54 protein-coding genes and 4 riboswitches (1 of these 58 running past the window's edge) are annotated in these 57,671 nt (G+C 37.4%); of the genes, 13 read left to right on the forward strand and 41 right to left on the reverse strand.

Annotated elements, in window-relative coordinates:
- Positions 1 to 514 precede the first annotated feature (514 nt).
- The 15 genes from AC07YC_RS19905 to AC07YC_RS19975 all read right to left on the reverse strand — a co-directional run bounded on the left by AC07YC_RS19905 (position 515) and on the right by AC07YC_RS19975 (position 17,036).
- A complete protein-coding gene (locus AC07YC_RS19905) occupies positions 515 to 1,816 on the reverse strand; it encodes an NCS2 family permease (RefSeq protein WP_008173678.1) in 1,302 nt (433 codons plus the stop codon).
- 131 nt (positions 1,817 to 1,947) lie between these two features.
- Positions 1,948 to 2,049, reverse strand: a riboswitch (purine riboswitch).
- Positions 2,050 to 2,275: 226 nt separating this feature from the next.
- Positions 2,276 to 2,944, reverse strand: a complete 669-nt coding sequence (locus AC07YC_RS19910; protein WP_494920234.1) for an MOSC domain-containing protein — start codon at positions 2,942 to 2,944, stop codon at positions 2,276 to 2,278.
- A gap of 276 nt (positions 2,945 to 3,220) precedes the next feature.
- Positions 3,221 to 3,523, reverse strand: a complete 303-nt coding sequence (locus tag AC07YC_RS19915; protein ID WP_494920235.1) for an NUDIX hydrolase — start codon at positions 3,521 to 3,523, stop codon at positions 3,221 to 3,223.
- Between the two features lie 288 nt (positions 3,524 to 3,811).
- A complete protein-coding gene (guaA, locus tag AC07YC_RS19920; RefSeq protein ID WP_494920236.1) occupies positions 3,812 to 5,365 on the reverse strand; it encodes a glutamine-hydrolyzing GMP synthase in 1,554 nt (517 codons plus the stop codon).
- A gap of 154 nt (positions 5,366 to 5,519) precedes the next feature.
- Positions 5,520 to 5,621, reverse strand: a riboswitch (purine riboswitch).
- A 32-nt stretch (positions 5,622 to 5,653) separates the two neighbouring features.
- Positions 5,654 to 7,837: a transglutaminase TgpA family protein gene (locus tag AC07YC_RS19925; protein WP_494920237.1), complete on the reverse strand. Its 2,184-nt coding sequence runs from the start codon at positions 7,835 to 7,837 to the stop codon at positions 5,654 to 5,656.
- On the reverse strand, positions 7,834 to 9,015 hold the full coding sequence (locus tag AC07YC_RS19930; protein ID WP_336637274.1) for a DUF58 domain-containing protein: 1,182 nt from the start codon (positions 9,013 to 9,015) through the stop codon (positions 7,834 to 7,836). The genes AC07YC_RS19925 and AC07YC_RS19930 overlap by 4 nt, the downstream gene beginning before the upstream one ends.
- Positions 9,012 to 9,956 carry an AAA family ATPase gene (locus tag AC07YC_RS19935; protein WP_480206508.1) on the reverse strand — a complete coding sequence of 315 codons (945 nt, stop codon included), beginning with the start codon at positions 9,954 to 9,956 and terminating at the stop codon, positions 9,012 to 9,014. Before AC07YC_RS19935 ends, AC07YC_RS19930 begins: the two co-directional genes overlap by 4 nt.
- A 192-nt stretch (positions 9,957 to 10,148) precedes the next feature.
- Entirely contained in the window at positions 10,149 to 10,829 is a 681-nt protein-coding gene (locus AC07YC_RS19940; protein WP_336637272.1) for an ABC transporter ATP-binding protein, read from the reverse strand.
- Positions 10,826 to 11,629: an ABC transporter permease gene (locus tag AC07YC_RS19945; protein WP_494920238.1), complete on the reverse strand. Its 804-nt coding sequence runs from the start codon at positions 11,627 to 11,629 to the stop codon at positions 10,826 to 10,828. Before AC07YC_RS19945 ends, AC07YC_RS19940 begins: the two co-directional genes overlap by 4 nt.
- Entirely contained in the window at positions 11,626 to 12,078 is a 453-nt protein-coding gene (locus AC07YC_RS19950) for a nitrous oxide reductase accessory protein NosL (RefSeq protein WP_494920239.1), read from the reverse strand. The genes AC07YC_RS19945 and AC07YC_RS19950 overlap by 4 nt, the downstream gene beginning before the upstream one ends.
- A 2-nt stretch (positions 12,079 to 12,080) precedes the next feature.
- Positions 12,081 to 13,346, reverse strand: coding sequence for a right-handed parallel beta-helix repeat-containing protein (locus AC07YC_RS19955; RefSeq protein WP_494920240.1), 1,266 nt, complete (start codon positions 13,344 to 13,346; stop codon positions 12,081 to 12,083).
- A gap of 58 nt (positions 13,347 to 13,404) precedes the next feature.
- Positions 13,405 to 14,046: a nitrous oxide reductase accessory protein NosL gene (locus AC07YC_RS19960; protein WP_336637268.1), complete on the reverse strand. Its 642-nt coding sequence runs from the start codon at positions 14,044 to 14,046 to the stop codon at positions 13,405 to 13,407.
- Positions 14,047 to 14,254: 208 nt separating this feature from the next.
- Positions 14,255 to 14,575, reverse strand: a complete 321-nt coding sequence (locus tag AC07YC_RS19965) for an NAD synthetase (RefSeq protein WP_336637267.1) — start codon at positions 14,573 to 14,575, stop codon at positions 14,255 to 14,257.
- Between the two features lie 157 nt (positions 14,576 to 14,732).
- Positions 14,733 to 15,557 carry an NAD(+) synthase gene (gene nadE, locus AC07YC_RS19970; protein WP_494920241.1) on the reverse strand — a complete coding sequence of 275 codons (825 nt, stop codon included), beginning with the start codon at positions 15,555 to 15,557 and terminating at the stop codon, positions 14,733 to 14,735.
- A gap of 18 nt (positions 15,558 to 15,575) precedes the next feature.
- Positions 15,576 to 17,036, reverse strand: a complete 1,461-nt coding sequence (locus AC07YC_RS19975; protein WP_494920242.1) for a nicotinate phosphoribosyltransferase — start codon at positions 17,034 to 17,036, stop codon at positions 15,576 to 15,578.
- 312 nt (positions 17,037 to 17,348) lie between these two features.
- Between AC07YC_RS19975 and AC07YC_RS19980 the strand changes: the two genes are divergently transcribed.
- Together AC07YC_RS19980 and AC07YC_RS19985 are read left to right on the forward strand one after the other, a co-directional pair.
- Positions 17,349 to 17,690 (forward strand): P-II family nitrogen regulator, encoded by a 342-nt coding sequence (locus AC07YC_RS19980; RefSeq protein ID WP_012291989.1) that lies wholly within the window; start codon positions 17,349 to 17,351, stop codon positions 17,688 to 17,690.
- 13 nt (positions 17,691 to 17,703) lie between these two features.
- Positions 17,704 to 19,005 (forward strand): ammonium transporter, encoded by a 1,302-nt coding sequence (locus AC07YC_RS19985; RefSeq protein WP_494920243.1) that lies wholly within the window; start codon positions 17,704 to 17,706, stop codon positions 19,003 to 19,005.
- A 76-nt stretch (positions 19,006 to 19,081) separates the two neighbouring features.
- On the opposite strand, the gene AC07YC_RS19990 is transcribed toward AC07YC_RS19985, so the two are convergent.
- A complete protein-coding gene (locus tag AC07YC_RS19990; RefSeq protein ID WP_494920244.1) occupies positions 19,082 to 19,582 on the reverse strand; it encodes a methylated-DNA--[protein]-cysteine S-methyltransferase in 501 nt (166 codons plus the stop codon).
- A 103-nt stretch (positions 19,583 to 19,685) separates the two neighbouring features.
- On the opposite strand from AC07YC_RS19990, the gene AC07YC_RS19995 reads away from it, so the two are divergent.
- From AC07YC_RS19995 to AC07YC_RS20005, 3 genes are all read left to right on the forward strand, one after another.
- Positions 19,686 to 20,417 carry an ABC transporter ATP-binding protein gene (locus AC07YC_RS19995; protein ID WP_494920245.1) on the forward strand — a complete coding sequence of 244 codons (732 nt, stop codon included), beginning with the start codon at positions 19,686 to 19,688 and terminating at the stop codon, positions 20,415 to 20,417.
- Positions 20,414 to 21,166: an ABC transporter permease gene (locus AC07YC_RS20000; RefSeq protein WP_069482752.1), complete on the forward strand. Its 753-nt coding sequence runs from the start codon at positions 20,414 to 20,416 to the stop codon at positions 21,164 to 21,166. Before AC07YC_RS19995 ends, AC07YC_RS20000 begins: the two co-directional genes overlap by 4 nt.
- Before the next feature lie 73 nt (positions 21,167 to 21,239).
- Entirely contained in the window at positions 21,240 to 22,214 is a 975-nt protein-coding gene (locus AC07YC_RS20005; RefSeq protein ID WP_008173705.1) for a proline dehydrogenase family protein, read from the forward strand.
- Between the two features lie 44 nt (positions 22,215 to 22,258).
- On the opposite strand, the gene AC07YC_RS20010 is transcribed toward AC07YC_RS20005, so the two are convergent.
- The 10 genes from AC07YC_RS20010 to AC07YC_RS20055 form a co-directional block, all read right to left on the reverse strand.
- The gene (locus tag AC07YC_RS20010) at positions 22,259 to 22,870 is read right to left on the reverse strand and encodes a response regulator (RefSeq protein WP_494920246.1); all 612 of its coding nucleotides are present in this window, start codon (positions 22,868 to 22,870) and stop codon (positions 22,259 to 22,261) included.
- A 16-nt stretch (positions 22,871 to 22,886) separates the two neighbouring features.
- Positions 22,887 to 24,035 (reverse strand): sensor histidine kinase, encoded by a 1,149-nt coding sequence (locus tag AC07YC_RS20015; RefSeq protein ID WP_419719872.1) that lies wholly within the window; start codon positions 24,033 to 24,035, stop codon positions 22,887 to 22,889.
- 123 nt (positions 24,036 to 24,158) lie between these two features.
- Positions 24,159 to 25,190: a Delta(5) desaturase DesA gene (desA, locus tag AC07YC_RS20020; protein WP_336637259.1), complete on the reverse strand. Its 1,032-nt coding sequence runs from the start codon at positions 25,188 to 25,190 to the stop codon at positions 24,159 to 24,161.
- Positions 25,191 to 25,298: 108 nt separating this feature from the next.
- Complete coding sequence (locus AC07YC_RS20025) at positions 25,299 to 25,799, reverse strand: GNAT family N-acetyltransferase (RefSeq protein WP_336637258.1); 501 nt, start codon at positions 25,797 to 25,799, stop codon at positions 25,299 to 25,301.
- A gap of 100 nt (positions 25,800 to 25,899) precedes the next feature.
- Positions 25,900 to 29,331 carry a methionine synthase gene (metH, locus tag AC07YC_RS20030; protein WP_494920247.1) on the reverse strand — a complete coding sequence of 1,144 codons (3,432 nt, stop codon included), beginning with the start codon at positions 29,329 to 29,331 and terminating at the stop codon, positions 25,900 to 25,902.
- Positions 29,324 to 31,171, reverse strand: a complete 1,848-nt coding sequence (locus tag AC07YC_RS20035; RefSeq protein ID WP_494920248.1) for a bifunctional homocysteine S-methyltransferase/methylenetetrahydrofolate reductase — start codon at positions 31,169 to 31,171, stop codon at positions 29,324 to 29,326. The genes metH and AC07YC_RS20035 overlap by 8 nt, the downstream gene beginning before the upstream one ends.
- Before the next feature lie 89 nt (positions 31,172 to 31,260).
- Positions 31,261 to 31,360, reverse strand: a riboswitch (SAM riboswitch).
- Positions 31,361 to 31,462: 102 nt separating this feature from the next.
- Entirely contained in the window at positions 31,463 to 32,857 is a 1,395-nt protein-coding gene (locus AC07YC_RS20040) for a protoporphyrinogen oxidase (RefSeq protein WP_494920249.1), read from the reverse strand.
- Between the two features lie 190 nt (positions 32,858 to 33,047).
- Positions 33,048 to 34,340, reverse strand: coding sequence for a protoglobin domain-containing protein (locus AC07YC_RS20045; protein WP_494920250.1), 1,293 nt, complete (start codon positions 34,338 to 34,340; stop codon positions 33,048 to 33,050).
- Between the two features lie 626 nt (positions 34,341 to 34,966).
- The gene (locus tag AC07YC_RS20050; protein ID WP_494920251.1) at positions 34,967 to 36,253 is read right to left on the reverse strand and encodes an SEL1-like repeat protein; all 1,287 of its coding nucleotides are present in this window, start codon (positions 36,251 to 36,253) and stop codon (positions 34,967 to 34,969) included.
- 71 nt (positions 36,254 to 36,324) lie between these two features.
- Positions 36,325 to 37,341, reverse strand: coding sequence for a YdcF family protein (locus AC07YC_RS20055; protein ID WP_494920252.1), 1,017 nt, complete (start codon positions 37,339 to 37,341; stop codon positions 36,325 to 36,327).
- Between the two features lie 184 nt (positions 37,342 to 37,525).
- Between AC07YC_RS20055 and AC07YC_RS20060 the strand changes: the two genes are divergently transcribed.
- Both AC07YC_RS20060 and AC07YC_RS20065 read left to right on the forward strand, forming a co-directional pair.
- Positions 37,526 to 37,990, forward strand: coding sequence for a hypothetical protein (locus AC07YC_RS20060; RefSeq protein ID WP_008176901.1), 465 nt, complete (start codon positions 37,526 to 37,528; stop codon positions 37,988 to 37,990).
- The gene (locus AC07YC_RS20065; protein WP_008176904.1) at positions 37,978 to 38,265 is read left to right on the forward strand and encodes a DUF2653 family protein; all 288 of its coding nucleotides are present in this window, start codon (positions 37,978 to 37,980) and stop codon (positions 38,263 to 38,265) included. The genes AC07YC_RS20060 and AC07YC_RS20065 overlap by 13 nt, the downstream gene beginning before the upstream one ends.
- Before the next feature lie 48 nt (positions 38,266 to 38,313).
- Here the strand turns inward: AC07YC_RS20065 and AC07YC_RS20070 are convergent, their stop codons facing one another.
- The 4 genes from AC07YC_RS20070 to AC07YC_RS20085 form a co-directional block, all read right to left on the reverse strand.
- Positions 38,314 to 38,682 carry an ion channel gene (locus tag AC07YC_RS20070; protein WP_174804750.1) on the reverse strand — a complete coding sequence of 123 codons (369 nt, stop codon included), beginning with the start codon at positions 38,680 to 38,682 and terminating at the stop codon, positions 38,314 to 38,316.
- 107 nt (positions 38,683 to 38,789) lie between these two features.
- Positions 38,790 to 40,412: an S-layer homology domain-containing protein gene (locus tag AC07YC_RS20075; protein WP_494920253.1), complete on the reverse strand. Its 1,623-nt coding sequence runs from the start codon at positions 40,410 to 40,412 to the stop codon at positions 38,790 to 38,792.
- 100 nt (positions 40,413 to 40,512) lie between these two features.
- Positions 40,513 to 41,679 (reverse strand): endonuclease Q family protein, encoded by a 1,167-nt coding sequence (locus tag AC07YC_RS20080; RefSeq protein WP_494920254.1) that lies wholly within the window; start codon positions 41,677 to 41,679, stop codon positions 40,513 to 40,515.
- 69 nt (positions 41,680 to 41,748) lie between these two features.
- Positions 41,749 to 41,919, reverse strand: coding sequence for a hypothetical protein (locus AC07YC_RS20085; protein WP_480206515.1), 171 nt, complete (start codon positions 41,917 to 41,919; stop codon positions 41,749 to 41,751).
- Positions 41,920 to 42,062: 143 nt separating this feature from the next.
- Here AC07YC_RS20085 and AC07YC_RS20090 point away from each other — a divergent pair, with 143 nt between their 5' ends.
- From AC07YC_RS20090 to AC07YC_RS20100, 3 genes are all read left to right on the forward strand, one after another.
- A complete protein-coding gene (locus AC07YC_RS20090) occupies positions 42,063 to 42,644 on the forward strand; it encodes a TetR/AcrR family transcriptional regulator (protein WP_494920279.1) in 582 nt (193 codons plus the stop codon).
- 71 nt (positions 42,645 to 42,715) lie between these two features.
- Positions 42,716 to 43,069 (forward strand): DMT family transporter, encoded by a 354-nt coding sequence (locus AC07YC_RS20095; protein WP_249661582.1) that lies wholly within the window; start codon positions 42,716 to 42,718, stop codon positions 43,067 to 43,069.
- Complete coding sequence (locus AC07YC_RS20100) at positions 43,069 to 43,383, forward strand: DMT family transporter (protein WP_008176924.1); 315 nt, start codon at positions 43,069 to 43,071, stop codon at positions 43,381 to 43,383. The genes AC07YC_RS20095 and AC07YC_RS20100 overlap by 1 nt, the downstream gene beginning before the upstream one ends.
- A gap of 76 nt (positions 43,384 to 43,459) precedes the next feature.
- Here AC07YC_RS20100 and AC07YC_RS20105 read toward each other — a convergent pair whose 3' ends face one another.
- Together AC07YC_RS20105 and AC07YC_RS20110 are read right to left on the reverse strand one after the other, a co-directional pair.
- The gene (locus AC07YC_RS20105; RefSeq protein WP_494920255.1) at positions 43,460 to 44,251 is read right to left on the reverse strand and encodes an ABC transporter ATP-binding protein; all 792 of its coding nucleotides are present in this window, start codon (positions 44,249 to 44,251) and stop codon (positions 43,460 to 43,462) included.
- Positions 44,252 to 44,256: 5 nt separating this feature from the next.
- A complete protein-coding gene (locus tag AC07YC_RS20110) occupies positions 44,257 to 45,303 on the reverse strand; it encodes a FecCD family ABC transporter permease (protein ID WP_494920256.1) in 1,047 nt (348 codons plus the stop codon).
- A gap of 196 nt (positions 45,304 to 45,499) precedes the next feature.
- A riboswitch (cobalamin riboswitch) is annotated at positions 45,500 to 45,690 on the reverse strand.
- A 154-nt stretch (positions 45,691 to 45,844) separates the two neighbouring features.
- On the opposite strand from AC07YC_RS20110, the gene AC07YC_RS20115 reads away from it, so the two are divergent.
- Together AC07YC_RS20115 and AC07YC_RS20120 are read left to right on the forward strand one after the other, a co-directional pair.
- Positions 45,845 to 46,441, forward strand: coding sequence for a biotin transporter BioY (locus AC07YC_RS20115; protein WP_336637245.1), 597 nt, complete (start codon positions 45,845 to 45,847; stop codon positions 46,439 to 46,441).
- A 116-nt stretch (positions 46,442 to 46,557) separates the two neighbouring features.
- Positions 46,558 to 47,142, forward strand: coding sequence for a YdhK family protein (locus tag AC07YC_RS20120; RefSeq protein WP_494920257.1), 585 nt, complete (start codon positions 46,558 to 46,560; stop codon positions 47,140 to 47,142).
- 41 nt (positions 47,143 to 47,183) lie between these two features.
- Here AC07YC_RS20120 and AC07YC_RS20125 read toward each other — a convergent pair whose 3' ends face one another.
- The 6 genes from AC07YC_RS20125 to AC07YC_RS20150 all read right to left on the reverse strand — a co-directional run bounded on the left by AC07YC_RS20125 (position 47,184) and on the right by AC07YC_RS20150 (position 52,148).
- Positions 47,184 to 47,885 carry a response regulator transcription factor gene (locus AC07YC_RS20125; protein ID WP_336637243.1) on the reverse strand — a complete coding sequence of 234 codons (702 nt, stop codon included), beginning with the start codon at positions 47,883 to 47,885 and terminating at the stop codon, positions 47,184 to 47,186.
- The gene (locus AC07YC_RS20130) at positions 47,857 to 49,257 is read right to left on the reverse strand and encodes a sensor histidine kinase (protein ID WP_336637242.1); all 1,401 of its coding nucleotides are present in this window, start codon (positions 49,255 to 49,257) and stop codon (positions 47,857 to 47,859) included. The genes AC07YC_RS20125 and AC07YC_RS20130 overlap by 29 nt, the downstream gene beginning before the upstream one ends.
- A gap of 129 nt (positions 49,258 to 49,386) precedes the next feature.
- A complete protein-coding gene (locus AC07YC_RS20135) occupies positions 49,387 to 49,929 on the reverse strand; it encodes an NADPH-dependent FMN reductase (RefSeq protein WP_025117582.1) in 543 nt (180 codons plus the stop codon).
- Positions 49,930 to 49,992: 63 nt separating this feature from the next.
- A complete protein-coding gene (locus AC07YC_RS20140) occupies positions 49,993 to 50,610 on the reverse strand; it encodes a nitroreductase family protein (RefSeq protein ID WP_336637174.1) in 618 nt (205 codons plus the stop codon).
- A gap of 68 nt (positions 50,611 to 50,678) precedes the next feature.
- Entirely contained in the window at positions 50,679 to 51,662 is a 984-nt protein-coding gene (locus AC07YC_RS20145; RefSeq protein ID WP_239355489.1) for a ring-cleaving dioxygenase, read from the reverse strand.
- 51 nt (positions 51,663 to 51,713) lie between these two features.
- Positions 51,714 to 52,148 (reverse strand): MarR family winged helix-turn-helix transcriptional regulator, encoded by a 435-nt coding sequence (locus AC07YC_RS20150; protein WP_008176948.1) that lies wholly within the window; start codon positions 52,146 to 52,148, stop codon positions 51,714 to 51,716.
- Positions 52,149 to 52,320: 172 nt separating this feature from the next.
- On the opposite strand from AC07YC_RS20150, the gene AC07YC_RS20155 reads away from it, so the two are divergent.
- The gene (locus AC07YC_RS20155) at positions 52,321 to 54,306 is read left to right on the forward strand and encodes a catalase (protein WP_494920258.1); all 1,986 of its coding nucleotides are present in this window, start codon (positions 52,321 to 52,323) and stop codon (positions 54,304 to 54,306) included.
- A 49-nt stretch (positions 54,307 to 54,355) separates the two neighbouring features.
- On the opposite strand, the gene AC07YC_RS20160 is transcribed toward AC07YC_RS20155, so the two are convergent.
- From AC07YC_RS20160 to AC07YC_RS20170, 3 genes are all read right to left on the reverse strand, one after another.
- Complete coding sequence (locus AC07YC_RS20160) at positions 54,356 to 54,820, reverse strand: YusW family protein (RefSeq protein ID WP_008176953.1); 465 nt, start codon at positions 54,818 to 54,820, stop codon at positions 54,356 to 54,358.
- A 106-nt stretch (positions 54,821 to 54,926) separates the two neighbouring features.
- Positions 54,927 to 57,140 (reverse strand): YcdB/YcdC domain-containing protein, encoded by a 2,214-nt coding sequence (locus AC07YC_RS20165; protein WP_494920259.1) that lies wholly within the window; start codon positions 57,138 to 57,140, stop codon positions 54,927 to 54,929.
- Positions 57,141 to 57,266: 126 nt separating this feature from the next.
- Positions 57,267 to 57,671: the end of a glycosyl hydrolase family 18 protein gene (locus AC07YC_RS20170; RefSeq protein ID WP_419719868.1), read on the reverse strand. Its footprint extends 768 nt past the window's final position; 405 of the gene's 1,173 nt are visible here — the last part of the coding sequence; its start codon lies beyond the right edge, outside the window; the stop codon is at positions 57,267 to 57,269.

Here is a 57,671-nt window from a genome sequence, read left to right on the forward strand (position 1 = left end):
AAAAGAAATTTGATTAGCTCAAATTGTTTTGCTGGCATCAATTTTGATGTCCAAAATTTTGTTTTGTTCACTAGCTAAGCTAGCTACTAAAAACTTTATTGATTACGTTTTGCTTGTTCAGTTTTCAAGGTTCATTTGCTAGTTACTTTCAAGTAACTTTTTATAATTTAACATATTGTTAACTTGTTGTCAACTGTTTACGTTAATATTTTTAAAGTTGTTCGTTTGTTTCGTAACAACGTGTTTAAATATATCATCATGCAATAAAGTTTGCAAGTGTTTCATTAAAGTAAAACTATTCTTATTATTACAAAGTGAGTTTCTTCTATATAATGGTGAAAACAACTTTATATAATTCGTTATAATCATGCTTTATTTTATATAGTAAAAGAGACGAGTAGAATAACAATAAAAGTATTTAATTATTTACTGTTCCTAACCTAACAATAAAAAATCACCTCCATCGTTGGATCTTATCCTTAACAATGGAGGTGATTTTCAACATGTATTTAATTTATCGTACCCAAATGAAATACGCCAGGAAGACAAAGAATAAACCATACATCATAGGGTGAATTTCTTTTTTACGTCCCGCTAATAACATTGTGATCGGATAGAACACGAAGCCAATTGCAATACCCGTAGCAATGGAATAACCAAGAGGCATCATTAATACGGTAAAGAATGCTGGTACTGCAATCTCAAATTTATCCCAATCAATTAAACGTAATGATGATACCATCAGTACTCCTACAATAACTAGAGCAGGTGCTGTTACTGCTGGTGTTACTACTGCTAATAACGGAGAGAAGAATAATGCTACTAAGAAAAGTACTGCTGTTACTACTGCTGAGAACCCAGAGCGAGCTCCAGCTGCTACACCTGAAGTTGATTCTACATAGGCAGTAGTCGTAGATGTACCAAATAAAGAACCAATTGTTGTTGCAAGCGCATCTGCCATTAATGCGCGACCCGCACGTGGTAATTTATTATCTTTTACTAAGCCAGCCTGTGTTGCCACAGCCATTAAAGTACCTGCTGTATCGAAGAAGTCTACAAACAAGAATGTTAATACAACTACTAAAAACTTCACGTTAAATAGTGACTCAATATCTCCAAGTGGTTGTAGTGCCACCATGAATGTAGAGTCTACACTTGGAATAGCAGAAACAATTGCCGTTGGAGGTTCAATAATGCCTGTCACCATACCAATAATCGCAGTAATAACCATCCCTAAGAAAATACCAACACTGCGTAATTTAATAATTAGAATAACAGATAAAACAATTCCGAATACCGCTAGTAATGTAGCACCAGTGAAAGTTCCTAAAGTTACTAATGTAGCTGGACTATCTACAATAATCCCTGCTCCTTGTAAACCTACGAAAGTAATAAACAATCCAATACCTGCCGAAACAGCATATTTAAGTTGAACTGGAATAGCATTAATAACGGTTTCACGAATACCTGTTAGAGATAAAATGATAAAGATAATCCCAGAGAAGAATACGCCAGTTAAACCTGTTTGCCATGGAATACCGTATGCCCCGACTACAGTAAAGGCGAAGAATGCGTTTAATCCCATACCAGGAGCTAGTGAAATTGGAAATTTAGCAAAAATACCCATTATTAAAGAACCAACTGCTGCAGCTAATGCTGTTGCTACGAAAACAGCACCTTTATCCATCCCTGCATTTTCTAGTATACCTGGGTTAACAGCTAGAATATATGCCATCGCAAGGAAGGTTGTAATACCACCTATTATTTCGCGGCGGTAATTAGTTCCTAATTCATCAAACATGAAATATTTTTTCATTATAAAAAAATCCTCCGTATGGTCGTCCTCAATATCGAAAACAAAAAAGACACGCTGACTAATCTACTAGTCGCATGTCTACGATATATTTCATCCACATTAATGTGTGAAATAAATTAGGGTTTATACATACGTATATAAACCTCAATCGTAGTCAAGTTATTTACGGTAACTTGGTAGAAACTCACGGGCCCTATTCCCGACATTATACGACGACTTATTTAATTTACATTCGTAATATATCATTTCACTTTTTAGATTTCAACCCTATTTCCGAACAATTTTATAAAATAAAATACGAAAGTTCGTGTAAATTTCTTATTTAATGTTCATATTTTAATAAACTGCTACTAAAAAGTCTAAGTAATGAACAATTCACTGAACACTATAATATAAAAAAACCTTAGAACCCACCCGAATTCTAAAGGTTTTTAAGACAGTTTCCCTTGCAGACAATTTTTAATTCATTACTTTACTTTGCAAGACCTGAATTCTTTTTTCTAACTTTTGTTTCCAATCTTCCGCCAATGCATCGACTGCTCGGATATGTTTCATCGCATCTGCATCTTTGTTTGTAAAATATACTTCGTTGCAATACAAAACAGAAACTTGGGCAGGATGCTTTTCTACTAATTCAATATTCGAGTTCGCATAAATTGTCCCCTCTTCTAGTACGCGCGCAAGGAAGCCCGTATAACCAGTTTCAATCATACGTTTGAGCAATGTGTTTGATTCAGTATATTTGTCGATCGTACTACAAGGAACACGCCCTTGTGTAATTTGAATGACAGCATCTCCTATTTTATAAATATCACCGATACAAATATCCTCTTCTAGCATATTTGTAACCGTAAGATTTTCACCGAAAGCAGCAGTTGGCAATGGTTTACCAAGTTCTTGTTCCCATTGTATGTAATGTTCCGCAGGATATAAACAAACTGCACGATCAGGTCCACCATGATGTTTTTTATCAGCAACATCATCTCCGTCGAAGCCATGAGCTGACAAATAAACTTCTTGCATTTTTTGCTTTTCAATACCTGTCATCATCGAACGCCCTTTACTATCAATCAATTCTTTTGGCATCCCAACTGCTAATGTATGAATTAATGGTTTATTTTTCTCCATTTTAACCCCCCAAATCTGATAATTCTAATACTTTTTTGTATCCATTTAGTTTACTACATTCTCCAATAGTTTGCTGATTATTTCAATGTAAAGCTTGTAAGATGATCACCCCAACTCAAACTACCAACTATATAATATTAGCCGATGATGATGTTGAATCAGTATATTCTTTATAAACAATTAAAGTCGATTAAACTACATGAACTAAAGCATCAAAGCACCTAAATAAATGCTACAATGATATAAAAAATGGATGATGCTCTTTATCTAAACATTTTAAAAGTTCCTCTTTAAAATACTCATTTTCAGCGCATCTTCTACGCTAAAGAAACCGACCTCTAAACTTTCCTTACTTGTTTTCAAACTCCCATTTATAGGTATTCCTAGCCACCATATATTACATATATTTCTCCTTAGTTCTTGTGAAATTATATCAATATTAATGCCTGTTTCTTCCTTGACCTCTCTAACTACAACCCCACCTGGTAGCTCCCACCCGCGATAGGGCTCTCTTTTTAATAAAATCCTCTTTTGCTCATCAAAAACTACCGCACCTGATGTAATAATAAATTTATTCATTGAAGGATCACCTACCATATTATTATTTATAAGGATTAAACTGCCCCCATTATTGCACAAAACTTCTTTCTTCTATCCTTATATTTTAATCAGTCTTATCTAAATTAAAGAAAATACTGGATTTTTTCAATTAAAAAAGACCTCCCTTTACCCATGAATTACATGAATAAAGGAAAGTCTTTTGTGTTAAAAAATTGCACGTGGATAAGCAATTGCTCACTCAAACAACGGTGAAACCCTTTATAGAACTGGCTTCAACGGTTATTAGAAATATGGATCTATTCTGATCTATTCCCACTCAATCGTTGCTGGTGGCTTAGATGTAATATCATACACTACGCGGTTCACGTGTTTTACTTCGTTTACTAGGCGGACAGAGATTTTTTCTAGTACATCCCAAGGGATACGTGCCCAGTCAGAAGTCATACCGTCGATAGACGTTACCGCACGAATACCGATTGCGTAATCATACGTACGTGCATCGCCCATTACACCAACTGAACGGATATCAGGTAATACCGTGAAGTATTGCCAAATGTCACGATCAAGGCCAGCATTGGCGATCTCCTCACGTAAGATGAAGTCAGATTCGCGAACGATTTCTAATTTTTCTTCTGTTACTTCACCAAGTACACGGATACCTAATCCAGGACCTGGGAACGGTTGACGCCAAACGATTTTTTCATCCAGACCAAGTTCTAAGCCTAATGCTCGTACTTCATCTTTGAATAAAGTTTTTAATGGTTCGATCAATTTGAATTGCATATCTTCTGGAAGACCACCAACATTATGGTGAGATTTGATTGTTTGCGCTGTTGAAGTACCTGATTCAATAATATCTGTATAAAGAGTACCTTGTGCTAAGAAATCCATACCTTCAAGCTTTGATGCTTCTTCATCAAATACATAAATAAATTCATTACCGATAATTTTACGTTTTTTCTCTGGATCTGATACACCTGCAAGTTTGTCCATGAAACGTTTACGAGCATCAATTTTGATAAGATTCATATCGAAATCTTCAGTAAATGTTTTCATTACTTGCTCAACTTCACCTTTACGGTTTAAGTTATGGTCTACGAACATACAAGTTAATTGGTCACCGATTGCTTTGTGAATAAGAACCGCTACAACTGATGAGTCAACACCACCTGAAAGCGCACATAATACTTTTTTATCGCCTACAATTTCACGAATTTTTGCGATTTCAAGTTCGATAAAGTTGGCCATTGACCAATCACCTTTTGCTTCACAAACATCGAAAACGAATTGACGTAATAAATCATTACCATAAACAGAGTGACGTACCTCTGGGTGGAATTGAACAGCGTATAGTTTACGTTCTACATTTGCCATTGCTGCAATCGGACATGATGTGCTCGTTGCGATAACTTCAAATCCAGCAGGAACTTCTGTTACATGGTCACCATGGCTCATCCACACGATTTGCTCAGTTGGTAACTCACCAAATAATTTATTGGAAGCAGTTACTTTGATTTCAGCTTTACCATATTCACGAGTTTCAGCGCCTTCTACTTTACCACCATTTGTATGTGCCATTAATTGCATACCATAGCAAATACCTAGTATTGGTAGGCCTAATTCAAAAATGGCTGGATCCACATGGAAAGCATTTTCATCATAAACAGAGTTTGGACCACCCGAAAAAATAATGCCGGCTGCGTTCATTTCTTTAATTTCTTCTGCAGTTATTGTATGTGGATGTAATTCACTGAATACACCAAACTCACGGATACGACGAGTAATTAATTGGTTAAATTGGCTACCGAAGTCAAGTACAACGATTTTTTCTTGCTCTTTTAATAAAGGGCTAGCTGTCAAAATTTCCACCTCTTCTACTATTTTTAAAGGATATTTCAGTTGTTCAAAGAAAAACGCGAAGAAAGTAAAATCTTTCTACGCGTTCAAAAAGCTCATGTTAATTTATAAAGGCGAATGCGTAGCAAAGTAAAGTGATTTACTATACTTCTCACCTAGCGAATACATCCGCCTTCATAGAGAAATCATTTATGGTGATTTCGTAGAAACATCCGAACCTTATTATCGAACTTATATGAAAGCAATCCTTGCATTTAATTTTTTTCATTTTACTCTTTGTCTCAGTTAAAATCAACCGATAGTGCGATTGATTAAATATTCCCAACTTTCTTTCAGCTTTATGAAATCCACTTCTTGTTTATCCTTCCCATAAACATGTTGCTCATAAACAGCCGTTAGCTTTTGCATTTGATCTGTCTCTAATGATGCATCCACACGTTCTGCAAACATATGCAACGTTTCCCCATCTCTCATACGCAATCCAATACGTGATAATTGCTTCAGAAGAATATGATAGGAGGAATCAAAGGTAGACCAATTGGCAGTCTTTTTACGATAGACTCGAACATGCATTTTTGGAAGCCAAGTTTTGCGCTGCAAGTATAAAGCGATCCCACTGATCATCAATAAAACGAAGGCGATTATCCAAACATAAGCAAACTTTTTCAACCAAGTCCATAGCATATCTGAGCTAAACATTGATTTACTTTGTTCTTTATTAGACACTTGTTCCTGCTTTTGCGGTTGTTCAGGTTTTTGCTCTGGCTGTACTATTTCCTCCTGTTCGGATGTATCTAATGGTATATCATAATCAATGTTAACGTTGCCGCTAAAGCCTATTGTAGGTTCAAACTCCATCCAACCTGTACCAGGTATATATGCCTCTACCCATGAATGCGCGTTGTCATTAGTAATTCGATACTCTCTCAGACCATCTGACATGGGTCCTGCAGTTCCAGGCGCAAATCCTTTGACCCAGCGAGCTGGAATGCCTATTGAACGCAAAAGTACTACCATTGAAGTTGAGAAATTATCACAATAACCTACTTTTGTATCAAATAAAAACTGATCAACATAATCTTGATTTTCTGCCGGTATAGCCGCTTGTTTTTTATCATACCTAAAACCATTCGTCCTAAAATAACCTTCTACTGCCTTAATTTGCTCGTAAACCGTAGTTTTATCCTGTGTTATCGATAGCGCCAAATCTCTTACTCGCTGTGGTAATTGCGCTGGCAGCTGCATAAAACGATCAAATGATGAATCTAATGTTTCAAGTGTGGCTGGGAATGATAATTGCAGCTGTTCCATACTATAGACAGGCTCACTATACGATAAAGTATAGCCTGATAAAGATGTAGATGTATCATTCTGCTGCTCTATAGTCATCTTTTCCGTCTGCTCGTCCTGAATAAATAATGTGGAATCTTGAGCTGAAACAGATAACAAGCCGTATGTTTGGATTAAAAACGGCATTGAGGTCGCAATGTCCAGTTGAATTTGACGCTCGTTTTCAGGTGAGCCTACTTGTAAAGAGGTCATAATCGGCGCATTTGCCTCATATACATTTTTTCCAAAGTTCCCCTCTGACAAAATCCATCCCCTTGACGTATAAGTATCTTTCGTTTCAATTCGCCAATAATGACGATCACGTGAAGATGCAGTAAAAATTAATGTATTATCTCCTTGGAAAGGTCCACCTAATTGACTATCATCTTGACTATAGCCGACTGATTTCATGCCTGTTCCATTGCCATCTTGTCCAGTAACACCTTGAATAAACGGCACAGGATCTGCCCATGTCGGCCCGGTCTTTGGTAAAAAGAAGGCGATAGTCCCAACAAGTAATACGGATACAAGCATCGGAATAACAATTTTCCATCTCCCAAACGTATTGCTCGTTGTACCTACTTGAAGCCATAAACGTTTGACAAATAGGACACCTGTCATCATTAATCCTAAAATGACCACTTTAACAATAGCTGTTTTTCCATTGTATTCACTAAACGTATCTAAAGTAGCAATAAAGAATACTGTTATGGCAAAAAAGTAAAATATATTTTTCCTTACGGAGACCCAATGGTGGATTAAGTAAACAAGCATCCATATTAACACTAGAAATAGCACTGTTCTAAAGGCATCGGATACTAGACCAAAATCACCTGAGATAATGGCGGCCATATTCCCTTTCCATTCTGCTATTAAGAAGGATATGGACTGTCCAGAAAGCACAGGGCTTTCGCTATAAATAAAGACAATGCACCAAGTCATATAACCAAACTTTACAATCCCTGATAATAAAGGATGTACTCGGAATAAACTTAAGGCTAGGGACAAGCCAATAAAAACTAGGAAGAGATGAAACCCTCCTGTATTAGTTAATTGCATAATGGGTATTAGCCATTCACGCAAAATAAAGAAGACAATAATATAGGCGACCGCTAACTCTAAAAATTCCCCGACTGTTTGTTTCACGGCTTCCTCACCTCCGTGAATACATGATAAAAATCTGTTGGATCTACATAGACAATTTGAATATGTTTATAACGCAAAGTAACCTCAGACTGCACAGGTGGCTGTTTTGCCACGACAAAACAAATACAACTTTTCACTATATTCGCAAGAGTATGTAGGAATTCTTCTGATACTTCATTAGTCACATAAAGCAATGTCGCTACTTGCTTAAAGGCTTGCTGGTCATAAAATCGAAATTTTACATTTTCAGTAGATTTTATAGCTGCCAAATGATACATAACCTGATCTAACTGCTTTTCACCTTGTATAACAGGGAATACCTTTGTCTCTTCTCCAGCAGAAATAAAGGAAATATCACCAAGCTCCTGCACGATCATCTTGAGCATAGATGCTACTAGCTCAATCTTATCCTCAAATAACGTTGATTTCTTGGCATCAAGCACTAGCATCAGCTCAGAAGATTGTCTATCCTCAAATTCCTTAGATTGTAAGGTTTGGGTTTTCGCGAATGACTTCCAATGAATCCATGAAAAACGATCACCAGGAACATATTCTCGTAACCCAACAGCCATAGTAGTATCCTTTACTATGGAATAAGGAGACATCATTGGCCCAACATCATATTTTGTCTGAAGTGCCGAATATTTCATTTCTCTAAGCCTTGGGTACACTAAAATAGTTTGTTCTTTCTCGGCCACGACCATTTTTTTTGCCCAACCGAAGAAATCATAGAAAGCGACCGTAACACCCAAATAACGGTGTTCGCCACGAGGCATATTTACTAATTCATAATGCCAGTTGAATTTTTTTCTAAAGCCAACAAATTTTATAGCAGTTGAACTTTGAAGCTTCGCCTGAACTAACCCCTCACTATCTACAAGTTCCTCCATCATCATATAAGCAAAAGGAAAACGTGTTTTTCTTTCGATTGAAATCATGACCCTCGTTGATTGACCACGTTCTACATGTGCTGGCTCAATTTTGCGCTCTACTACTAAGATACTTTCTCTAACAACAAAGAAAAATAAGGCATACACTAAAAATGGACTTACCGTAAAAAATACAAACCAACTAACAAATCCACCTTGGAACATCGCATAACAAAACGTTACAATCATTAAGAAAACTACTAATAGAAAATGTTTACTTTTCTCTAAAAAAGCTTTCCATCGCTTCATTGTTCTGCAAACCTTTTTGTTGGTACTGGTGTTTTGGCAATGATACGTTCAATGATTTCACTTGCCGTTACATTATCATAGCGAGCATCTGGTTTTAAAACTAAACGATGGCTAAAGACAAAAGGGACAAGGTATTGGACATCATCAGGTGTTACATAGCTACGCCCTTTCATAAATGCGTAGGCCTGAGAAGCCTTCATTAAGGCTAGTGTCGCCCTGGGACTTACACCTAAATAAACATAGCTGTTTTCTCTAGTTTGAGTAGCAAGCTCCACCATGTAATTTTTTACTGAATCTTCAACGTACACCCCTTGAACGAGCTCTTGTAACTCAATCAATTGAGCTACCGACAATACTGCATCGATCTTTTCAATCGCTTTGCCATTTTCCGCCCGACGTAAAATTTCCACTTCCTGCCCTCTAGTAGGGTAGCCCATCTTTATCTTCAGTAAAAAACGATCAAGCTGTGCTTCAGGCAATGGATATGTTCCTTCATGTTCGATCGGATTTTGTGTGGCCATTACAAAGAACGGCTGATTTATAGCAAGCGTTTTACCATCAATAGTAACAGACGCTTCTTCCATTCCCTCCAGTAAAGCTGACTGCGTTTTGGGCGAAGTACGATTTATTTCATCGGCTAAAATAACATCCCCCATGATGGGCCCTGGACGAAATTCAAACTCCAATGTCTTCGGATTGTAAATAGAGATTCCTACTACATCGGAGGGTAATAAATCTGGCGTAAATTGAATTCGCTTAAACTGCGCATCAAAGGATTTTGCTAATGAACGAACCATCATTGTCTTCCCAACACCAGGTACATCCTCTAACAATACGTGCCCCCTCGCTAATAAAGCAACAAGGCTTAACTCAGCCACCTCTCTCTTTCCAATCATCACTTTCTCTATATTTTCTAGCACATTTTGTATTTGAGAATTCATAAATTAAAAAACCTCCATTTCATCAAACAATTATGTGAATTGCACGATAACTTATCATAAGCATATCGAAATATGTCTAGTAAAACAATTATCAGAAACTTCTTCCCTTCGATAACACATACTAAACAAGGCTTGCTTGAACGTAGTCAAACAAGCCTTGTTTAGTATATAACGTTACTATTCATTAGAATGTTACAATTTTAATCTTTTTAACCATATTTCTTCCAAAGATGTAGAATTTTCTTGAGTGAAAATTTCAGTGATTTCACCAGAAATAATAATTTCCCCATCATGTAAAACTAATACATCATCTGCTATTTCTTCAGCAAAAGACAGCAAGTGAGTAGAGAATATGACCGTATTTCCTTTGTTCTTTTCCTCTAACATTACATTTTTTAATTGCGCTATCCAAAATGGATCAAGACCATTTGTCGGTTCATCCAAGATCAGCAAAGATCCACTTCCAAGTAAACATTGCGCAAGATTTAATCGCTGAAGCATCCCTTTAGAAAATTGTTTAGCTGGTTGATTACGAACATCCCATAAGGAAACACGCTTTAATATGCACTCTTGTTCATCTTGATTTACTTGCTTTAAAGAGGCTAGTAGTTCAAAAATTTCAGCTGCCGTTAGCATGGTTGGAAAATGTATGTCGTCAGGCATATAACGAATGACATCTGGTTTATGCCATATCATTTCTCCGAACTTCCCCTTCTCTTGCCCCGTTAGTAAACGGATCAACGTACTCTTTCCGGCACCATTGCCCCCAACCAGCGCTAATATTTTACCAGAATGTAATGTAAAGGTAGCTTCTTTTAAACCTCTACCATTTTCATAGACATTTGCTATATTTTTGGCTTCTAAAAGAATCATCGCTGTGTGACCTCCTTTGAAAACTTAGTAGCTAGCATAAGTGGTAGAAGGATCCAAAGAAGCGTCACCACCACATACAACACATGACCTAAAGTTGACGAATAAAACCTCGTAACACCATAAAATGCTGGACCAAGCACACTAGCCTGATTGGTGAATATAAAATAACCAAAGCGTAGCCATTCTACGGGATTAATATGTATCGATACAATGGTAAGCTTTTGTAAAACATGGCCCGCTACAACTGCACCTAGAGCCATTAACGCATAAGAAATAAGCAGTAAAAAAAAGGACCATACAACAAGTGATAAGGCTAGTGCAAATAACCTTGTTTTAGCCATTGCCCCCAGTACAATACCTAATGAGACAAATATAAAGATACATAATAACGTAAGAATCACTAAAATAATCGGTAACTGGACGCCACCTAATAGACCACCTATTGCTAAGACAACGCCAAATGCCACAAGCACTACTAATAAAAAGGCAAGTGATATAGCCACATATTTCCCTAAAATATATTGCCCAATTTTCATTGGATATGTCTTTAATAACGAAAACCAGCCAGATTCAATATCGCCGGCTATACTCATACTTCCAATGGTGATAATAAATAATGGTAATAGAAACAATAACACATTTAAAAATGAGGCCGTTTGACGTGTAAAGCCCTCCACATCAGGTAATGCCAATCGCTGAATGACAATAATGGCTACAAATACAAAAGTAAATAGAAAAGCTACTAGTTGCATCCAATGGCTTCTTAAAATTTGCTTCAACTCTATTTTCACAAACATCATTCATGAATCCCCCAATTAAACGTCAGCAAATCTTGATAGACTAATAGTTGCCCCTCTCCTTCATTGGTCATCCATTCCTGCGCCTCATCCTTCGTCGCAAATGCAAGTACTCCATAGTTCATCGGAGTCCAATAACCTGCATTGTACACATAGGTAGCTTTATAAACGTCAATCCATTCATTATTTACATTATTTTTAATATAGGCTGCGCCCATTTCATCCTCACCATTTAGCGCCAGATAATCCATCAAACAGCCAATATCATCAAAAATCCTATAATCTCCATTTTTGAGCACAATTTGTCCAGCATATTCATGATGAATGATACTCATATTACAAATTTCACAAACATCTGTTTCACGGATAATATCACGTGGGTTATACGTCTTTTCGCCGCAACCGCCTAATATTGTACTGCATATAACTAGAATGGCTATCCACCTCGTCATACTTACACCCCTCTTTTCCACAGCCAAAATCCACTCAGAGATACAACTAAGCCAATAATAAATTGTAAGATGTTGATGGAAAACGACTTCTCTTTCGTATGACTAATTAATCTTGGTTCGTTATCTACAAGTAAATTTTGTTCTGTTTTATTCACTTCCTGATCAAGTGATGTCAGAATCATAACACTCGGTGATGCCACAAAAAATTGATAAACTGGTTGTCTCACCATCCATTGACCAAAGCTCGACACAGCCACGTAGGGAGCATCTCCGAAACCATCTCCCGCAACATCTATCCCTCGGTAATCATCATAAAAATTGCGAACTAATCGCAAGCCCTGTTGGTCTGATCTTGCCGTTAATATATTTCCAGTAAACTGATTATCATTGATGATAGAGTGATGATCTACCTTTGTTCCTTCTAAGGCAGTCTGATTCATCTGAAACCCATTTTCTTGTATTTGTACAACTGAACATTTTTGCATTGCTACACCTACCCGATTATTTCGAATGCTATTTTTTCTTACCTTCGCCTGTTGTGTGTCATACATTAAAAGGCCATAGCTATTGAAATCATTATGGTTACTAATTGAATTGCTCGCTATTTCTAAGTCCGTAGTCATCATTATCATAAGACCTGTCACATTATGTAAATATGAATTAAAAAGCACCTTCACATCACTTGAATACATAAAATGAGTTCCATAACGACTGTTTGTCACTTCGTTTTGTTGCACATTGATATGTCTCACTTCTTCTACGTAGATCCCATCCTGCACAAAATCAATTGCATTATGTTCAATAGCAATGTCCTCACTTTTAAACACAGCAATCCCATTGCCTTTCTCAGCATAATGTAACTGATTACCAACAACCTTATTTTCTAATAGTTGAATATGCTTAGAACGTTGAATATGGATACCCACTTGTACATCCTTTATTTCAATAGCTTTCAGTTTTAAATTCTCCACTTCATTAACAACAATTCCTTTATTTTTGGCAGAAATCAGTATATCTTCAACTGTGACATTAGCCGTATCGTCTATTTTTAATGCAGGTTCAGTATTTTGGGAATAAAGTTTAACCCCCTTTTCTCCTTGGAGCTGAATCGATTTCTTTACGGTAAAATTTCCTTGGTAACGACCGGCAGGAATATGAACAATCTCTCCAGGTTTTGCTTGATCAATAGCAAATTGAAGATCAAACTCCGCATTTGCTGTTTGACATGTCGATAGAAAAAACAATACGAACCATCCTATTCGTTTCATTACTCTCCCCCTTATTCAGCATGAAAAGACTAGAGGAAAGTTCCCCTAGTCTAAGCTTTTAATGACCATGTCCCTCTTGCCCATGATTCATATCACTTGAATGCATAGAACTAGAATCTCCATTCTCTCCCTCAGCTTTTTTTTCCATCATTTTCTTACGTCGTTCCAATGCGTCATCTTTAATTTTTTGTAATTCCTCCATATAAGCATTCGAATTTTCTTGGATGTATGTATCTGCATCCGCTTTGTTCACGAAGTAAATATAACCCCAGTTCATCGGAGATTTCAGCTCTGTTTTCACAATTGTTACATCTTCGACCTTCGCCCACTCCTTCGTCACAAAATCACGGACAAATTTTGCATTGTTCTCTTCATTAGCAACCTCTGCATTTAACAAACAGCCAATGTCGTCATAAAAAGCAATAGTCCCATCTTCTTTTATCGCTTGCGCTGAAAATACGCCCAATTCATGCTCCTTCATGTAAACCTTCATATTACACATTTCACAAACTGTATCCTCCTTCGGCTCTTGTAATCGCGGATCTACAAGTGAAGCAACTTGTATAGAATCATCCATTACCTTCGTTTCTATTTCAGTAGCGCCTTGCTCTGATTCCTTCTCCTTTACCTGAGGTTTTTCACTAGTACATGCTGCTAGTACAAATAATAATATTAATGCTGGTAACCATAATTTTTTCACAACTATTTCCTCCAAATTTAGTTTTCTGTTGCCATATTCAACAATACAGATTAGTTGTGAAATTAGTAAAAAATCGCGGTGAAGAATTGGAAAAATTATCTTGAACATTCAATGAACATCTTCATTTCAAATAATTTGAAATTAGCACTTCTTTTTTACTCAAACACAAAAAAACTCCCCACATGTTTGGCTGTGGAGAGTCTGGGCTTTATATGGAAGAACGGTAACTATTAAGTCGCTTCTTTTGTCTGCTTAAACGACTAAGCTTTAACGCAGTTTCATTTAATTCACGACGTATTTGCAAATCATTCGTACTATCCATATGGATAGGCACTGTATGTTGATGCTGTTGCTGCTGATTTGGCGCATTTATTGAACTGCGCTTCTTCTCTTTATTTTTTTGCAAACTATTTTTAAATAGATTTTGTGGATTTTGCCCAAAATTATGGCTAATATCACCTGCATGTAAATATTGATTTTCCTGACGAAAAACACTACTTGTCGTTGCATTTACTCTAGAAGTCCTCATATTTAGTTACCCTCCCTTACATTTTATAATCCTTATAGGTAATTATATCGACATTATATGATGATATTTAACAACTTAGAACCAAATTGCATAAAAAAAGAGAGAAAAGAGCTATTTTCAAAAGTGAGATTCACTTTTATAACTCTTTTCCCTTATTTTACTTCCAAAAAACATCAAATATTGTAATAGGCATATGGCGTTTATGTTGCGAACGCAAATAATATCCTTCCAGTAGTTGGCGAGGTTCCTCCGGGATTTCCTTCCCCTCTAAATAATCATCAATTTGATCATAGGACACCCCAAGAGCCACTTCATCTGGCAAAGATGGGCGATTTTCCTCCAAATCTGCTGTTGGCACCTTCATATAAAGATGTTCAGGACATTTGAGCTCTGCCAATAACTGCTTCCCTTGTCGTTTATTCAAACGAAAGATTGGCATTAAGTCAGCTCCTCCATCCCCAAATTTAGTATAAAAACCTGTGATGGCCTCGGCCGCATGATCCGTTCCTAATACGACTGCTCCATTCATTGCAGCAATCGAATATTGCACTTTCATACGCTCCCGAGCTTTTTCGTTCCCTTTGACAAAATCATTAAGCTGAATACCCGCATTTGCTAGGGCCCTCACACTCGCATCGACAGCCTCTTTTATATTAACTGTATAAGATGCCGTCGGCTTAATAAAGTCGATAGCGTCCTGACAATCCTGCTCATCTGCTTGCACTCCATATGGTAAGCGAATCGCCCAAAAGGAATACTTCATTTCACCAGCTTCTTTATTCAGCTCGTCAACGGCTAGTTGCGCTAGCTTTCCTGTTAATGTTGAATCCTGACCACCAGATATACCAAGAACAAATCCTTTTACAAAACTATAATGTTTCGCATACTCCTTTAAGAAATCAATGGATTTACGGATTTCCTCGTGCGCATCGATAGTTGGTTGTACACGTAATTCTTCAATGATTTGTTGTTGTAAAGTCATTGCTTCCATCACTCCCTTTTACATTTGCTTCACCATGTTATGAACTTCCTCAATATTGCGCATTTTATTATCCCAGCATTTTTGACTTAAATCGACTGGATACTCTTCAGGATTCATCGCACGTTTGTATTCATCCCAAAGCAGCTCTAAATTTCCGGCTGCATAATCACGCATTTCTTCAAGCGTTGGGTTATGATAGTTAATTTCTCCATTATGAATGACATGCTGATGTAAATTTTTCGCTTCGAAATTCGTGACAAACTTAGAGACAAACGTGTGAATTGGGTGGAACATTTTAATACGTTCCTCCTCCTGAGGGTTTTCATCTTGCATCGCAATATAATCTCCCTCTGCCTTGCCATTCTTTTTATCGATAATACGATATACATTTTTGAGACCTGGCGTTGATACTTTTTCAGCATTCGCTGATATTTTAATGGTATCCTCCAGTTGACCATCGCTGTTTTCAATGGCAACCATTTTGTAAACAGCACCTAATGCAGGCTGGTCATAAGCTGTAATCAACTTCGTACCGATCCCCCACACATCTACTTTTGCCCCTTGAGCTTTTAAATTTAAGATCGTGTATTCATCCAAATCATTTGAAACAATGATTTTTGTATCATGGAAACCAGCAGCATCTAGCATGCGACGAGCCTCTTTTGATAAAAATGCAATGTCTCCACTATCTAAACGAATACCAATAAAATTAATTTTGTCTCCTAATTCTTTAGCTACTTTGATAGCCGTTGGAACTCCTGATTTCAAAGTATTATACGTATCTACAAGAAAAACACAATCGCTATGGCGTTTTGCATAAGAATGGAAAGCATCATAATCATTTTTATAGGCCTGTACCAACGCATGTGCATGTGTACCAGAAACTGGGATGTTAAACAGTTTACCTGCTCTTACATTACTAGTGGAAGCAAAACCACCTATAAATGCTGCGCGTGTACCCCAAATAGCTGCATCCATTTCTTGTGCGCGTCGTGTACCAAATTCCATAGCCACTTCATTTTTAATGATTTGTTTAATACGACTGGCCTTCGTCGCTATTAATGTTTGATAATTAACGATGTTCAATAATGCTGTTTCTATAAGCTGAGCCTCCACTAATGGAGCTTCTATTCGAACAATCGGTTCATTGGCAAAAACAAGCTCTCCCTCTACCATCGAATACATATCCCCTGTGAATCGAATATCTTTTAAATACTCAATAAAATCCTCTTTATAACCAACTTCATCACGTAAATACGCAATATCAGATTCACTAAAACGGAAAATCCGTAAATAATCCAGCATTCGCTCTAGGCCAGCAAATATTGCGTAACCATTGCCAAATGGTAATTTTCTAAAATACAACTCAAAAACTGCTTTTTTATTATGTATCCCATCAGCCCAATAGGATTCGGCCATATTGATTTGATATAAGTCTGTGTGTAGCGCTAAGCTATCATCTGCATAGTTTGATCTCAAAAGAAACCCCTTCTTCCGCTTTGATAATTAGTCCTAGTATACACTATATACCCAAATTCTTGCGTATGACATTCACACTCTCTAATGTTAGGTTTTCTAACATGAATAGTCAGAAAATTTAGAACCGTTCATATTTTAGACACATTTTTTAGTACCGCTTTCATTCCCATTCTAAAACCTTTTTACGGCAACTATTTCGAGAACAAAAATAGTTCATGTTATAAAACCTTACACCAATTCCAAAAAAGTAATTGCACTACGGTCCCAGGCAATTTAACATGTAAATTAAAATTACGCAAGGAGCTGGTACAGATGAAAAAAATCGAAGTCATCATTCGTCCTGAGGTTTTTGGAGCCGTTCGGGACGGTCTGGCACAACAAGGGATTGCAGGACTAAGTGTTTCTGAAATCGCAGGTTGTGGCCGTCAATTAGGGAGGACTGGTTTATTTCGTGGTAATACGTATGAAATTGAGTTTTTACCTAAATTGAAATTAGAAATGATTGTAGATGATAGTAAAGTCGATGGCATTGTAGAAATCCTATTGCGCGAAGCAGCGACTGGCAAGGTTGGGGACGGGAAAATTTTCATTTATCCAGTAGAACAAGCAATTCGTATCCGAACAAAAGAAGTCGGATCGATTGCAGTAGAATAAGGGGGCGATATAGATGGATGAACTATTGTTATCTGTTAATTTAATTTGGGTGATGTTAGGCACAATTTTAGTATTTTTTATGCATGCTGGATTCGCTATGGTAGAGGCCGGATTTACACGTTCTAAAAATGCTGTTAACATCATCATGAAAAATTTTCTAACTATTTCCCTAGGGGGAATTGTCTATTTTTTATGTGGCTACGCAATTATGTTTGGTGACAGTGTAGGTGGCATTTTCGGCATAAGTGGCTTTGCTTTAAACGGAGTCGAGGATCTTTCATTCTTTATTTTCCAAACAATGTTTGCTGCAACAGGAGCAACTATTTTATCTGGTGCTGTGGCAGAGCGTACTAATATTTTTGCTTATATCGGAGTCATTATACTTATGTCATTAGTCGTTTATCCTGTTGTAGGCCATTGGGTTTGGAGTGGTCAAGGTTGGTTGACTGATTTAGGCTTTGTGGATTTTGCTGGCTCAACAGTCGTTCATTTAACGGGAGCTGTTGCTGCCTTTATCGCCGCAGTTATGGTTGGACCACGACTAGGTAAATATGAAAATGGTCGAGTAAATGTTATTACAGGTCATAGTATACCATTAGGAGCATTGGGCGTATTTTTACTTTGGTTTGGTTGGTTTGGCTTTAATGGCGCATCCACTTTAGCTGCCGATCCTGAACTTGTTCCGAATGTCATCGCAAATACATTTTTTGCAGCGGCCGCTGGTGTCGTAGCAACCGCCTTCTATACGAAGTTCCGTTATGGGCATATTGATGGCTCCCTCACATTAAATGGCGCACTAGCAGGACTAGTAGGAATTACAGCGGGTGCAGCGAATGTCAGCATTATCGGCTCTATTATAATTGGCCTTATCGCCGCTCCATTACTTGTTGAAGGTGTGCGATTCATTGAGTGGAAGCTAAAAGTAGACGATCCAGTTGGTGCAATTGCTGTACATGGAATTTGCGGTGTATGGGGGACATTAGCCGTTGGATTATTTGCTAGTAACGGGCAAGGCTTATTTTATGGTGGAGGCTTGAGTTTGCTAGGCATTCAAGCTATCGGTGTGATTGCTACAATAGCCTGGGTTAGTGTATCTGTAGCAGCTGGTATATTTATCATTAAAGCCTTTGTACCTTTACGTGTAACGGTGGAAGAGGAAATTGCTGGTTTAGATATCATGGAACACGGAGCGCCTGCCTACGAATTCCATGATATTTTTAAAAGCTCTGCGGTTCGAGGAGAAACCTTTGCCCATCGTTTAACACATTTCGGTAAATCACAAAACAATGTGCAACAAGAAGAACAGCATATATAGACAGAAGAAAAATCTGCTTTGCTATTCATAAAGTAGCAGGCAGATTTCCTTTTTTGAACTAATGGCTAATGAAGTATTAAGCTTTCTCTAGTTCTAATAAAAATTGTTTGACATCTAGTCCACTACGAAAACCTGTTAATTGACCATTTTTGCCAATGACACGATGGCATGGAATAATAGCTAATATTGGATTCGCACCAATAGCACTACCTACAGCCCTAACTGCTTTGGGGTTCCCAATACGTTCTGCGATGCTTCCATACGATGTTGTGGAACCATAGGGTAATTCTTTTAGAGCGTCCCACACAGCTAGTTGAAAGGGTGTCCCCTTCACATGGATAGGTACATCAAAGTCTGTCAGTTCCTTGTTAAAATAGGCTGTTAATTGTTCCTTATATGGTTGCAATTTTTCTTTACTTTCTTCAAAGCTATAACCTTTAAAAGGCTTTTTTGCCCACTCCTTAACCTCACCAAATGATGCATTAGGCGTTCCAATATAGGCAAGTCCATCAGTCGTGGCTACAATGTACATAGCACCTTGTGCGAACGTTAACGTATCATAATACAATATCTCCATTCCCTATTCTCCCTTCATTTCTAAAATCTTATATTTAAACTGCATCTTTCCTTCATTTCATGCTACAGTTATTTTACTGACTATAGCAAAGGAGTTTCACTACATGAATACGCTATACGAGCCTGCCATTCACTTTCAACAAGTTCAATTCTCAGTAAATGACAAAATGATATTAAAGTCAATTACTGGGTCTTTTCCAAAAGGTCAAATCACCACTCTCGTCGGCCCTTCAGGTGCAGGCAAAACAACACTGCTTAAATTATGTAATGGCCTTCTTTCACCGACAAACGGACATATACTCATTGATAATGAGCCCATCTCAAATTATGAGCCCTCAGCATTACGAAGACATGTCGGTATCGCCCTACAAGCTGCTCCTATGATTGCTGGCACTGTAAAGGAAAACCTTGCACTCCCACGGACATTGCAGGGAAAAAAACTTTCTCAACAGGAGGCCATTCAATATTTAGAGGATGTCGGCTTAGATGAAAGCTTCTTACACCAATCCACAAATGAATTATCAGGAGGACAGCGTCAAAAGGTTTCTATAGCTAGAACACTTATTAATCAATCCTCTATCCTATTATTAGATGAAATAACTTCTGCACTGGATCGCCAATCTGTAAAGGAAATTGAAAAGCTCATCGCCACTATTAATAAAAAATATAATGTGACGATGATTTGGATTACTCATAATTTGCAACAAGCATTAACCATTGGACACTATACATGGGTCATGATGAATGGGGAGCTAATAGAAACTGGCAAGAGCGCTTTACTTAAAGCACCGACTAACCCACGCGTAGCAGCATTTGTACAGGGGGCTAACATATGACTTATACGTCTTTATCACTCACTTTAATTTTCGTGTGCATCCCTCTACTGCTATCCAAAACATTAAAATTAGGACTTGAAAAAGATACGCTTATTGCAACTCTTCGGTCTATCGTACAATTGCTCGCTGTTGGCTATATATTAAAATTTGTCTTTGATGCAAATAGTTATGTATATATTTTTCTTATGGTTGCGTTAATGATACTAGTCGCTACGTTTAATGCTCGAAAAAAAGGAGAAGGTATTAAAGGGATCACCTGGAAAATAGCACTGACACTTGTGATGATAGAAATTATTACACAAGGAGTCTTGCTTGGCTTTAACATTGTGCCAGCAACCGCTCAGTATATTATTCCAATTAGTGGTATGTTAATTGGCAATTCAATGGTGTTATCCATTTTATTTTTAAACCGATTTACGGCTGAAATTACTAGCCATAAAGATCAAATGGAATTAATTTTGTCTCTTGGAGGCACACCCAAGCAAGCCGTTCATCGACAACTTATTAATGCCGTAAAGGCGAGTATGATCCCCACGATTGAAAGCCAAAAAACAATTGGCTTGGTACAGCTACCAGGTATGATGAGCGGCCAAATTATTGGTGGTGCCGACCCCATTCAGGCTGTACAATTTCAACTTTTAATCATCTTCGCTCTCCTAACAACAGCGACATTATCAAGTATCATGATTGGCTTTTTAAGCTATCCTGCACTTTTTAATGAGCGTATGCAAATACTTGAGATGAAATAATTGTTAAGCAGATTTAATATAGATTTAATAATTTATGATATACTAAAAAGAAAATGCAGTTAGGAGAATGACCATGTTATTACGCGATTTTTTCATCCAGCTTTCCGAAAACCAACTATTGAATAGTGCTGCAAAGAAATATGGCCTAAAATTAGGAGCACAAAGTGTAGTAGCTGGTACAAATATTGAAGAAACAATTGCAAGCATCAAAGAGCTAAATGCACATAATATCTCATGTACAGTAGATAACCTTGGTGAATTTGTTTCAAGTAAAGAAGAAGCAACTGCTGCAAAAGATAAAATTCTCTCTGTGGTAGAAGCTATTCATGAAAATGATGTAAAAGCACATATTTCATTAAAGCCTTCTCAATTAGGCTTAGATATTGATGTAGATTTCTGCTATGACAATCTGTATGAAATTGTTGAAAAAGCGGCTGCTTATGATATATTTGTTAACTTCGACATGGAGGACTTTGGGCGTCTTCAAACATCTTTTGATATGGTAGAAGAGTTGTCTAAAACATTTAATAATGTTGGAACTGTCATTCAATCTTACTTTTACCGTGCAAAAGACGATATCGAAAAATTCAAGGACTACCGTTTACGTATCGTAAAAGGAGCTTATAAAGAGCCTGTTGAGGTTGCTTATCAAGATAAATTGGATATCGATTTAAACTTTATTGAGTTAATTGAATATCATTTACTACATGGTAAATTTACGTCCATTGCTACACATGACCATAATATTATTGCTCACGTTAAACGCTTTGTAGCTGATCATAATATTCCACTTGATAAATTCGAATTCCAAATGCTATATGGATTCCGTACAGATATGCAAAAAGAGCTAGCTAAAGAAGGCTATAACTTCTGTGTGTACGTTCCATTCGGCGAAGATTGGTACGGTTACTTTATGCGTCGCCTAGCTGAACGTCCTCAAAACCTTAACCTTGTCACAAAACAAGTGTTTACGAAAAAGACGAATACAGTTCTTGCTGTAGCTGCAGGTGCATTCGTTCTTGGACGCTTAACAAAACGCAATAAGTAAAACAGAAAAGAACCTTGCCGCTACTATGCGATAAGGTTCTTTTCCTATTTATTCCACCCTTTTTCTTTAAAGCGTGCAATGGCTTCGATACGATTGCCTACATTTAATTTTTCTAAAATCGTTGAAATATAATTACGAACAGTTCCAGCAGATAAAAATAGCTCTGCGGCAATTTCCTTTGTTGTTTTGCCCTCTGCTACAAGAGTCAGCACCTGACTTTCTCGCTCAGTTAATGGATTTTCACTATCATCCTCATACACAAAATCAACGAGCTCAGGGGCATAAATGCGTTTACCATCCATAATAGTCCGAATGGCAGAAACTAATTCCTCAATAGGGCTATCCTTTAATAAATATCCCCTTACACTAGCTTTTCTAGCACGCTCGAAATAACCTGGTCTAGCAAATGTAGTTAAAATAATGACTTTACAATCCGAGCCAGAGCTATGCATTTCTTCTGCTGCATCAAGGCCGGTTTTAACTGGCATTTCAATATCCATAACACAAATATCAGGCTGGTGCTCTTTAACAAGCATCAATGCTTCCTCACCATTTTTTGCTAAGCCAACGACCTCCATATCCTCCTCCATACTAAGTAAAGAGCGAAGAGCGCCTAACAGCATCCCCTGATCTTCAGCAATCACAATTCGTATCATGTCACAAGCCTCTTTTCTATATGTTCTTCAGATTTTCTTTCACACTTTGATGCGTAATAGCCACCGGAATGGTTACTGATAACGTCGTGCCGTCCACACTTTCAATTTTGAAGGAACCGTTGATAAACTCTAATCGCTCACGCATTCCTTTTAATCCGTTCCCAGTTTTCCATGCTTGTTTTTTCGTAATTCCTTGTCCATTATCACGAACTACTAAGTAAACTTCTTTAAAATTTTGATGGAAAGCTATTTCGCATTTTGTAGCACCACTATGTTTCACAACATTATTTACAGCCTCTTTTAAGCACATAGACAAAACATTTTCTACAAGCGGTGGCACTTGCAAGGCATTTTTATCGCCTTCAAAGACAAACTCCATTTCTGCTGCCTTTAAGATTTGAGAAATACGCATAAGCTCATCTTCAAATTTTGCTGTACGCATGTCTGAAACTAATTCACGAACCTCTTTTAAGGCGATACTGGCAGTTTGGCGTATATCCTTTATTTCAACTAAAGCTTGCTGTGGATCACGCTCAATCAACCTTGTTGCTAAATCACTTTTCAAACCAATCATAGACAATTTTTGCCCCAGTGTATCATGTAAATCACGTGCTATACGTTGTCGTTCTTCAAAAACAATTAACTCTGCAATACGCTCATTGGCCGTTTCTAACTGCCCCTCTAAGTTCTCGCGTTTGTTTTTGGAATAGATCGTTAGCGGTAGTAGAACAACTGCTAAAATAGTTAATACGACAAAAGGTAATTGTGATAAAAATAAGTGAAGCTCAACAAAAAAGCCAGCACCTGTAGATATGACTGTAAAGCCAATATGTAGACCGTACATAATATAGAAACCAACTGGTCTTCGTATATTTCCAATAAAAAATGCAGTAAAAATGGAAAGATAAACATAACCATATAAAATCGTCATGACTATATTAATAACCATTTCAAAGCTGATCCACATATATACTAGTCCGCTTTTCGAATTCATGGAAAATCGATAGAAAATAAAATATAGCATTAAAAACGTAATACCTATAGAGATTTCTATATAAGATGATTTTCTAAAAATGAAGAAAAACGGTAGAAAGCAAAAAATAATCCATAAATATATACTGAGCATAGGACTATTCGGAATAATACTATGCCATTTTCTCAACATAATCTCACGCTCTTTCCTACTTTTCCCTTATTATAACAAGAAAATTATTTTTTTGCCCATACATGCTTATTTTCTCGGCTATAGTTAAAACAGCCATCTCTCTAATTGAGATGGCTGTTTTAACTAAGCGGCAATACTGCCTTTTGCTTTCCGTTTTATAATTAATTCGACTTCTTTAAACGATACAAATTTATTTTGCTCTTCATCATATAGCTTATAACGCAATGATTCTAAACTAGTTCGTAAAGTAATCGTTGTCGCCGTGTGTAATGGCGGTGTTTCATTATGAGCCTTTTCAAGATTATAGTTAGGTACACGAGGAGCCAAGTGATGGACATGATGGAAACCGATATTCCCAGTAACCCATTGTAAAATTTTCGGCAATTTATAATATGAGCTACCTTCTACTGCTGCTTTCACATAATCCCACTCTGAATCATGTTCAAAGTAAGAATCTTCATATGTGTGCTGAATATAAAATAACCAAATTCCTAAAGCACCTGCAATAAATAGTGTCACACCTTGGACTAATAAAAATGCTTGCCAGCCCATAAAGAAGATTAAAGCGGCACAAACTCCGACAATGACAATATTCGTTAACATTGTGTTGGTACGTTCCTTTTTCTTTGCATCCTTACGATTAAAACGATTTAAAACAAGTACCATATATAAAGGTCCTAAACCAAACATTACAAATGGGTTACGATAGAAGCGATACCATAATCGTTGACCCTTTGAGGCTTGCATATATTCTTCCACAGTCATCATATCAATGTCACCAATACCACGCTTGTCTAAGTTTGAGCTTGTTGCATGGTGAATTGTATGCTCACGCTTCCATTTTTCATATGGGAATGACGTTAACACTCCAGTAAAAAATCCAACCCAGTCGTTTGCCTTTTTACTTTTGAAAAATGACCCGTGTGTACAATCATGAAAGATAATAAAAGTTCTTACGACAAAACCAGCTGAAATAACGCTTAAACCAGCTGTTAGCCAAGGTGAAACATCCACTAACAAGTAACCTGCCACCCACAAAGCAATTAACGGTACAATGGTATTGATCATTTGAAAAACACTTTTACGCATATCTGATTTAGCAAAAGGCGCTACATCTTGGCGTAATTTTTTTGTTTTTTCTTTAATTGTTGCCATCTTTTACTCCCTCGTTTCCTTTTCCTTATGACCTCATCATAAAACAAGAGTATAAGTCAGCAACAGACGCAAACATCACAAAAAGGATATGACATTTGTCATATCCTTTTATGAATTGGGTCCAGTCAGCTGCAGTTGGTAGAACACAAGATCTAACCATTGTTCAAATTTATAGCCTGCATTTTTAATGGTTCCTGCATATTCAAAGCCTAGTTTCTTATGTGCTTTAATACTACCAATATTCTCTCCATCTATACCAGCAACCAATGTCTTTACCCCTTGTTCCTTCGCTTTTTCTATTAGCTTAAGCATAAGACTCGTTGCAATACCTTTTTGATAGTGATCCTTATGTACATAAACGGAGTGCTCCATTGTATATTTATAACCCGGATAAGGACGGAATTGACTATAAGTTGCAAAGCCAGCGACCATCCCATTATCGTCATATACAAACAACGGATTTCCTAATGCTTGCTGGTCGCTAAACCATTTCTTTTTTTCATCTAAAGATTGAATTTCATATCGATAGACTGCTTTGCTCGTTAAAATAATATCATTATAAATTTCTAACACCTCAGGTATATCTTTTTCTTCCATCGATCGAATCATTTTCCTCACGTCCTTCCGAAATTATCCTTCCCTTCAATAGCAAGAAAAGAAGATATAAATAAGCAATCCATCCACTATCTATATCCTCATATTTTACGCCTTATACATTGAAGTATCGAGCATCAGGATGAGCAAAAACAATCGCCGATACAGAGGCTTCTGGCTCCATCATAAAGCCTTCCGTTAAATGAACACCAATATCCTCAGGCTTTAGTAAGCCAAACAATTTTTCTTGATCCTCTAAGTTTGGGCATGCTGGATAACCAAAAGAAAAACGTTGTCCCTGGTACTTAGCCGCAAAACGATCGCGCATCGTAAAGTCTGTCACGTCTGGGAAACCCCATTGATCACGAATTTCTTGATGCATGCGCTCAGCAAAGCCCTCTGCTAATTCTAATGCCGTCGACTGCAAGGCATGACTTTCAAGGAATTTACCATCTTCTTTTAGTTGCCGAGCTTTTGCCATAACTCCTTGCCCTGCTGTCACTACCATAAGTGCAACATAATCCATTTCTCCACTTTCTACTGTTCTTAAGAAATCAGCCAGGCATAAAAAAGGTACGACCTGCTGACGCGGGAAAGTAAAACGTTCAATTTCTGTTTTGTTATCTGCAGGATCATAAATAATTACATCATCTCCATCTGCTTGGGCAGGGAAGAATTGATATAAACCTGAAGGCTTTAATAAATCACTTTTTAAATAATCATCCACTAAATCTTTAAGCTCAGTTGCTCTTGGATCGCCAGCATCTAGTAAAGGTTGAACTTGCCCTTTTAACCCCAGATGGTGCCCAAGCAATGTCCGCATATTCACATATGGATATAAATGTGAAACAGCATATTCCTTCTTTACATGACGACGCAAATCTGCCGGTAAAAATACGGGTGCTTCCTTTACTGTACGGGCAGGTTTTATTGTAATCTCTTTGACAGGACGAGCTGCTCGTTTTTCATCTGCCTCTAAACGTTTTTGGCGAGATTCCGCTATTTCTGCTAAGAAATTTTCACGTGTGCCTTCACCCATTAATAAATTGGCCTGCTCTAATCCTTGCATCGCATCCTTTGCGTAAATAACAGGACCACCATATTCATCAGCAATTTTTGTTTCTGTAAAACGGCGGGAAAGTGCAGCTCCACCTACTAAAATTGGCACATCAATTCCTGCCTCTTTGAAATCTTGGGCAGTAGTGACCATTTGCTGTGCTGATTTAACTAATAGACCCGATAATCCAATGAAATCTGGCTTTTCCTTGCGAATAGCTTCTATTAATTGAGCAGGTGTCACCTTAATACCTAAGTCTACAACCTTATAGCCATTGTTACTTAAAATAATATCAACAAGGTTTTTTCCAATATCGTGCACATCACCTTTTACAGTAGCAAGCACCATTTTCCCCTTGCCTGCACTCTCCTCGTTCTTTTCCATGTACTGCTCTAAATGGGCAACAGCAGCCTTCATCACTCCAGCAGATTGTAAAACCTCTGCTACGATCAATTGGTTATCATTAAACAAACGACCAACCTCAGCCATCCCATTCATTAAAGGTCCATTTATAATATCAAGAGGTGACTCAAATAGTTCTCGCGCAGCCTCTAAATCAGCAATAAGACCTTCTTTGGTCCCCTCCAATATATAGTAGGCTAAGCGACCTTCTACAGTTTTCGGAATATCCGCTTCAGTCTTTTCCTTCTTTTTATCACGATAAAAATCAGTAAATACGGCTAATGTTTCATCATTAGTATTAAATAACAAATCATTGGCTAGTTTAATTTCCGCTTCTGGGATCGATGCATACCGTTCTAGCTTTTCAGTATTGACGATGGCATAATCTAAACCAGCCTGTGTACAATGATAAAGGTATACAGCATTGAGAACCTCACGTCCAACCGGTGGTAAGCCAAACGAAATATTACTAACTCCAAGCACCGTCAATGTACGGGGCATTTTTTCTTTAATGAGACGAATTCCTTCAATTGTTTCAAGTGCTGAGCCAATATATTGCTCATCCCCCGTTCCTACTGGGAACATTAATGGGTCAAAAATGATATCTTCAGGTTGCATTCCCCATTTTTCTGTTAGTAATTGATAGGAACGTTCGGCTATTTCAAGCTTCCGATGACGATCGACTGCCATCCCTGTTTCATCGATTGTTCCCACAACTAACGAGGCACCGTACTTTTTCACTAATGGCAATACGGCATCAAACCGTTCTTCGCCATCTTCTAAGTTAATAGAGTTAATGATGGCCTTCCCTTGCGAAAACTTGAGGGCCTCTTCAATAACCTTTTCGTCTGTGGAATCAATAACAAGTGGAACCTTAACTTTTTTCACAACCTCCTGCATAAAGCCACGGATATCTGCTAATTCATCACGATCTGGGTTCGCCAAGCAAATATCTATGACATGTGCGCCATTTTTCACTTGCGCCCTTGCAATCTCAGCTGCTTCCTCAAATTTCCCATCAATAATTAGGTTTTTGAATTTACGAGAACCAATAACATTTGTTCTTTCCCCAATAAATAGCGGGCGCATAGAATCATCGTATAAAAGTGGCTCGATACCTGATACAGCGTGACCATGCGTTTTTTCTGGTAGCTGACGAGGCTTTTCATCTTTTAAAATTTCACGTAGAGCCGCAATATGTGCTGGAGTTGTACCACAGCAACCACCCACAATATTGAGCCAACCCTTTTCTGCAAATCCTTTTAATTTTTGCGATAAAGATTCTGGAGACTCATGATAACATCCTTCTTCATCTGGCAAGCCTGCATTCGGATAACAGCTAATATACCCCGTTGACAGCTCTGCTAATGAGCGAATATGATCCGTCATAAATTCAGGTCCCGTCGCACAGTTTAAGCCCACCGATAATGGTTGAATATGCTCGATGGAAATATAAAAGGCATCAATGGTTTGCCCTGCAAGAGTAGTCCCCATAGGCTCAATAGTTCCAGAAATCATCACAGGTAACTCTTTACCGGTTACCTCGAAAGCACGTGTTACTCCAAGGGTACCTGCTTTCACATTTAACATATCCTGACTTGTCTCTAGCAATAGCACATCTGCCCCAGCTTCAATCAATGCTTTTGCCTGCACAAAGAAATTTTCTTCTAATTCATCAAATGTAATACCACCTGTTACTGACAACGTCTTCGTTGTTGGGCCCATTGCGCCTGCAACGAAGCGGGGCCAATCGGAAGTCGTGTAATTGTCAACTGCTTGACGAGCAATTTCGACTGCACGTTTATTAATTTCTTCTGCTTTTGCACCTAGATCATATTCATTTAATACAAGAGGTGTTCCACCAAATGTATTTGTACAAATAATATCTGCCCCTGCCTCTAAGTACTTATGATGAATTTTCTCAATGATATCTGGTCTAGTAAGTACTAGATTTTCATTACAGCCATCTAGATCCTCCCCACCAAAATCATCTGCTGATAAGTTTTCATTTTGCAGCATGGTTCCCATTGCGCCATCGAGAATTAATATTCGTTTATCAAGTTGTTCTTCTATCAAGTGCTTAGCCATTTATACTTACCCCTTTTTTCTGTTCATCCAATTGCTCTATATATTTCATTAATTCTAATGTCACATCGTAGCGTAAAAATGGTGTAATAAGGTAAATGCCATTGAAATATTGCGCGGCCACCTCTACTAATTCCTTGGCAATTGCAATGCCCTCAAGTGTGGCGCGTCCCTTATCTTCACCACATGCTTTCATCCTTGATAAAGCATCTTCAGATAATTTTATGCCTGGCACCTCATGATGTAAAAACTCTGCACTTTTATAACTCGTAACAGGCATAATGCCAATATAAATCGGTGCTTGTAAATGCTTCGTTGCTTCATATATTTCTATAATTTTTTCCTTTGTATAAACAGGCTGTGAAATGAAATAGTCTGCCCCATGCTCAATCTTTTTTTCTAAGCGTGCCACAGCACGATCTAAAACACGAACATTTGGGTTAAATGCAGCAGCCACAGAGAAGTTAGCCTTTTTCCGAAGTGGTTTCCCTGAGAAAGAGACTCCTTCATTTAATTGTTTAATTAATTGGATAAGCTCCATCGAGGAGACATCATAGACACTAGTGGCACCAGGAAAATCTCCAACCTTCGTTGGGTCTCCTGTAACAGCTAGCACATCATGAATACCTAAGGCATTTAACCCCATTAAATGTGATTGCAGACCAATTAAATTACGATCTCGACAGGTAATATGTGTAAGGGGGCGTACGCCATTAGTACTTTTCAATAAAGCCCCCATTGCAATGTTGCTAATACGTGGGGATGCCAATGAATTGTCTGCCATCATAACTACATCGGCACCTGCCTCATATAGTTGCTTGGCCCCTTCCAGAAATCCATCTATTTCTAAGTGTCTAGGTGTATCCAACTCTACGATGACCGAGCGTTCACGCTTTACTTTTTCATGAAGTGGTTCATATTTAGCTGGCTCGGCATCACGAACAATCTCAATCTTTGCAGGCTTCGCATGCTTTTCACTAACTGGTGATAGCTCTTCTAAATACTTCTTTGCGGCTGCAATATGCTTTGGTGTCGTACCACAACAGCCCCCAATTAAACGAACACCCTGATCACGGAGCTCAACAGCAGCGCGACCAAAATAATCAGCCTCCGACTCATAAACAACACGCCCGTCCTCTAAATCTAATAGCGAAGCATTTGGATAGGCTGACATAAATGCCTTTTTCGGAAGTTCTACCCCCTCAAACGCTTGAATCGTATGATATGGACCAAGACGACAATTGACACCAACAATATCTGCACCAAGAGTCTCTAATTCATGTAGCGCATTGTTTAAAGACATACCATTTTGTAAAACACCAGGCTCATGCATAGATACTTGAGCAATTATCGGTATATTAGTTTTGGCGCGTAGCATGTTTAATGTCGCTGTTAATTCTTCAAAATCATAATAAGTTTCGAGTAAAAGACCATCAGGATTTCCTGCAAGTAACACACTTGCCTGCTCATCAACGGTCGCTAATATGTCATCTAATGTTGCATCGCTTTTACGAATGCCACGAATACCACCAATCGTTCCTAAAACAAATTGACCGCCATCCGCTGCTGCTCGCTTGGCAATAGTAATAGCTGCTTCATTAAATTGTTGGACACTTGATTCTAGTCCATAGCGAGCTAATTTAATGGCATTGGCACCGTACGTATTCGTTTGAATAATATCAGCACCCGCTGCGATATATTCTCTATGAATCTTTTCAATTAATTCAGGTCTCTGAACATTCATTTCCTCATGACAATACTCCAATCCATAGCCATACAACACTGTGCCTATTGCACCGTCTGCCGTCAATACATGCGTTTTTAACCTTTCAAGCAATCCCATAAAACTAGCCTCTCTTCCTCTATTTCTGTATAATAAAAAGCCTTCTTTTATATAAAAAGAAGGCTTTAACGACTCATCATTATTGTTCCTTCTCATCTTCGACTCAACGGTCTTCTGGATTTAGCACCTGACAAAAAGTTGGTTGCTGAAGCTTCAATGGGCCAGTCCCTCTGCTTCTCTTGATAAGAATTATTAAGTATGAATTTTTTAAATAATTAAAAGAATCATATCGTTTACAGACGAATGAGTCAAGACTATTTCACATAACAAAGAAATTTTTCGTTTAAAAACTTAGAAATTGGATAGTTCCTCGGCAAGCTCTTCACCAATTTTTTTCCCATTTTGAATGCAAGCACCAATACCTACTCCAAAATACGAGCAACCCGCTATCGATAAATTCGGATAGTTTTCATTCAGCTCTAGTAGTAAGCCTTGCAGCGCTTCCCGGTGAGCTAAGTCATATTTAGGCATTTGATCAATCCACTTTGTGACATTCACAACAGTTGGCTTTTCATCAATTCCTAGGCTTTTGCGAACATCTTCTAATGCGACGGCTGCCAATTCGTCGTCAGTCATTTTACGTAACTGCTCATACGCCGGATTAATACTCTTATAGAATAGGCGAACAAGTAGCTGATTGTTTTTCGATGTATGCTTCCACTTGCGGCTCGTCCAAGTTGCTGCATTACAAGTGACATCAGAATTATGCGATACAATATAGCCTGTTCCATCCGCAGGTAAGTTTGCATCAGGCACATCAAAGCCTAGATAAATAGTAATGGCTGAAGCTGTAGTAAACTGATCAAAATAATGTGTTAAGGAGTCGTCCTGTAATATACTTTGAACCGCTTCATTCGGTAGCGCTAGAACAACATAATCCGCCTCAATGTTTTGACCATTTGCTAATGAAATCAAATACTGGTTCCCCATTTTTTGGACATGATTTGTGGCTACCCCTTTAATGATATCTACCTCTGTTAATGTCTGTTCTAATCGCTCAATTAAAGAGGATAATCCATTTTGAAATGAAATAAATTTTTTATTAGCAGCTTTAACAAATTGCTCACGATTCGCATCAAAACCTTTTATGATACTTCCATAGTCATTTTTATAGTCAATTAAATAAGGTAAAGTAGAGGCAATAGAAAGTTGATGTAAATCACCAGAATAGACACCTGCTAAAACAGGTGCAATTTGATTTTCCACAAGCTCTTCGCCAAGATAATAAGTTAAAAATTCCCCTATCGAGCTTTCTTTTGTAAAATCTGCATTGGGTAAAGTTAAATCTTTTAAAGCTTCTTGTTTGGCCTGATCAGAGATAAGAGTACTTTCCTCAAGTGAAGCCACACTCATAGGTATACCGAAAGTAGAATCCGCTGGAATGGCGTGCAGCTCGTTATTTGTATAAATATAGGATACACCTGTTTCGTTGTAAACGAGATGATCTTCAAAGTCTAGCTCCTGCACTAGCTCCATTACACCTTTATGGCGAGCTACGATAGAGTCAGCACCAGTTTCCATAATAAAACCTTGTTCATAGGCTGAATATAGTTTGCCACCTAAATATGTATTTTTTTCTACGAGCACTAGCTGAACATCTAAATTTTTTTCCTTCACTTGGCGTTGTAGATAATGCATTGTGCATAAACCAGTAATACCGCCACCTAATACAACAACTGTTTTCATAGTCAACCGCCCCTATTTTTAGTTCTGTCTACAGTATAAACTTATTTTCATTGAAAATTACGTTAAACCCTTTACAAATTTAGCAAAAATAGAGCTATCTCAACTGTGAGATAACTCTAGCTCCAAGAATTATGCTTACTAAACACACATTATAATGAGTACTATAGTGTTTAATATAGCTACTAGTGATCTAGCTTTTTAAATTTTGAGCAAAGCTAGCTAATTTTTCTGCTGAGTTCGTTACTTCAGTAAAAGAACTACCCAGCCCACTTAATATACCTGCGATTGCTTGTATTTTCGTCGCCATGCAATCATTTTGATCTTTTGCTTCTGTCATTGCCCCTACTATATTTGTAAATTGTCCTTCTGTGTGTAACATATTATCCTCACCAGATGCCACTTCATCTTGGATATGAATGAGAGATTGCTCTAATTTCCCAGTGCGTTCACTCGTTTTTTGCAACAATAATGCAACAGCGGTGACAGATTCCTTTGTTTGAATGGATAATTTACGTACTTCATCAGCTACTACACTAAACCCCTTCCCTGCTTCTCCGGCACGGGCTGCTTCAATAGCGGCATTTAAGGCCAATAAATTGGTCTGATTGGCAATATTGGTAACGACACTCATAATCGTTTCCATTTCCTTCGACATATCAGACAATTGTTCAATATTTTCTTCTATATCATGAAGAGATTGAATAATATTATGCATATTTAATGATTGTTTCTTTAAACATTCACGTCCATCCAGTGCTTGGTTTTCAGCCAGAGTAGACACCTCTAGCGATCTCTTTGCCAATTGTTCAATATCCCCAGACTGCTCGCTTAGTCTGCAAAACGAATTATTGGTTTCCTGTGAAATGGTCGCAAGCAATTCAGAGGATTGTACAATTTGTCGTTCAATTGCTTCTTTTTCTTGTTCCATGTTTTCTTTATGCTGTTCAACTGTATTTTCATATGCCTCTAAAACAAGCTGCTGCTCGAAGTTACAAATTTTAGAAATGGCCCTTATTGTATTAAACTGATCTTGTGGATGATCAATATGCTGTTCAACCAAGTCTATAAATGAGAGAGATAAATCTTGGAACGCGCAAATATACCATTGTGTTCTAAGCCCAATATGTACGTGCACCTTTGCAATTTTCACACGCCTTTGGTAAAAATCCTCATCAATCGTTCCGTTAAACATTTCAATAATATGCTGTCGTAATGTTATTTTAAGCTTTTCTACAGAACTATGATGACTAATAATATTTACCAAATGTTGTTCGGTACCGATCATATTGTAAAAACGGTTTACGATGTGATCAACATTGTCCATAACATACGGCTGGAATGCTTTTAAATATTGTAAGTCTCGCTTCGTTACATTTAGCATTTCAATTTGCTTCACCATTAATTGGCGATTAGACAGCTCCATTTTCACCGTATATTGCTGTAAATCCAACGCCTTCGTCTTACTCTGTTTTTGAAAAATCACTTATCTTCCCTCTTTCGTTCCGTTTACTTTATCAGGCTGAGAAACAACAAATACCTTTTAGCATATTGATTGATACAACAAAAAATACCGATTCATAAGCTGACCCTATTACTATGATCCCATTTGCCTCAGCTATTTCATTTGTCACACTGCTTCCTCCAAAAGCAGCCACACATTGTTCTATCATGAAAAAAGGTGAATTGCACTCAACTAACAGATTTTCTCTATACATTGACTACAGTCGATTTATTTATGTATGTTTCATTTCAAAATTACTCATTTACCTTAAACATTTTAAAAATTACTGTCAATTTTATTTATACCATAATTTTACATAATATGTATATAAAGTCCTTACTGCTCCATTGTCTGAATTTCATCAAAAAAAAGCTACCACAATATTATTGGTAGCCTTTTGTTTCATTTGTTTGTTTGATTATGCTTATTTTTTTTATCTTTTTTCTATTTTTCAATCGTTCATCATTAAATTTCACTATATTAATATTTTATACCCTTATTCTAAATAATTATAAATACTCATAAATAAACCCTCATGCAATACAAAAGGATTATTAAGTTAGACCATATAAATAATCTTAATGAACCATGAAATTTTAATATAAAATTTACAATTCCTTAAGTTCTTCTACTAATTTTGCGGCTTCTTCTATGCCAGCATCTGCAGCAAGTCCATACCACTTAATAGCCTCCTTCAGATTTCTGGCGACTCCCTCACCTTTATTATATATATGACCTAGCTGTAGCTTTGCATCTGCATCCCCTTGCAGAGCAGCCTGTTTAAACCAATGAATGCCCTTTTCAATATTTCGAATGCCTGTTAAGCCTTTACTCCAAATAAAACCTAAATCATAAAAGGCATCGATATGAAATTGCTCTGCTGCTCTTTCATACCAAAATAAACCTCGATTTATATCTTTTGCTTGATCAAGACGCCCCTCTAAATAGATACCGCCTAGATGATACTGTGCTTCCACATATCCAGTTTCGGCAGACTTTTTATACGAATTAAAAGCTGCATTCGTATCTTTTTTAACTCCTAACCCTTGCTCATACATAATTCCTAGCGTAAACATAGCCTCCGCCACATTTTTACTAGCTGCAAAATCAAACCATTTTTTTGCTAGAGTAAAATCCTGCGGCACACCCTCTCCATTAAAGTACATATCCGCTAAATTATTGGCAGCATCGGCATGCCCCTGTAAAGCAGCCTCTTCATATAAAGAAAAAGCCTGAGTGTAATTCTCCTCAACACCGACTCCCTCAAAATAAAAATTCCCAAGCACATATTGCGCATCTGCATTTCCTTGGGCTGAGGCTAATTCGAACCATTTTAATGATTTTTCAGGTTGAAAACAATTTCCCTCCTTAGCATTGTAATATTCCCCTAGCTGATATTGTGCATCCGTGTCCTGATCCTCAACCGCCTCTTTATATAAATCAATCATTACCTCATGATCTAAGTCTTCTTCATCTAAAACCTTGACTTGATTATCCTGATGGCAGAAATACCATTCAACTACATCAAGTACATCATCTACCACTTCTATTCTGCTTGTTAACCTTTCGAGGGATGAAATTTGCCAAATGAGTATATAGATTGGCTGTGGAATAGCATCACGCAACACATCATCATACTCAGCTAACAGCGTTAATACATTGTCCTGCACAGATTGTGTTTGATCTGAATGGACAATTTGCAAATGTCGCTGTTGCTGATCTTTTAATAACCCTCGCACTATTTGATACAGTATTTTTTGCAAGGCTGTTAAGTTAACTTCAGTGAATGTTAGTAATTTTATATGTTGAGCAAACCATGTATTTTTCGTTTGTATGACTTCTTGTAGGGAATGAATGCGTTCCTTATTGCGCTTAGCTAAAATTTGCTCGTACATTGTTTTCCTCCCTTGCACATTATGTAAAAAACTGCCTTGCCACTATTATATGGAAGACAGTTGAATTTTGGTTACACATATGCTCGCAACAGTAAGCCTATAAATAGCGTAATGATTAAAAAAACTGTAATATGAGCCCATTTATTCATTTCTAATAAGCCTATAAATTCTCTTGTAAATGCATTAGGAACATAGTAGAAGGCTGTTTTTGAGCCAACCCCTTCTGCATCTAGTTTTGCTTTTTTTGCATAGAGACTTGCGCGAAATACGTGAAAATTATTTGTGACAAATATGGAACGGTATTTTTCGCCTTGAGCATGTTGATCCATTATGTTTTTCGTAAAAATCATATTTTCTTCTGTATTGGTCGACTGATCTTCCATTAGAACTTTATTCGCAGGAATATCATGGACATCTAATAAATAGGTTTTCATAGCCCTGGCCTCTGATACTTTTTCATCAGTCCCTTGACCACCTGAGACAATGATAAACGGTCTTTCCCCGTACTTTTTGTATTGCTTTACCGCTTCATTTAAACGACTTGCTAAAAGTGGTGGAACTCTATCGCCAATTAATCCTGATCCTAGGGCTATTATATAATTTGGTTCATAGCGTATAGGTGTGAAATGATACAATACAGCGTATGCTAGAACACTCGTGTATAAAAACATTGTATAGCCAAAAATTATAAACGCATAGAAGAAAAGAATATGCCAAAGCACATTTTCGATCTGAATAAAAATGACAAATACATACCATATCATCATAATAACAAAACTAAGCCCCAAAATAGCTAACATTAAATTCCGTACTTTACGTCCTTCCTTTTCTAACAAAACCTTACTATTGAAAAACATGGCTATAGATAAAATAAACATGATACTAGGAAAGCTTCCTAGCATAATAAAAATCCCCATTTCTGAAATGATTCCCTGATCATTTGGCAGTAATAAAGGATAGTGTATAATGAACGCTCTGATTATATATACCCCTATCAAGCCGAGAGCTACCGCGTTGAGGAAACGCCTTTTTTCTGTCAGATACAGCAATAAAAATATGGAGATGAAGGTTATTAATGTGACTAGCATCGTTTCACCCCTTTCTATTGTATAATTTTCACAAATACTTCTTCTGTCACTATTTGTTCAAATTTTTTGATATTACTCATTTCTAGAAGGTATTGGTTTTATTTTTTAATAAAGTTCATGTAATATTACTATATAAGAACTAGTTTATGACCAAACCAAAAATTATATTGGAGGAATGTAAGTAATGAAAAAAATTCTTGCCGCTCTATTTGCAGCGACACTAATATTTTCCACAGTTGGTGCAACATTATTCATCTCTGACACACCAACAGCAGAGGCTAAATCCTATAAATCAGGTAAAAAAGGCTTCTCAAACAATAACAATAGCTCAAATATCCAGAAATCTCAGGACACTTCTAAAGATCAAAAAAATGCCACAACAAATAAAAACAACACAAACTCAACAAATAAAGCTGATACAACTAAAAAAGGTGGTTTCTTCTCAGGTGGCCTTATGAAAGGATTAATGCTTGGGGGGCTTGCAGGTTTATTATTCGGTAGCTTATTTAGCGGTATGGGGTTACTTGGAAATATTCTAGGATTGCTTATTAATGTAGCTGCAATTGCTGTTATTGTGATGCTAGTCGTAAAAATTATGAATATGTTTAAAGATAAAAAACGCAAAGAGGAAGCCCAATGGCACAAATAATAAACGAGCAAGATATTATTAACGCTATTTGTTTATCTCAAGCGTATTATAAGAGCATTCGCCCAGAGGATGTTATCGTCGAATTGACATACGATGATGACACAGGCTTCGGTGCGGAGGTTGAAGTAAATGGTCAAATCGAAATACTCAATACAGGAGCCATGATTGGTGCCTTGCGTGTTTGGATAAAAGATGTTCTACATGGTGATCCTTTTTCAACAGGCATTGAACTTGTTTTAGACGATGAAGAAGGCATTATAGCAAAGCTTTCATAAAATATAGCCGTACAATGAATCTTTCATCAGATTCATTGTACGGCTATTCTACTTTTTCAAATGTTTCTTAACTGCAACCTCTTCCTCCTCATTTAAGGAAAAGTCTACAATAGAGCGGCCAAGCGTGAGCAACATAATAAACATTACACCCGTACCTACAATCAGATAGATCATTGTAAAAATCTTGGAGAACGAGGTTGTTGGGTATAGCCCCGTTTCTACGCCTGTTGGAATCAAGCTGACTACAGCAAAATACATAGCATCCAGCCAATACCAACCCTCTGTCCCCTTGTAAAACAAAGTACCCGATAGAATGATGAGGAATAGTGTCGTAAATAATGATAGAAACTGTGGTCGTTTAAATGACCGCCACAATCCTTTAACTAATCTTTTGGCAGATAAAATAAATGAAAACATCCTCATTTCCCTCTCTTTTTTACTATATTCAGTTTAGTAAGACTATACTTTGTTTATAGACATAACGTCAAAAGGTAGAGATGTTGTTTCACCCCTACCTTTATTTTTTATTGACTAAATAATTGTTTCAGATTCACCATCATTTTAGCTGCCTGCCCTCTTGTAGTTGAAGCTGCCGGTGAGTACTTCTGTCCATCTCCCGACACAATTCCTAGCTCAAATAACATCGTAATGGCATATTTTGTCTCTGCATTATAAGATGCAATATCTGTAAATGGTACACTTCCTTGGACAATATAAGGCTGTTTAAATTGTTGCTCATAGGCACGCTCCATCATCACTGCTAATTCAGCGCGTGTTACAGGTTTTGCAGGGTTAAACTTCCCATCGGCTCCCTTAATAATGCCATGTGCATACGCTGCCGCAATTTCTGACTGTGTTTTCGCATCATAATTAGCGATATCTGTAAATGGTGCTTTTTCCTGCGTTGTTATTCCCAAACTTCTCACTAATATAGAGGCTACTTGTGCGCGTGTCACATTTTGATTAGGTTTAAATGTGCCTTCTGGATAGCCATTCATCATCCCTGCTTCTGCTGCTTGCTGAATATACTCTTTTGCCCAATGATTGGCTGTATCTGTAAAACGAATTGTTTCTCCTGTAGTGAAAGTCGCTGTTGGATTTTGAACGCTTTCATTACCAGCAGCATCAATTGCTTTTACTGTAATTGTGTAGGCTGTGTGCTCAGTCAAATCTGTAAGTGTCGTCTTGGTTGTATCAGCAGGTACTGTTGAAGTTAATTTGTCATTTACATATACTTTGTATTTTTCAACACCAACATTATCCGTCGCTTCTTGCCAATTTACATCCACCGTTTTACGATCTTTTACATGGACTTGAATAGCTTTCGTTACATCCCATAAGGTACTAGTTTTTATGATTGGTAAAAACGCCTCATTTGCTACTGCAAAATAACCAGCTTCACTTAAATGAATATTTTCTGGGTTAGGAAGATAGGTTGGAACATCCTTTGCCACAACATCAGATGTAGGTACAAAAAACGCCCCAGCCTTTTCAACTGTCGTTTTAATGGTTGTATTCATTGTAGCCAATAATATTTTAAATTGGTTTTGTAAGCTCTCACTATAATATGGAAACGAATTGTAATAGCCCATCACATAAATTTCTGCTTGTGGATTTAATTTTTTTATTTCAGTTAAAATTGCTGCAATATTAGTTACAGCCTCTTTTGTAGCCTTTATGATGGCTAGCGTATCAATTCCGGCTGTCTGTGATTCTTTTAATATTGGCAGTAAGTCATTAGCGCCAACAGTTAACGTGATAATCTCTGCCTCTTTAATAGATGCTTTTAATTTAACCTGTTCCATCGGATAGCCAAAACCAGTCACTGTTTTGACAACATCATTTTGAATATCTGCTAACACATTTTTGGTTGTATAGCCTGACATCGCAAAGCCCTTATTATAAGAAGTAATAAAGCCCTCTTGTTGTAAAGCTTGTGCAACAAAATCTGTGTAGCCTAATCCGATTGCACCGACCTCATTCATCCCATGTGCAATTGAATCGCCTAGAGCTACATAATCTGCCTGAGTAGTCCAACTTGGTGCTATGTAATCTTCTGTTTCTTCAGCATTCGCAGCGACAGGTATTGTTAACTGTAATGCAAGCATGCTTGTGGCTAAAAAACGGAATTTCTTTGAAAGTTTCATACATTCTCTCCCTACCTAAAAATAGTAATTGTTTTAACTATTTTACTAGAAGGGAGTTAAAAATAGGTTAAAAAACCAATAATCTTTTTAAATCATTTTGCTATTCAATGTGAATCTTCCCATAAATTCCACCACCACCTACTTCAATATTTAAATGACCTGTTCTCGCAGCATCTATTAATTTGGCCAGTTTTTGTGGCACAATTTGTTCAAGCTGTTCAATGGTTACTCGATGTAAAATATTCATCTCTGTTCCAAAAGCATGCAGTAATCGTTCCATCATTTTTGGTCCAATACCAGGGATAAAATCGAGCGGTACTTGATGGATATACGGTGGTCTATTTTTTTCGTGGGAAAAATCCTCTGATAATTCCTGAATACGTGAAGCAACACCCTTTATGATTTGCGTACTTCCACAGTTCGAACAAATTATAGCTTCGTTACTAAGTTGTTCTCCGCACTTACCACAAACTGTTTGATGATATTTTCCAAGTAATGGATTTAAGCCATAATTGGCGATGATAGCTCGTCCCTGTTGTTCACGAAGAGCCATTTGTAGCTCTACAAAATTTGCGTCTGCCAATCGTAATTTTTGATACTCTCGTGCGAGTTTTCCAAGAGAATGTGCGTCAGAATTACTTACGAATGGATATGCTTGAAGCTCTTTAATATGACGTACCATATTTGTGTCAGAGCTTAACCCTAATTCAATTGCATCTATTAGCTGGGGATCAAAGACTTCGCTTAGACTGTGATGAACACCTTTGCCATATAAACTTTTAAAGGGAGTAAATACATGAGCAGGAATAAATAGCCCTCCCAACTCATGGACTTTTTGTTGCAATGTTCTTCCATCACAGTAAATTCGTTGTGAGCTTAAATGAATATTTTTCATATGCTGAGACATCCAATTTGAAAATTGCTCCATGAGCAATAATGTAGGAAAGTAAGCAAGCACATGAATGGGACCATGGCAATATTGATCATAGATTTCTATTTCTGAACCTGGAATCAGTGTCGTTTCTTGAAAACGCAGTCCACCCTCTGCCAGTTCCACGAGTTCACCTTGGTTAATCATCTCTTTCATTTCCTCTATAACCTCAGGCGAATGACAATCAATAATACCAATGATGTCTAGTCCTTTTCTTGCACTAGCAGTCTCTAATATGCGCGCTAATGTCAACGTTTTACTACCAGTAATTTTCACAGCACGTCCTTTAGCTGTACGGCCAATATGAATATGTAAATCGGCATAGAACTCCTTCATGTTCATTCACTCCTTATACGCAACTTAAAATAAAAATACCTTACATGACTGCAAGGCATTTCACATTTATTATGATGGATGATTATTGGTTGTGCTATTATTTTCCTCATAGGCCCCAGAGTTATTTGGTGGCATAGACGATGAATCATAGGCAACTAATGTGACACCCATTTTTTTCTCTAGTTCATTAATTTTCGCAAGTTGCTGTGAATCTAATTGTGCAAATTTAATGTTTTCCATTGTCATCAATCCTTTCAAACATAAAGTTCCCTGAAATTAAAACAACTATACTTACCGAAAAATGACTGACTATCAGTCATTTTTCGTTGACATTCATTTTTCTCTCCTGTAACATACTAATAAGTAAGGCAAAAGTGAGGGATATCATGTCAAAGGAAGAAAAAATTATTCAAGCAGCCATTGAAGTATTTCGAGAAAAAGGTATTGAAAAAACAAAGGTTTCAGATATCGTAAAGGCAGCTGGAATTGCACAAGGAACATTTTATCTTTATTTCCCATCGCGTCTTTCGGTTATGCCCGCTATTGCCAAAAATATGGTAGAGCGCATTATGGCTACTGTCGAAGATGGTGTTTCAGATCATAAACCCTTTGAACAGCAGCTTGAAGAAGTGGTGGAGATGATTTTCTTAATTACGAAAGAATATGGAGATATCGTCGCACTTATTTATGCGGGTATTGCACAAACTGAGCATTTGAAAGAGTGGGAAAACATCTATTCACCCTACTATGCTTGGATGAGTCATTTTTTATTAACGGCTCAGCAACAAGGAATCATTCGAGATTCCATTAATACATCGCGATCAGCCAAGCTTATCATTGGTCTAATCGAATCTGCTGCCGAACAAATTTATTTGTTTGACGATAGCAAGGATGAAACCATGCAGCAGCTTAAGCTTGAGCTTCTAGACTTTTTATATCATGCACTTGGCCTACGTCACGCATAAGTGGCGTTCTCTTTTATTCTAGAAATGACTGAATGTCAGTCATAATATTCTACTACGGAAGGAATTTATTTATGCAAAAAGAATGGATGTATGTTGGACTAACAAGTTTATTTGAATTGTTTTGGATATTCGGTTTTAATGTAGCAAATGCATGGTGGCATTGGATCATTATTGTATCTATTATCGCTGTTGATTTTCACTTCTTATCGAAGGCTTGTGAAAAACTCCCTACGGGTACTGTCTATGCAATTTTCGCTGGAGCAGGTGCAATCGGTACGACATTAATGGATATTTTTATTTTCAATGGTGATTTTAATGCAATTAAAGGGATATTCATGGTTATTTTAGTATTGGGCGTTATTGGCCTAAAATTGGCGGATAATCCATCGAAGGATTCTAGTACGACAAAAGGAGTGGATGCATAATGGGCTGGGTATTCGTTATATTAGCAGCAGTGGCGGAAATAGTCGGTGTCATTGGTTTACGCTTTTATAGTCAACATAAAACCGTACGAAATTTATTATTATACGTCGGAGGCTTTGGTTTATCCTTTGCACTTTTATATGCCTCCTTCAACTATCTACAACTAAGCATCGCCTATGTTGTTTGGGTTGGTATTGGAACTGTAGGTGCCGTGCTGGTCAATATTATGTTCTTTGGGGAATCTAAAAACCTTGCACGAATCATCAGCATTATTGCGATTATCATTGGTGTTGCAGGTTTAAAAGCGGTATCTTAATAGTAGATGACAAAGGGCGCCCTCTTACATGAAGGGACGCCCTTTTTATTAGATGGTGTTGAATGATCGTAGCAAACTAAATAGGGTTGCCCCCTCTTGCGAATTGTTCAGGGACATATGTAAGATACGGCTTACCCGTCAGTGCATGTGTTTGAATATCAGCAAATACGCCAAATACTTCTCGCAACAATGATGGTGTAAGTACTTCTTCTGGTGTACCATGGCAAACAATGCGTCCGCGCTGTAAAACATAAATTTGGTCACAGTACATAGCGGCGATATTCAAGTCATGGAGAGCGGCTACTACTGTTAGATGCAAAGTTTGAATTAAGTCCATCAGTTGAAGTTGATGTTGAATATCTAAATGATTTGTTGGTTCATCTAATATAAGTACCTGTGCTTGCTGAGCGAGTGCTCTTGCCACCATAACACGCTTCTTCTCCCCACCGGAAAGTGAGCTAAAGCTTCTTTTCGCTAGGTGCAATATGCCCGTTTGCTTCAAAGCATCTTTTACAATTTGAAAATCTTGCTCTTGATCAAGCTCTAATAGCTTTTTATGTGGAGTCCTTCCCATACTGACTAAATCATGAACAGTAAAGTCAAATAATACGGGTGTTTCTTGACTAACAACGGCTAAATTTTTTGCAATGGCTTTACTAGATTGCTTTAAAATATCTTGTTCATTTAACAAGACTGTCCCACTTTCAGGCTTTAGGAGACGATACATATTTTTAAGCAATGTCGACTTCCCACTACCATTGGGGCCAATTAATCCGACAAATTGCTTTTCCTTTATTTTTACACTTACCTCATGAAGTATTCGCTGATCGTAAATGGAGAATGATACTTGTTTTGCTTCTAATGTCATGGAAGTTAATCTCCTTCACCGAAAGAATAATTATTACGACGGAGTAACCAAATGAAAAACGGCCCCCCACAAAAGGCTGTAATAATACCGATTGGCATTTCCTGTGGAGCAATAATAATTCGAGCTAATGCATCAGCCCAAACTAAGAAAATCCCTCCCAATAAAGCACTGACCGGTATTACATATTTATAGTTAGAACCGACAATTAATCGTACTATATGCGGAATGATTAATCCCACAAATCCGATAGAACCGCTCACTGCTACAAGTACCCCCGTTAAAAGTGAGACAAGTAAAATGAGCTGTATGCGAAATTGTTGAAGATTCACCCCTAACGTTACCGCCGCCTCTTCCCCAAGTAAAAGCAAATTTAAATTTCGATAGAATAGCCATAAAAGCCCGAACACAATGAAAAAGATGGAGGAGGGAATAATAATATTATTCCATTTTGCTCCAGCTAAGCTGCCTAACATCCAAAACATAACGGACTTTAAAGCTCCCTCTTGCTTCGACATCATTAATATAAAATTAGAAATGGCCGTTAATATAAAGGAAACCGCCATCCCTGCCAATAGCAAGCGAAAAATCGAGACACGGCCACCTACGCGCGATAAGAAAAACACTAACCCAATTGCGAGCAAAGACCCTATAAAGGCTGATACAGAAAGTGCGTAGATACCTAAAAATGAAAAAGCTCCTAAAATAATTACTGAAGTTGCTCCAACTGCTGCTCCTGAAGAAATTCCTAAAATATATGGGTCTGCAATGGAATTTCGTACAAGTGCTTGAATCGCTGCCCCTGCAATGGCTAAACCCGCTCCTACAATAGCGGCAAGGATGACACGGGGGACTCTTATTTGCCAAATAATGATTTCCTGTGAGCGACTCCAATCTTGCTCTATTGAGTGTTGTATAAAGGGTAATTTCGAAAGAATTACTTTCCATACATATAATGGCGTCACCGAAACAGATCCAACCATTACAGCAAGTGTCATGGATACGATTAATATTAAAAGAAGCACTAAAGAAAATAACATAAATTTTTTATTCATTCATTAAACTCCTACTAAGATGATGAATGAAGCAATTAAATATACGTTCGCATAATGTAGGTCAGATGATCTTACTTCAGTTGGCACTCAATAAAAAAAAGGCATTTCATGCAAAAATACGCACAAAAATACCCTCGAATAAACAAAGTCAGAAAATCCAGCTATTGTCCGTAATTGCTTGCATCCTCGTGGGCATTACAGGTATTACTTATTGGCAGGTCTCCTGACTTCGATTCATCATCCTATAAATAGCCTTCCCATTTTTAACAGTGGCAAATAAACATGATAGGACTCCTCGTTACAGTTGCGGGACAGCGTCGGACTTCCACCGACTTCCCTTTTAAGCGACATTGTTTAAAATGTCACACCAATAGTATGTAAAGTTAAAAAATTATGACGATTCTATCATACAGTTTTATAGATAGTTAGTCTACAAGGAATTTCCAATACATTTGAGTTAACTAATACTTATAATATAGTTGACACATTTGTTTTTGTTTTTTACACTAACGGTAACTACTTTGAAATTAGAGGTGAAATCATGTCAACAGTATCAGAACAAAGTCATCTAAAATTAAAGACAGTAGATATCGCCTATATAGGAATATTTTCTACCCTCATGATGATCGGTGCCAATATAACTTCCTTTGTGCCCTTTATGACAGTGGGAGGAGTGCCGATAACTCTACAAACCTTTTTTGCCATTTTAGCCGGACTTATTTTGGGTAGTAGGAAGGGAGCGCTTGCCTGCACAGTCTATATGTGCATTGGGTTAGCAGGAGCACCTGTCTTTGCTCGCTTTGGTGGAGGGTTCAGTCAACTATTAAGCCCTACATTTGGATTTATTATCACTTTTATTTTAGCAGCATATGTTGCCGGTTTAATGGTAGAACGAAGTGGTACAAAGAAAAGCTATATACTAGCCGCATTCATCGCAACTGCTATCAATTATTTAGTTGGTACAAACTGGATGTTTATTGCGTATAAACTATGGGCCAGTGCGCCAGAGGATTTTTCCTATAGATTAGCATGGCTCTGGATGATTCCCCCACTCCCAAAAGATATTATCTTAGCTATTTTCGCTGGTATTTTAGCGTACCGACTACAAAAAACATTGAAAATCATGCCCATTCAATAGCGCTTCCATCCACTTCTTTAGTCAATAGACTAAAGAAGTTTTTTGTAATAATGAATGTCCATCATTTCTGCATATTTGTTTGTTACAGTAAGGGCAAATAGAAAGGAGGATCTCATATGACATTCAAGCGAAGATGGTCAGGTGGACTATTATCAGCAGTTGCTATACTTACTTTATCCGCTTGCTCTGAAGATAAAACAGAGCCTTCATCAACTTCAGATACTGCTCCTGAGACTGAGCAACAAACAGAAATGGATCACTCCACAATGAATCATTCTAGCTCAGCAGAAGTGCCAGCTACATTAATAAAAGCTGAAGATCCAGCATTTCCGGTTGGAAGTACCGCTATGATGACAGATGGGCATATGGAGGGGATGAAGGGTGCCGAAGCGACGATTGTTGGTGCCTATAAAACTACAGCCTATATCATTTCTTATGATCCAACATCAGGTGGCAAACGTGTAGAGAATCATAAATGGATTATCCATGAGGAATTATTGGATGTTGGGGAAGCACCACTGTCCCCTGGTACAGAGGTAAAAACGACCGCTACTCATATGGAAGGCATGAAAAACGCAACCGTCCGCATTGAAGAAGCTGTACCAACCACAGTTTATATGGTTGATTACACTTCAACCACGAATGGTGAAGCAGTGAAAAATCATAAATGGGTAACAGAAGATGAGTTAACAGCGCAATAATTCGAACAACCTCTCCCAGTATATTTGGCAGAGGTTGTTTTCTAGTTTTTATGTTCTAAAGGCTTTCGGTCCGCAAACTTATGCCATTTATAGCCGATTCCCCAAACGGTTTGCAAGTAATCATCAGCAGGAAAGCCACTTTTCCTTAATTTTTCTCGTAAATTACGGACATGGGAATCGATAGTGCGATCCTCAATGGATACATGATAACCCCAAACTGTGTTAATAAGATGTTCTCTTGAAAACACTTTATTTTGATAATCTAGAAATAAGGACATCATGGAGAATTCTTTTGGTGTTAATGGGATTGCCTCTTGTTGAAAATACAACTCAAAGGATTCTTTATCTAAGCGTAACCCCTCAAAGACAACCACCTTGTTTTCTATCTTGGTTCTCCTTAATACAGCATGTATACGTGCTAATAGCTCTTCCTCATCAAAAGGCTTTACTATATAATCATCTGCCCCATGGTTTAAACCTTTTACAATATCTGAATGCTCTCCTTTAGCCGTAAGCATGATGATAGGCACATGCCAAAACTTCCTGATTTCTTCACACACTTGAAATCCATCCATCTCTGGCATCATAATATCCAAAAGAACTAAATCCACATGCTCTTCCTCTAGATAAATGAGCGCATCTTGAATGGAAGACATTGCTCTACATTGAAAACCCGGCTCTAAGTAAAGAGTCAATAAATCTAACATTCTTGGTTCATCGTCTATGCATAAAATGGTTTTCATCCGCTCCTACTCCTTTAAACGATAATTCAAAAACAGTCCCTTTATTTAATTCACTTTTAACCGTCACTTCTCCCCCATGAGCCTGTACAAGTTCCTTGACAATGGCAAGCCCTAGTCCAGACCCACCTAACGCACGGCTTCTAGATTTTTCTACGCGGTAAAAGCGCTCAAAAATAAACGGTACATCCTTGTTGGGAATCCCTCTTCCTGTATCTCGAATTATGATCGTTAATACACCATTGACCTTCCTTACATCTACCGTGGTCGTATCTCCCTGTCCGCAATAGGTCAATGCGTTATTTAATAGATTAATTATTATTTGCTCTAATCTCGCCTCATCTGCCCATAACGTTAATCCCTTTTCACAGCACACATCAAAGTGAATATCTTTTTCTTGAAAAGCAGGACTTAATTTCCCTTTAATACCAGTAAAAAAAGCCTGTAAATCTAGATTTTGTTTTTCAATAACAAATGAGTTTTCATCCATCTTAGCTAAATCAAATAAATCCTTTATTAATCGTGAAAGTCTATTCGTCTCTTCCAAAATAATAGCTAAGTATTTTTGTCGATCTTGCACGGATAAATCGCGTTTATAAAGAATATCGGTATAACCTTTAATAAAGGTTATCGGTGTACGAAGCTCATGGGCAATGCTGGATAAAAACTCTTTGCGCTCCTGTCTTAAATGATTTAACTCATTTGATAGTAGCTGAATGGCATTCGATAAATCCCCAAGCTCATCTTTGCCATTTGTAGAAAGAGCGACTGTAAAGTCCCCTTTACTCATTTTCAACGTGGCCTCTTTCATCTGAATTAATGGTTCAGCAAGCTTTCTAGATAATACAATGATGACAGCAATGGTGACTAAGCCAGAAACAATGCCCACGATAAGGAAATGTTTATTCAAGCGTTTCATTAATGCATGAATCGAGTCTGTATTTTGAAACATAAAGACATAGCCAATTGTTGTCTGCTCTTTTTGCATTGGACTAATAGTAGCTATAGCTTTTGCCCGTTGCCAGTTATCTTGTAGAATCTTTCCCTCGTATGGTATAGTTCCATCTAATTTCTTTATCAGATTCTTCAATTCAGGATGCAGTTGAGAGGAGGCTAAAATGGTCCCCTCAGTATCAGTCACTACTACATCTGTAGATTCTTCCGATTCCATCAAGACGACATGTGCTAATGTTTCCTTATTAAAGTTCTGTTCTAATATTGTGCGATGTGAGTTTCCTCTCGCTTGCAAACTTGCTAATTCTTCCTCCACTCTAGAATTAGTCAATGAGGCGTGTAAAAAAAACATCATAAATGTTTCAATACAAAATAATGTAATGAAAAAGATGATGCCTAGCTTTAGTGATAATTTTCTCATCTGTAACCACCATTTTAGAGTTTCTTACTAGTATATCGGCAAAATATGAAGATTTCATGCAGGAAAAATCTCTATCCAAGCAGAAAAAGACCCATAAGTATAGTATATACTCATGGGTTAGCTTTTAATTTAAATGTATTTTTTTGCCCAGTTTAAGAAGTTATCGATGACTACATCCAAGAATTTCACTGTACCTTCATCCGTCAAATTACCTTCTGCATCAAATTTAGTATGCACAGCGCCAATATAAACATCATTGCCGCTTAGTAATGGTGAGTTAATGCCAGGTGAGAATAAAATATCACGTAGATGTAATTGTGCTTTTACAGTACCTAGATTACCCATTGATGCACCCATAATAATAGATGGTTTGCCAATCATTACTTTATCTACACGAGATAACCAATCAATCGCATTAACCATGACACCTGGAACAGTTCCATTATATTCTGGTGTTACCCATAACACTGCATCTGCAGCCTTTACTTTTGCTTTAAAATCAAGAACTGCTTGTGGTGCTTCATTTTCGATATCTTGATTGTACATTGGTAAATCCTTCAGACTTAACACTTCTAGATCCAATTTCTCTGTATATCGTTTTTCAATAAATTGAGCTAATTGCATATTATAAGATTCTTTACGGATACTCCCTACGATGGCTACTACTTTCACGATGTTTCCTCCTAAATGTACATAATTCTTAGTATTTAAATAACTATTGTATTTTATACCACTTTAATAATAAATGGCAAATTCTTCAACTGGCTTACGATAACCACGTAAACGACGACTACTTTCTTTTTCTTTTCCAATCGTAATCATGAGCGCTATTTCTTGCTCTTCTGGTACATTGAAAAGCTCACGCATTTTTTGATTATCGAAGCCAATCATTGGACAAGTATCCCAGCCACGATTTTTCGCAGCTAGCATAAATAACATGGCTGACAAAGATGCATTTCGAATCGCTTCATCTTTCATAAATTCCTCGCCGCGGTCTTCATAAAAGTGAGTATTCTCAGCAACTATTTCTTCTAACTCAAACGTTGTGATAATCCCTAAGTCCACCATACCTTGACTTAGTTCGGCCGTATTTTTATACGCTTTTTTATCACCTAATACAAGAATGACCCCAGAAGCTGAATGCACTTTATATTGACCATATGCAGCTTCTCTTACTCTTTCCTTCATAGCCTCATCCAACACAACGATGTAATTGGCATGCTGTAGGTTAAAGGCCGATGGAGCAAGTTTGACATCCTCTAAAATTGGGCGTATATCTTCCTCCGTCATTTTAACGTCCGTTAAAAAATTGTTCGCCGAGCGGCGCTTATCAATCAATTTGGAAAATTCCATTCAATAAACCTCCAATTCAATATGTAACCATTCAGTAGAGACAAAATTTCTCTACTGAATTAAAAATATTACTCATATTCTTTATCGAACGTAATGGAACTTCTTACAGTATCTATAGGGCGAACTAGTCCTTCAATTTGTGTACGTTTTGGTTCTAGGAATGGTGGTAATGAAAGTTTTTCTCCTAACGTTTCGTACGGTTCATCTCCCATAAAACCTGGCCCATCTGTTGCTAACTCAAATAAAATTTGTGGCGCTACACGTGCATATAAGGATTCAAAGAAATGACGATTTACATAGCCAGATGTGTGGAAACCAAAGCTTTCAAAACGTGCAGTCCATTCATCTAATACTGCACGATCCTCTACACGAAAGGCCGCATGGTGAACTGTACCAAATCCTTGGCGAGCTACTGGTAACACAGTGTTGTGTTCTACAACCACTTGCGCTCCATTGCCACCCTCACCTACTTCAAATAGGTGGAAATGTCCGTCCTCCCCAATCTCTGTAAATAGCATTACTTTTTCTAACACATCTTTAAAGTAATTAAAATCAGCTACACGAACAAATACTGGCCCTAAACCTGTAATAGCAAATTCAAGTGGGATAGGTCCATCCTGCCATGGCGTACCTGATGCGATACCTGTATCATGCTCATCAGAAATAAGCTGATACTGCTGATCATCAAAATCCACAAATGATAGTGTTTTTTTACCAAACTGTTCTTTTATACCTGTATGTTTTACATGCAATCGGTCAAAGCGCTTTTCCCAATAATCTAAAGAAGCATCCGTTGGCACACGGAAGGAAGTCTTTGAAATTTCATTTGTACCATGTACACCTTTTGGAATGTTAGGGAAATCAAAAAACGTCATATCTGTACCAGCACTCCCTTTATCATCCGCAAAGAATAAATGGTATGTTTGAATGTCATCCTGATTGACTGTTTTCTTCACTAAGCGCATTCCTAATACATAGGTAAAGAATTTATAATTTTCTTCAGCACTGCTTGTAATAGCCGTTACATGGTGAACACCTTTTAAATGATTCATAAAAATTCTCCTCCCATTATCTCGAAATCGAGATATTTATTTAAAATTTTTTTATTGTTCATTGGCATTTTTGCCAACCTTTTTTAGGGACAAAATCATTGTATCCAGCTCCTGAGGTCCCAATACTTGAAATATCTCATTTATTTTTTGTTCATGCTTAGGGAAAATCTCTTCCATTAGGGTCTGTCCCTCATTCGTAAGCAATACATAAGTGACACGTCGATCTCTAGGGCATGATTTGCGATATACATAGCCTTTTTGTTCAAGCTTATCAATTACATACGTAATACTACTGCTTGCAATTAATATTCTTTTGCCGATCACTTGAATGGGCTGCTCTCCACGATGATACAGAAATTCAAGGACCGAAAATTCGGTTTGATTTAAGTCAAATTGAAGTAAATCCCTTTTTGTTGCTTCCTGAATCGTTTGATATGCTCGGAACAAGACCGTAAATGCTTTTAAGTTACGATTGTCTTCCTTCATACGACTCCCTCACTTATTTCGAATTTAATTATCTTTAATTCGAGATAATAATAACATATCCATTTTTAATCAGCAATCATTTTGTTTCGTATGTTACTCATTAGCTGAAAATGTTTGTGAACATCCTCTGCGGGTAGAAGGTAGTTGTAACTTATAAAGGAGGATTCTATATATGAAAAAAGAAATCAATCAAAAACAACAACAATTAGAAGCATTCCGAGTAAGTGATAAAAATCAACCACTCACAACCAATCAAGGACTAAAAATATCAGAGGATGAACATTCTTTAAAAGCTGGTGATCGAGGTCCTACTTTACTAGAGGATTTTCATTTTCGTGAAAAAATGACGCACTTTGATCATGAACGTATCCCCGAAAGAGTAGTGCATGCACGTGGATCGGCAGCACATGGGATTTTTGAAACCTATGAATGTGCAAGTGACATTACAAAAGCACAATTTTTAAATGGTAAAGGAACGAAAACACCAGTCTTTGTTCGTTTCTCTACCGTTGCAGGATCAAGAGGCTCAGCCGATACTGTCCGTGACGCACGTGGCTTCGCTACAAAATTTTATACACAGGAAGGCAACTATGATTTGGTCGGAAATAATATTCCGGTATTTTTTATACAAGATGCTATTAAATTCCCCGATTTCGTACACGCAGTAAAGCCCGAACCGAATAACGAAATTCCTCAAGCTCAAAGTGCCCATGATACATTTTGGGATTTTATTGCGAACAATCAGGAATCTGCCCATATGGTTATGTGGCATATGTCGGATAGATCGATTCCACGAAGCTATCGAATGATGGAGGGTTTCGGTGTGAATACCTATCGTTTCATCAATGCCAAAGGAAAATCTCACTTTGTTAAGTTTCATTGGAAGCCAGTTCTTGGTGTTAAATCGTTAGTATGGGATGAGGCACAGATCATAGCTGGTAAGGATCCTGATTTCCACCGCAGAGATTTATGGGATTCCATCGAACGTGGTGATTATCCAGAATGGGAACTTGGTGTACAGCTTATTCCGCTTGAAGATGAATTTAAGTTTAGTTTCGACATACTCGATGCTACAAAAATATGGCCCGAGGAAGAAGTTCCTGTCCGTATCCTTGGCAAAATGACGCTTCATAAAAATGTGGACAACTTCTTTGCTGAAACAGAACAAGCTGCATTTCATGTAGGACATGTTGTACCTGGCATTGACTTCTCAAATGACCCTTTATTACAAGGCCGCTTATTTTCTTATACAGATACACAGTTAATAAGACTCGGAGGCCCAAACTTTCATGAGCTCCCTATTAATAAGCCTATCTGTCCTTTCCATAATAATCAGCGAGATGGCTATGGTCGACAAACGATTAATGTTGGGCAAGTTAGCTACCATAAAAATTCCTTAGCTGATAACACACCATACCCCGTCCCTGAGGCAGAAGGTGGCTATACACATTATGAGGAAAAAGTAGAGGGCCATAAAGTACGCGCACGCAGTGAAAGTTTCAAAGACCATTTTACACAAGCTAGGTTATTTTGGTTGAGTATGACCGATATCGAAAAGGAGCATATCATCAATGCCTTTAGCTTTGAACTTGGTAAAGTAAAAAATAAAGCCATACGAAAACAAGTTGTCGAGATGTTTGCCCATGTCAGCCATACACTTGCAACAGCAATTGCAGATAATATTGGTATTGTACCACCCGTACAAGTAGAGGTCCCCCATACTATGCAAACCTCCCCTGCTGTTAGCCAAATCTTGAATGCTGTAGAAAGTGTCAAAACTTTTAAAGTAGCCGTGATCGTAGCAGAAAATACGGAGGAAAACCTTAATGACCTGATTGCTACATTTTTGAGCAAAAATATAGTAGTAGAATTAATTAGTACAAAGCAGGGCTTACTAAATGGCTTTGAAATCCATGAAACCTTTGCCACTGCTTCTTCCGTACTTTATGATGGAATTTATGTAACTGGTTCCTACCAAGATTCCCATCAACAAATTAAAGCAGAGCAATTTATTGAAGAAGCCTACCAGCACTTTAAAACAATTGGCCTTGCTAAAGATGTAACGTTTTTACAGCATATCGCCAATAAAAATGGGGTTGCGAATAACTTACCTACTTTTATTCAACTCCTTTCAAAGTATCGACATTGGGAACGTTAACGTTTATACATGGAAAAGCCAGCTAACACTTGGCTGGCTTTTCTCATGTTTAAGGTAGTCGTTTAAATTCCTTTTCATTTCCGTCCATAAACTCTACTTCGACTTCAATGGACTGGTAGTTATCTTCAATATTAAAAACTTTAATTACTTGATCAATCACTTCATCATTTGGAGTGGTAGAATCAAAATTTAACTGCTTAAATAACGGCTCTAGTTTTGTATAGGCTTCATCACCTTGTAACTTTACATTTTGTCGATCATCCTGTAACTTCGCTGAGATTCCTGATTTTTTATTTTCATACTCTACCTCGTATGACTCCGTTGCAGAATAATCAACATCCAATGAAAACTCTAAAAAGTTGAATGTCACTTGGTCTGTAGGCGTATCACCAGTCTGTTGTGAAGCATTCTGATCTGCTGGCGCATTAGTAGGTACATCCTTTACCTCATCTTTATTACAGCCATAAAGAATAACCATTACGAAAGAAATCGCTAATAATAATTTTAATTTCATCCAATTATACACTCCCTTCTTTTCATATTATTTCCCCATTCTGCTATAAACTAACCCAAAAAGGACATCTCCTCAAACGAGGAAATGCCCTTTTCATAACATACAACTAATAATAGAAATTGCGATCAACTTTATTTTCTTGAATAGCCTTTGCTAATCGGACTGTCGAGACAGCCAAATCAGCATATGACACACTCTTCGTAGCATTAAAGTTATTTTGCTGTGCCTCAATTAGCCCCATACCATTTGCTAATGCAATATAGCCAGTATACGCTGGATCAATTGAAGATGCATCAGCAAAGTTTAATTTATAAATATCTTTATATTTAGCAACATTGTCTAATTGTAATAGTTTGATTGACCACTCTGCGAACTCTTGGCGAGTTAGAGTAGCATCTAATGCAAATTGATTAGCAGGCTGAATGATGCCCATTTTAACCGCCTGCTCTACTACCCCATAGAGCGGATGTTTTTTATCAATATTGTTGAAGGATTGCTTTTCTCCATCCCCATTGCCATAGTACCCGTAAGTTAAGGAGTTCAATAAAATTTTCAATGCTTCTCCTTTTGTTACAGCAGCATCCGCATTAAAGTTTGCTATATCTTTTACATCTAACACATTTTGGTTGAATAAATAGTTTAACTCTTTGGCAGCTGTTGGATGAGAAATCACGGGTTTCTCTTTTGAGTCATCTACATTAGTTAACCATTCACCAGAAATAGCATCAATTTGGTTATATAAACTTCCATTGTAAGTAGGTGCATATACTAAATCATAATGGAGTTTATTCTCTGAATCTTGTTTTACATATTGCAATTGCAATGTAAGTGCTTTGCTATAAGCTTCTTTTGCTTTGTCAGCGGATATAACATTATTAATAGGCTGCCAGTTATCTATCTTTTCCTTATATACACTTAGTGAGCGTAAAGATCCATCAGAGCCAACCCCTACATGTAAGCCATCTCCTACAACTGCAATACCATTCATAATGCGAGGGAAGGTGAAGTAATATTCCTTACCATTTTCATTAAAGAAAGCATCCTCGATTGGCATTGAATATTCATGTAAATAAGAAGGTGCCCATTCCTTCAAGTAATCCGTTGCCTTCTTCAATGCAGCGTCCTTAGAAATTGCGTTTCCTTTGTTATTTGTTAAAAAATCTCTCGATAGGTCATGATACTGAACTAGTTCACCTGTCGCCTTATTAATTTCTAAAGAGCTACCAGATCCACCATTGCCATACATATACGTATAGTTGACAGAGTAGATCGTCTCACCATTGTCATTTTCTCTTTCATCTACTAAATCGATCGTAAGCTTTGCTTTACTCTCATCAACTTTTAAGAAATTTTTCGCGAATTCTTCAGCCTCAGTTACCGTCATACCGTTCTTTCTTGGTGGTAAAGGTTGTGCTGAAATTTTTTCAACGCTCTTTGTCTTCGGCAATTGTTCCGTGAAACCATTTGCTGTCTGCCATTGCCCATTTAGAGCATGTACACCATTGAACCCTGTGGCAGGTGCATAAACAAGCTTCACATTACGTTGATCAGATCTGTAGTCATAATCAATATAATAACGAAGTTCGACAGCTAAATTATCACGAACTTGTGCCAGCATATCTTCCTCTTTCTTTTTTTGATCTAAACTATCAAAGGAAGCTTTACTAATAGACTCTGCATTACTAGACATCCCCGTAACTTCACCATTTGCCAGAACATTAATCGTAATACTTTGATCTCCAATAAGGACCCCATTATAAATTGGTGAATAGACATAGGAGTAAGTAATCGGTTCTGATAACGGTCTCGTCATATTAAAACCATATTCGTTATAATCATCACGAAGTTTGTAATTATCCGCATTTGCAAATTTACCTAGGAATTTTTGTGCAATTTTTTGTGCCTCATTCTCTGAATACTTTGCTGGATAGATTGCCTCTGCTATATTTGCAGGCTGATAATAAAAGCTTTCTAATTCTAAATTATCGCCTTTAAATACAAAGCTACCATGTACATCTTTACCTTTAATTGTTTTATAGAAATTCAGTTCATATCGAACCGTTGTATCATCTCTATAGAAGTGTCCAGGTCCAGAATTAAAGTCTTGATCCGCTACAAATTTGAACTCTTCCGGGAATAGTGATCGTAGCTTTTTTATTAGCATATTTTTTGTAATTTTTGTTTCAGTTGAAGCTACCTGAATTTCAATACGCTCCGATGATTCCTTTACATTTGCTGATGCTTGCGATATTGGTGCTAAAATACCAACAGAAAATGCTGTTGATGTTAGAATTATTCCTAACTTTTTAAATTTACCCAAAATATCCCTCCTAAAATACTATTTACCATAATTATAATATAGTTTCCGATATTTAGAAACATTTTTACAGATAATTACCAGCCTAGAAGAAAATACATTGGGTAAACCCTATTCTTCTGCCTCGCGTCATTTCTTCACCACATCAAAATTAGCACCAATTAATACCCAATTTTGAGGGAACGGTAATCCTAATTTCCAATAGCCAATGCCACGAAGATTATATTGTTTGACTAGATTAAATTTAGCTTGAATAGATCTTGCATCTTCAAACCATACAATATGCGCTCTACCCTGTTCATCATAGTATTCAAAAAACGGAGCTTGTGCTCTCCAATCATATTGAATTGCCGCATTATAACGTTTGGCAATTTCAATAGCTCGTTGAGGACTCAATGCTTCAGCAAATGGCCCCCCTTGAACAAATGGTAATGTCCAATCATAACCATATAAATTTTGTCCTAGCATAATTTTACTTGCAGGTATTTCACTCACCGCATACTTGACAACCGCCTCTACTTCAGGAAGTGGCGA

The organism is Lysinibacillus sp. GW247-5R2A, from assembly GCF_059424475.1.

Excerpts from the sequence above, each read along its gene's own strand:
- AC07YC_RS19990 (WP_494920244.1), bottom strand. The coding sequence starts at position 19,582 with ATGGAGATATTGTATTATGATACGTTAACGTTCGCACAAGGTGCTATG.
- AC07YC_RS19905 (WP_008173678.1), bottom strand. The coding sequence starts at position 1,816 with ATGAAAAAATATTTCATGTTTGATGAATTAGGAACTAATTACCGCCGC.
- AC07YC_RS19950 (WP_494920239.1), bottom strand. The coding sequence starts at position 12,078 with ATGACGAGGTGGATAGCCATTCTAGTTATATGCAGTACAATATTAGGC.
- AC07YC_RS20035 (WP_494920248.1), bottom strand. The coding sequence starts at position 31,171 with ATGGGATTGCTTGAAAGGTTAAAAACGCATGTATTGACGGCAGACGGT.
- desA (WP_336637259.1), bottom strand. The coding sequence starts at position 25,190 with ATGGCAACAATTAAAGAAAAAACAAAAAAATTACGCCAAGATGTAGCG.
- AC07YC_RS19940 (WP_336637272.1), bottom strand. The coding sequence starts at position 10,829 with ATGATTCTTTTAGAAGCCAAAAATATAGCAAATGTCTATGAAAATGGT.
- AC07YC_RS19910 (WP_494920234.1), bottom strand. The coding sequence starts at position 2,944 with ATGGAGAAAAATAAACCATTAATTCATACATTAGCAGTTGGGATGCCA.
- AC07YC_RS20000 (WP_069482752.1), top strand. The coding sequence starts at position 20,414 with ATGACTTATACGTCTTTATCACTCACTTTAATTTTCGTGTGCATCCCT.
- AC07YC_RS20125 (WP_336637243.1), bottom strand. The coding sequence starts at position 47,885 with ATGAAAACCATTTTATGCATAGACGATGAACCAAGAATGTTAGATTTA.
- AC07YC_RS20075 (WP_494920253.1), bottom strand. The coding sequence starts at position 40,412 with ATGAAACTTTCAAAGAAATTCCGTTTTTTAGCCACAAGCATGCTTGCA.
- AC07YC_RS20055 (WP_494920252.1), bottom strand. The coding sequence starts at position 37,341 with ATGCTAGTCACATTAATAACCTTCATCTCCATATTTTTATTGCTGTAT.
- AC07YC_RS20130 (WP_336637242.1), bottom strand. The coding sequence starts at position 49,257 with ATGAGAAAATTATCACTAAAGCTAGGCATCATCTTTTTCATTACATTA.
- AC07YC_RS19930 (WP_336637274.1), bottom strand. The coding sequence starts at position 9,015 with ATGAAGCGATGGAAAGCTTTTTTAGAGAAAAGTAAACATTTTCTATTA.
- AC07YC_RS19915 (WP_494920235.1), bottom strand. The coding sequence starts at position 3,523 with ATGAATAAATTTATTATTACATCAGGTGCGGTAGTTTTTGATGAGCAA.
- AC07YC_RS20155 (WP_494920258.1), top strand. The coding sequence starts at position 52,321 with ATGAAAAAAGAAATCAATCAAAAACAACAACAATTAGAAGCATTCCGA.
- AC07YC_RS20080 (WP_494920254.1), bottom strand. The coding sequence starts at position 41,679 with ATGAAGGAGTTCTATGCCGATTTACATATTCATATTGGCCGTACAGCT.
- AC07YC_RS20085 (WP_480206515.1), bottom strand. The coding sequence starts at position 41,919 with ATGGAAAACATTAAATTTGCACAATTAGATTCACAGCAACTTGCGAAA.
- AC07YC_RS20050 (WP_494920251.1), bottom strand. The coding sequence starts at position 36,253 with ATGTACGAGCAAATTTTAGCTAAGCGCAATAAGGAACGCATTCATTCC.
- AC07YC_RS20160 (WP_008176953.1), bottom strand. The coding sequence starts at position 54,820 with ATGAAATTAAAATTATTATTAGCGATTTCTTTCGTAATGGTTATTCTT.
- AC07YC_RS19995 (WP_494920245.1), top strand. The coding sequence starts at position 19,686 with ATGAATACGCTATACGAGCCTGCCATTCACTTTCAACAAGTTCAATTC.
- AC07YC_RS20120 (WP_494920257.1), top strand. The coding sequence starts at position 46,558 with ATGACATTCAAGCGAAGATGGTCAGGTGGACTATTATCAGCAGTTGCT.
- AC07YC_RS20010 (WP_494920246.1), bottom strand. The coding sequence starts at position 22,870 with ATGATACGAATTGTGATTGCTGAAGATCAGGGGATGCTGTTAGGCGCT.
- AC07YC_RS20060 (WP_008176901.1), top strand. The coding sequence starts at position 37,526 with ATGAAAAAAATTCTTGCCGCTCTATTTGCAGCGACACTAATATTTTCC.
- AC07YC_RS19980 (WP_012291989.1), top strand. The coding sequence starts at position 17,349 with ATGAAAAAAATCGAAGTCATCATTCGTCCTGAGGTTTTTGGAGCCGTT.
- AC07YC_RS20005 (WP_008173705.1), top strand. The coding sequence starts at position 21,240 with ATGTTATTACGCGATTTTTTCATCCAGCTTTCCGAAAACCAACTATTG.
- AC07YC_RS19985 (WP_494920243.1), top strand. The coding sequence starts at position 17,704 with ATGGATGAACTATTGTTATCTGTTAATTTAATTTGGGTGATGTTAGGC.
- AC07YC_RS20095 (WP_249661582.1), top strand. The coding sequence starts at position 42,716 with ATGCAAAAAGAATGGATGTATGTTGGACTAACAAGTTTATTTGAATTG.
- nadE (WP_494920241.1), bottom strand. The coding sequence starts at position 15,557 with ATGACTTTACAACAACAAATCATTGAAGAATTACGTGTACAACCAACT.
- AC07YC_RS20040 (WP_494920249.1), bottom strand. The coding sequence starts at position 32,857 with ATGAAAACAGTTGTTGTATTAGGTGGCGGTATTACTGGTTTATGCACA.
- AC07YC_RS19945 (WP_494920238.1), bottom strand. The coding sequence starts at position 11,629 with ATGATGTTTGTGAAAATAGAGTTGAAGCAAATTTTAAGAAGCCATTGG.
- AC07YC_RS20145 (WP_239355489.1), bottom strand. The coding sequence starts at position 51,662 with ATGAATCATTTAAAAGGTGTTCACCATGTAACGGCTATTACAAGCAGT.
- AC07YC_RS20025 (WP_336637258.1), bottom strand. The coding sequence starts at position 25,799 with ATGATTCGATCGATGGAAGAAAAAGATATACCTGAGGTGTTAGAAATT.
- AC07YC_RS20065 (WP_008176904.1), top strand. The coding sequence starts at position 37,978 with ATGGCACAAATAATAAACGAGCAAGATATTATTAACGCTATTTGTTTA.
- metH (WP_494920247.1), bottom strand. The coding sequence starts at position 29,331 with ATGGCTAAGCACTTGATAGAAGAACAACTTGATAAACGAATATTAATT.
- AC07YC_RS20070 (WP_174804750.1), bottom strand. The coding sequence starts at position 38,682 with ATGTTTTCATTTATTTTATCTGCCAAAAGATTAGTTAAAGGATTGTGG.
- AC07YC_RS19935 (WP_480206508.1), bottom strand. The coding sequence starts at position 9,956 with ATGAATTCTCAAATACAAAATGTGCTAGAAAATATAGAGAAAGTGATG.
- AC07YC_RS20150 (WP_008176948.1), bottom strand. The coding sequence starts at position 52,148 with ATGAAGGAAGACAATCGTAACTTAAAAGCATTTACGGTCTTGTTCCGA.
- AC07YC_RS19965 (WP_336637267.1), bottom strand. The coding sequence starts at position 14,575 with ATGAGGACTTCTAGAGTAAATGCAACGACAAGTAGTGTTTTTCGTCAG.
- AC07YC_RS20100 (WP_008176924.1), top strand. The coding sequence starts at position 43,069 with ATGGGCTGGGTATTCGTTATATTAGCAGCAGTGGCGGAAATAGTCGGT.
- AC07YC_RS20115 (WP_336637245.1), top strand. The coding sequence starts at position 45,845 with ATGTCAACAGTATCAGAACAAAGTCATCTAAAATTAAAGACAGTAGAT.
- AC07YC_RS20015 (WP_419719872.1), bottom strand. The coding sequence starts at position 24,035 with ATGTTGAGAAAATGGCATAGTATTATTCCGAATAGTCCTATGCTCAGT.
- AC07YC_RS20105 (WP_494920255.1), bottom strand. The coding sequence starts at position 44,251 with ATGACATTAGAAGCAAAACAAGTATCATTCTCCATTTACGATCAGCGA.
- AC07YC_RS20110 (WP_494920256.1), bottom strand. The coding sequence starts at position 45,303 with ATGAATAAAAAATTTATGTTATTTTCTTTAGTGCTTCTTTTAATATTA.
- AC07YC_RS20140 (WP_336637174.1), bottom strand. The coding sequence starts at position 50,610 with ATGGAATTTTCCAAATTGATTGATAAGCGCCGCTCGGCGAACAATTTT.
- AC07YC_RS19955 (WP_494920240.1), bottom strand. The coding sequence starts at position 13,346 with ATGAAACGAATAGGATGGTTCGTATTGTTTTTTCTATCGACATGTCAA.